The sequence below is a fragment of the Microbulbifer mixtoriginis (SeqCode) genome, from assembly GCF_052467515.1.
Genome location: NZ_CP174314.1, coordinates 2,707,129 through 2,764,799 on the forward strand (window position 1 = coordinate 2,707,129; position 57,671 = coordinate 2,764,799).

A 57,671-nucleotide genomic window follows, 5' to 3' on the forward strand; every position below is an offset into this window, starting at 1 on the left:
CTAAACCGAACGCAATGCGTTCAATCCAATTTACAATAAGGGTGTAGCTTGAAAATAAGACATTTAGAAGAAATAGACCATAAAGACCTTCATGAAATTTATAGCTTTAGTGAGGTATTAGCGAATACTTCACAGCCTCCATTTTTGAGTTCCTCACAAGTTTCAAACCTGTTCTCGTCACCGGATCAATACACTCTGATTGCAGAAATAGATGGGAAAGTAATTGGACACGCCACTTTATTCCTAACAAATAAAGCACGTGGAAAACACACTGCTTCAGTAGCTATTGCTGTTCACCCTGCTAGTCAAGGTAAAGGTGTAGGGAAATCTCTAATGCAAGAGGCAATTAATCAGGCTGATAACTGGCTGAATTTAGTACGCGTGGAATTAGAAGTACATGCTGACAATATATCAGCAAAATCTCTATATGAAAAAATTGGATTTGAAACAGAGGGTGTAAAGCGTTTGAGCACGTTTAAAAATGGTCGATACATGGATATGATATTAATGTCAAGAATTAACCCTAACTACAGATTATACACATAAAATAATATTCAATAATGACTTCCAGCACTTGACTTTTTTCATTCAATCACGGGCTTCCTGTCTAAAGCATAGTGGTTTGAGTTTAGTAATAGTGCTGATCAAAACTTATTGTGGCGCTGCTCAGGCAACATATAACTCCAGTATGCTTTAGCACCAAAAGCCTTACAAATTTTTAAAAATCGCTTCATAAAGCGTAACCTATTAAAATAGAATTTATGAAAATAAAAATTAGAAAAACTTTGAAATCAATCGTTAATATACTCACTTGGATATGGTTTCTAGTACACGGAGCTTTTTCAGCTCATGCTTTTACTTTTTCTCAAGACACAGAAGATAAAGTATATGTAATTAAAAATCCTTGGTTTTTTAAACTACTTAACCCTATCTCTGGTGATTCTCTAGGGTTTACACTTCCTTTCATTGGTGTTGCTTACATCAACGAAACGGCGGTAAAAAATGCAAAGACATCTATAGACGGAGTAATTAAGCATGAAGCTAAGCATATCGAGCAATATTGGGAGTTGGGCATACAACACTTTCAGGTAGATACATGGAAGTTGGAAGGTGTGGCTGAATATGCTCGCGGAGAATCTACTATCCCTCTTTGCGCTTCTGCACTCACTGAAAGTAAAGAGCAACAAAGATACCGGGATTACCATATTGTTGTAAAATATCTTATTGAGAATAAAGGCCTAGGTGAAGGTGGGATATACAGATATCAGGGATACCCATTAAGCGAAGCAGACGATTGGGTAAGTACGGAAGTTTGCGGGGACGCATAACACGATATAAAAATTATGAATTGAATTGACAGACTTCACTATTCTGCCACATTAACCATAGCTATTCGTAGATTTTTATAAAAAATCGAATTTGGGAAAATTACGAAACAACTAAAATGGTATCAAACAAAGAAATATCAAAGCTTAAGCATTTAAGTATCCAAATATAGCACATTACTAAGACCAACCTCTGACAATTAGCTTCTAACGGCTGAAATGACAGTATGGGGCAGCTTCATAACGGTTGCCTTATACTACTGATTGTTAGCGCAGGTTTGTGTTTAACATTCACTTACGATTAGAAAGTATCCTATATTTTTGTGACTTTTCATAGCACAGTAGTAAATCATATATAAGCTAAAACTTTATGGCCATAAATTTAGCCACCCTACCCTAGTAAATAGTAGATGATATGATTCCATCTATCCTCCACAGAGTCTGTCAGTGCTACACCATCCTACATATTGGATCGCCCAGGACGTAAACACTAAAGCTAAGAAGACCATCGAACTACCAAAGATATGGTAATAGGAGACAAGAAATACGAGCTTAATATTCTAGATACTGCCCATAAAGTAATAGATCTTCGCACTATATTCGCACAACAAAGATCGCCAAAAATGGATTGGCCTGAATAGCTCAATATGCAAAGGCCTGTATATAGAAGCCTCAAGAAAATCAGGGTCACCGACACCAAACAAGGGAATATCTGGACTCAATTAATCTCACATATACAAAACTCAAATATAGCCGCTGTCTCTTTGGAAGATCATACTCGCACTCAGCCTATACCAATTTAAATAGAGACACTTTCACTAAAATTATTCCGGAATTCGCGCGGTGATTGTCCGGTCCATTTTTTGAAGCTTCGAGAGAAACTACTAGTATCACAGAAACCTAGTTTATAGGCAATTAAAGTGATAGGGAGCTCATGTTGTTTAAGGTATTGAACCGCTTGATACTTACGTATTTTATCCAGAATGATCTGATAACTGGAATTTTTTTCTTTGAGTTTTCTATGTAGGCTACGACAACTAATAGCAAGCTCCCTGGCCACTGCCTCTTGTGAAAAATCTCCTGAGGACATCAGGTCAATAAGAACTCTATTAGTCATACTGACTATGTCACTCTTCCGCAATCGCTCTAAATAATTTATCAAGGCTTGTTCATTAATGCTAACTAACTCATTGTTTCCTGAAGAGAGCTTCCGGTCAACAAACTCTTGCTTAAATCTAATCTCACAAGAATCAGCCGAAAACTTGATTGGACATCCATACATCCGTTGATGGTATTTAAGAACGGAAGGTCTCGGTCTCTGTAGATTAATAGATATTAAGTGTTGATGGACATCTGGGCATATCTTCCCAATGGACTTTATTAGCAAGGCCATAAAGGCATCTATAGCATGAATACTTGGCTCATAAATAAAGTCATCGACTTTTTTCCAAGAGACTATAACTTGCTTCTTTTCATCATGTATATTAATTCTCATTGCGGTGGTGACCACCTCTGAAAATCGTGCTGACCTCAATAAACTTTCTCTAATGGAGCTACTCGACAAGTGCGCATAACTTAGAGCGTGAAGATTTGTATGTTTGACGTACTTAGTAACTTGCAATCCAATACAATCATCACCTGAGATAGCTTCAGCGAATTCCCATAGTTTTTTCATATTATCTAGAGGTATTCTTTGATTTGCATCCTCAATACATTTTGGGTCAATTTCTGCACTCCGTAGGATTTCTTGGGCAGAACAATATGGTTTCAAGGTCTCAATAATGGGTAATACCCAGGTTGCAATGGTCGTGTGTCCATACTCAGCCATTTACACATATGTCCTAATTAGTCAAGAGATTGGCATTATCGGCAAAGAAACCTATAAGCCAATCGATTAGCATCCACTGACTCATTTCCTTGCCTGTCAAGATTATCCTAACAATCTTGGCATGTTAAGTGAGTCTATGCTTTAAAAAAAGTAAACAACTATAACGATTAAAAACATGAAAAGTCTTATAAAAAAAGTTGTGTATCTTACCGGGCTGGCAGTAGTCACTGTGCATCATGTTGCTATTGCTAATGAGCCGACTCAGCTTTTTTGGGGAGATATGCACCTTCATACCTCATACTCATTTGATGCCTTCTTAAGCCAAAACTATTCGGCAACCCCGGATACCGCTTACCGCTGGGCAAAGGGGCAACCGGTCATTCACCCTTATACCCATGCAAAAGTACGTATCGATACACCTCTGGATTTTCTAGTGGTATCGGATCATGCTGAAGGATTGGGTGTTATGAGAGCAGTGGTTAATGAAACAGATGAGCTCGATAGCGAGATGTCCTTTTATCAGTCGATGATGCGCTGGTTTGCCAAGCAGCATATTCGCTATAAGGTATCGATCAATGAGGGTATGGATATTTTCAATGAGCTACTGCCAGCTAAAGCACTAGACTCGGAAACCTACCTTGATCCTGTCCAGGATCCAGCTAACCAGCCCCCGGAACCAGTGCTTGGAGATTTGAATAAAACCCGGACAAGCGCCTGGAACGATATAATCGACGCCGCAGAGCGTCACAATAACCCAGGTACCTTCACCAGCTTTATAGGCTGGGAATGGAGTTCAACACCAACCGGGGCTAATTTACACCGGGTCGTGGTGTCCCCAGATGGTGCAGAAAAGGCTAAGCAGTATCTTCCTTTTGGGTCTGACCAGAGCCAATATCCAGAGGATTTATGGTACTGGTTAGATGAGACTTCTCAACGAACTGGCAGTGAATTTATTGCCATTCCCCATAACTCCAATGTTTCCAAAGGCTACATGTTCGCAGAAACCACACTGCGCGGTGAGCCAATTGATGCACAGTATGCGCGCACACGTATGCGCTGGGAGCCCTTAGTCGAAATAACACAAATTAAGGGGGATTCAGAAACCCATTCAAAACTTTCGCCGCAAGATCCCTTCGCCGACTTCGAAAATTATCCATTTTACTTACAAGCTGATCCAGAGGCTTACCGTATTGCTAAAGGTGACTTCATTAGATCCGCCTTGCGTACTGGCCTGGAGATACAGGATAAAATTGGTGTAAACCCTTATAAGTTGGGTTTCATAGGGTCCACGGATTCACATACTGGTATGTCTACTGCAGAGGAGAACAATTTCTGGGGTAAATTTGCCCATGATTCCATACCAACTAGCAAGCGTACCAACACTGTCATTGGCGGGACCAAGGCTACTGGCTGGAATATGTCTGCTTCTGGACTCGCTGCCGCTTGGGCAGAAGAAAATACAAGAGAGAGCCTTTTCGCTGCGTTTAAACGCCGTGAAGTGTATGCCACTACCGGACCTAGAATACAGGTACGTGTCTTTGCCGGCTGGAACTTCCCTAAGCACGCCATAGATGCTGAAAATATCGCCGAATTGGGATACATCCATGGCGTACCTATGGGAGGAGATTTGACCAAACCACAAGAAGCTAACAAACCAATTCAGCTGCTCATACGTGCGGTTAAAGATCCCAAAGGAGCAAATCTGGATAGAATCCAAGTTGTTAAATCCTGGTTAGATACGACAGGAAAAAGCCATGAAAAAATATTCAATGTTGCTTGGTCTGGGGAACGTACTCTTAACAACCAAGGAAAATTAGATTCTGTGGGTGATACAGTAAATCGAGAAACAGGACAATATACCAATAAGATTGGTTCTATTGAATTATCCACTTTATGGCAAGACCCAGATTTTGATGTAAATGCACGCGCTTTTTACTATGTTCGAGTATTGCAGATCCCTACTCCACGCCATTCACTCTACGATGCCGTAGCCTCAAAAGAAATTAATGATGGAAGTATTCAGATACCACCTGAAGGGCCCGCGGTTCTCCAGGAGCGTGCTTACACCTCTCCTATCTGGTATACCCCCTAATATCTTTAATAAACCCGATAACTAAAGAAGCCTGATGGTTAATTTCGTTAATCCATTCTGATGAAGAATAGAAACTCTCTATAAATATCAATGGAGGACATTAAATGCAGTGGAAGTTTGAAGAACTAAGAAAAGAACCCCTGCTACACTTTTTCATTATCGCATTAATACTATTCATCGCTGCAGAATTTCTAAACAAAGATAATAGATTCAATCAAGAATACACCCTACTTATAAACGAAGACAAGATAATTGAGCACCTCCAATTTCAGAAAAAAACATTCAACCAAACATTTGCTAGACGTTATTGGCAAAGCCTAACTCAAACTGAAAAATTCAACTTGATTGATGATTACATTAGGGAAGAAATACTTTATCGAGAAGCGATCAACCTAGGTTTACAGGAGCATGATCAAATTATACGAAGACGACTTATTCAAAAGCTGGACTACGTAACTGGAGGCTTTTCTAGTAAGATAAGTATTACTGATGAAGATTTGAAAAATTACTTTCAACTTAATCAAGAAAAGTATCGCATCGAAGCATCAATTACTTTCACCCATGTTTTCTTTGATGCGAGGCATTACTCTAAAGAAAATTTAGAGGAGACCGCCAAGCAGACTTTGGATCAACTTTTAAAACAATCAATCCCTTTTGAAAAATCTTCCCTCTATGGGGATAGGTTTCTTTTCCATCGAAACTATGTAGAACGAACTTCTCAACTAGTAGCTAGCCATCTCGGAAATACTTTGGCGCAGAATGTTTTCCGCCTGCCCCTAAACACCTGGTCTGGCCCGCTTGAGTCCCCTTATGGTCTACACCTGATATTGGTTAGCGATCACAAAAAAAGTCGCCTACCCAGCCTTAGCGAGGCCTACCCCTTAATTCTAGAGGATTATCGACGAGAAAAATTGGAAGTGAATAAAAAAATGAAATTTAAAGAATTGCTGGCTGAGTATAGAGTTGAGTGGGACAACTCCTTACCTTATGTGCCTATGGACACAATCTATGCTAAATAGAAGTCTCTACAAGACCATTACAACCATTATAATTTCGTTACTAGGTACAATCTTTAATAATCTAAGCTTTGCTCATGATGGAAGACCGCTTTACATTGAATTAAAAGAGATCTCGGAAAGCAGATACATCCTTCGCTGGAAAACACCGCCAGTTATGCAACCAGGTACTGAGCCTGAAGTAAGTTTGACAGGAAATTTTTGCCAAAGGCACTCAACTACATTAGATTTTTCTGGGCGTCATGTTAAGAGCTATCTATGTCAAGCCTCCCACCGGCATGATTTTAAAGAAGCAGAGAACACCCTTAAATTAAAAATCTCTTACCCAATTGCTAACCCTGCCTTATCAAGCTTAATTCAATATGAAAAACTTAAGGGTGATACAATCAACATCTTTAATGGCCCAAAGATCTTAGTAATAGACTTACCTTACAAATTAACCATTTGGGAGTGCGTTAAACAGTATATTGAAGCTGGATTTCTACATATACTAGAGGGCTATGATCACTTGCTTTTTGTATTATGTTTAGTATTTATTGCCCAAGGCCTTAAGAGTATTTTAGTCGCTATTAGTGGATTTACATTAGGACACTCCCTCACATTGGGGCTCGCAAGTTTAAATCTATTCTCCATTAGAATTGATGTTGTGGAAGTTTTGATCCCATTAAGCATTATGTTTCTAGCCGCAGAAATTGTATACGCCATTGAGCGGGGTAATAAAAATACTTTGACCTGGCGTTATCCTGCTATTGTAGCTGGTGGATTTGGGTTGTTACATGGGTTCGGGTTTGCCAGTGCATTAACAGAATTAGGTCTTCCACAAAGTCAGAAAATCATCGCTTTGTTTAGCTTTAATATAGGTGTAGAGCTTGGACAGATACTCTTTGTTTTAGTCTTGATTGCTTCAATTTTCCTGATCAAGTGGACCTTTTCAAGGTGGAGCGTTTCATTTTTTTATAAACATATCTTGGCACAGTCAGGGTACATTATTTATCCAGTTGGAGTAGTTAGTGCATATTGGTCAATCGACAGGGCTCTGGGTTTGATTTACTAAGTTAACTAAACCGTTAACTGTAGGTTAAACCGATATTAATCCAATAAAGCATTTCGTACCCTGAAAGATCCAAAAGGCTCAGACTTATCGTATTATTTGTACTATCGCTATGAAAAGAATGCTGCGCTTGCAGTGCTGCAGCTCAATGAAACATCGTTCAAATCACACCCTGCACTGGTATCAGACCGATATATGATAAGATTCATAAGGTGCCAAACTTTCCATATCTGGTACATTCCACTTCATCATTGCCTCATAAAGAGACTAACTAAAACGTCAGTACAGATATTGAAGTCCCGCTGCAGTATGCACATTGGTGCCAATTAGGTGTAAGTGTTCATAGCTGGCTCTTTTCAGATTCTTTCATCTCAAGCCAGTAATCGAGCCCTTAAAGTCAGTGTGCCAAGAGGTAATTTGCTTGAGAAGTGAGTATGCTAGTATTCGCTCGGTTTGTAACGAGTAGCTATAGGTAAAGGCATTTGGTATACAGCCTCTTCAAAATATGGTTTATATCAAATTTTACTCACAACCTGTCTAGCTATTCCTATACCTTTTGGTTAAGTAATTTTCTTACGCTTGAAGAACTAATAATAATGAGAAAATACTGAACATTTAATTTCATCAAGGGATTGCATATGACTCCAGATATTTTCACCGACTTAAAAATCCAGCAAATGATTAAATTTTGCTCTACTGGCTATGATGTATGGGGTAAAATTATCAAGAGAGATGTCAGCAACAACTACGTTGCTGGCCGCGATCGTTCTATAGAAGGTCAGATATATTGGAATCACCTTAACAGTGAAGTTAGTTGTATTTTGGCTATTCACTCCTTTCTCAGGGAATACTTAACTTCTAAAGTGCCAGCTAGTGAAATCTCACAGCTTGACTCGATGAAAAACAGCTTTTTGTTAACGGTTGTAGATTATCAAAGACTTTGCTCCACAGCACACCTTACAAACAATATTGACAAGAAAATTGAGAAAAATAATGCTCTCAAAAAAGACAGAAAAATTAACCTTGGCATTTCAACTTCTTCTTTAGCCTCATCCATCCATGATATACCCTCAAAGATCAATGGAATTGTGGCCACTATACTTGCACTTAAAAGTCTAAAACAAAATCTTGGGGCGGTGGATACCAGTTGGAGCGAACACTATAGAGCTGTCCGTCGTGATTTTCTGTCTATTGCTTCAAATATCATTGGTCTTTTTGCACCAACAGCAGTAGGAAATACAATTATTGTCGCGTGGATGTATAGCGATATACGAGACCTTAAAAATTTTAATAAAACCGGTCTAGAATTATCAGAAAACAAGCAAAAACTCTTAGATGCTGCTGGCAAATTCAGTGGCGATACATCCATAGGCGACTTCTATACTTATGTGCTTGTAACAGCGCTGGCAGAGCATTACGGTTTTTCACCGAACAACGGAATTAAGTATAATCCACAGCACCCGCATCTGAATATGGCGAAAGTTATTATGGGGTAGAATATAACTATCGGCTATTTTACATCACAAGAAAATATCTATTCAAAGCGCAGAAATAGTAATATTGGTCAACCTTAGTATCGAGACAAGCCAGGAACATAGATCGTTCTTTGCTACTATTTCTGCTCTTAAAATCAACAGGAAGAGTTATTAACTAATTCTCTTCAACTATTTTATAGGATACATCATTGAGCAAGGTGTTAATATTTGGCAATTCAGCCTCAGGAAAATCCACTCTAGCAAAGCATCTTTCCCAGAAGTTAGGACTTGCACATTTAGATTTAGACACTTTGGCATGGCTGCCAACCTCTCCCCCTCAAAGAATGCCTCTAGATGAATCTCAATTGAAGGTCATTGACTTTCTTGAGAAACATGAAAACTGGGTGGTAGAGGGGTGTTATACAGATTTATTAGAAATTCTGGCTGACCAAGCCACTGAAATCATATTTATGGATCTTAACATTGAGCAATGTATACACAATGCCAAGTCTAGGCCATGGGAACCGCATAAGTATGACTCTAAAGAAGCTCAAGATTCAAATCTAAATATGCTGGTTAATTGGATAAAGGATTATAAAACAAGGCTAGATACCTTTTCTTACGACTCACATTTGAAATTTTATGAATCCTTCCAAGGGAAGAAATCTATTTATAGTAAAAATCAAACTTATACTTAAAAAGGGTGATTCTACAATGCTACTAAGTATGTTTACTGGGCCTAAATAGTAAATAACTAATCAATGCTCCTACAGTTCCACCAACAAAGGGCATGAATAAATAATCCCAGCTCCAGGCCTTTGTTGCCAAAGCCACAGCCGGGTTTAAAATTCCGTATGAAGCGTTATGGGATACAATCAACCCTAGCAGTAGTGAGCCACCCACAACAATCCCTGAGGTGGCCTTACTTATATCTTTATTATATGTCGTAGACATAACCCCAAAACTAAAGAAAGCAGTTCCCAATGCTTCACCAATACCGCTAAAAACAGAGGCTTTATGAGAAACCAGCCAACCTTCCTGACCCAATGGCACATACATGGTTACCATCAGTAACGCCAAAACTCCTCCACAAACTTGAACAATTACATAACCCAAAAAGTCTCTAAAGCTAATCTTCTTGGAAATTAACATGGAAAAAGAAATTGCTGGGTTGATATGACAGCCAGAAATACCCCCAAGGAGATATACGCATAAGCCCAATGCAAGCCCCGCAGCAATAGGTGTCGCTATGGGAAAAGGGTTACTTGTGGTTAGTGAGGTTAATACCGCTGCAGCGAGAATGAAAGTACCAATCAATTCTGCAGATAACCTTTGTATAAAAGTATAATTCATAGGCATTCTCTCAACATCAGCAAATTATTCTCAGCATTAACACAATCGATTTGACTGAAAAATTGTTTTCTATTGGGCACTTAAAAAGTGCCTAGATGATTGTAGACTATTAAACATCATTGAATGGCTTAATTTAGATCTGGTTTTACATGCTTTTTATTTACCAAAGATGTTTCTATTGATTAAATAGTTTTCAATCATTGAAGAGTGATCACTGAGAATCTATGGCCTCCCTAATAACTTAAGTTAGAGTACCTTATATATTCTCTAAAGAGCTTCACAAAATTCCCTCTTCTTCATAATCTACTTTCACATCTTTACCTGTTACAAATAAAACACACACTACAAAGCCTGCCAAGGCAAGGTAGGCATTGACTGTAAAAGCTCTATCAATACCTGTGGGAAGATCTGGAGCCATAGCAACGATGGTGGTATTCATTCCTAATCCTAATGCCCCACCGGCTATTTGATACATATAAAGTATTGCTCCAGCTAGACTTGATCGGGATGGATCGACTACCGTTATCGCCGCAGTCGTTATTGTGGAATAGAAGAGTCCAACCCCAGCACCCAGAATCATCAAGCCGGGAATAAGCACCGGATAGGTGGTATTGGCAGTCATGTGCGAAAGCATAAACATTCCGATACACATGCAAATGGTACCGGCAGAAACAATCACTTTAGCTCCAAGCTTTTCATACAAACTGCCAGATATATAGGAAACTATGCCAAATACCGCCATCATTGGTAACAACCCTATTCCAGAAAATGCTGCTGAGTAACCCCTAACTTTGGTAAGAAACTGAGGGATATAGAGTAATGCTGCAAAAAAGACCACAGAGAGTAGTAATGTTGCCATGCCCGCCGCAAAGAACTTATTATTTGTGGCTACATCTTCAGGGATTAAGGCATTCTTGCCAGCATTGCGTTCTACGATGATAAAAAGCCCCAAAAATATCAAGAAAACTGCAAATAAAGAGACTATCCAGGGGCTTTTAAAGCCAAAGTCTACCGCCAAATCCAGCGCAACGAGCAAACCAAACAAAGAGATAGACAGAGTCGTTACTCCTGCATAATCTATTTTTTCATCAACTTTATCCGGACTGTCATCGGCGATCACCTTCCAACAAACTAGGCAAGCCAGAATCGCAATGGGGATGTTAATAAAAAAGATCCAGCGCCAACTAGCTAAATCAGTTAGTATTCCTCCCAACATTGGCCCAATGGCATTGGATGCTCCGCAGACTGTCATAATTAGGCCACCTGCCAAGCCTGAACGATCCTCCGGCATTAATCCATAGATCATCCCCAGAATGGCCGGCCACATCATTGCGCCTCCAATACCCATTAGTGCCCGAGATATTAGGAGCATCCACATATCTACAGCCAGTCCACCAAGAAGAGAAAAAAAGACAAAGATTGCAGTGCCAATAAAGAAGATACGTCGGCGCCCAAACATATCGGCCAAGCGCCCTCCGGAGATGATTAGAACGCCAAAAACCAGGGTATATCCGTTTATTACCCACTGAGCCGTAGTGATATCAGAGTTAAACTCCTTCTCCATTGCAGGAATCGCTACAGAGAAAGCTGTGAAGTCATTTGCAATAAGAAATACCGCTAGACTGAGTGCTACCAAACCCCAAAATTGGGTTTTTGTCAGGGGAGTCCTAGTTTCTGTCATGGTATCCTTCCCGGCACTTATTTTTACAGCATGAACTAAAAAATCGTTCTAGAAAGTTTGGCCTATCTGACCCTTTTAGTATTAATTTTTTGCGAGCGCATTACTTTCAGAAAGTCACTCAATCCAAAGTCTTTAGATGTTATTTATTATGCCTACAGATAGAACTGCTATTTTCGACAGTCATTTTCACATTATTACCCCTGGTTTTCCTATTTTTTCAAATCAAGGATTTACGCCTGATTTCTTTACCACCAGCGACTATTTGGACCGGGTAAAAAATTACGACCTTCTCGGTGGTGCAGTTATTTCAGGGTCTTTTCAGCGAAATGATCATACCTACCTAATGGATGCTCTAAAAAACCTAGGGAAGAATTTTGTAGGAGTAATCCAGCTTCCGCCAGATACCAGTGATGAAAAGATATTGACGCTCAATGAACATGGCGTCCGTGCTGTAAGATTCAATCTAAAGCGTGGGGGTTCAACCTCTGCAGCAACTATCAGGGATTTCGCACAAAGAGTCTATGAACTGGCCAATTGGCATGTAGAACTCTATGTAGATTCAGCCAACTTGGCCCCTCTAGAAAGCACCTTACTAACCCTACCCAGCGTGTCTATTGATCACCTGGGGTTGAGTCAATCTGGGCTCAAGTTGCTGCTATCTCTTGCCGAAAAAGGTGTACGAGTGAAAGCAACAGGATTTGGGCGCCTGGACTTCAATCCATCTAACGCCATTAAGGATCTTTATCAGGCTAACCCTAGCTGCCTTATGTTCGGTTCAGATTTACCGTCTACTAGAGCACCGCGCCCTTTTCGAGATGAGGATGTCACATTAATTAAAAATACTCTGGATGAAACGGGAGCCAACCAAGTTCTTTGGCAAAATGCTAAAGCATTTTATTTTCAACAGAATGAACAGATAGGAAGTTAATGTGTATTAATCTATCAATCAATATTGCCAACTTCAATGTTTAAGGCTTTGAAATTAATTTTTCAATAACCCAGAGCTCCCTCTTATACAAAGCAGCTTCTCAAAGTAAATAATGGTTTGTTTAAGTCCATCGTTTAGCTTTACTTTGGGTTCCCAATTAAGTAAAGATTTTGCCTGATCAATAACTGGTTTACGCTGACGAGGATCATCTCTTGGTAATGGTAGGTAGATCAATTTTGAAGATGACCCCGTTAATGAAAGTATACGCTGAGCCAGCTGACGAATAGTAATCTCAGATGGATTTCCCAGATTGATGGGTCCCGTTATGTTTGCTGGAGCCCCCATCAAGCGAATCAATCCTTCAACTAAGTCATCAACGTAGCAAAAGCTTCGTGTTTGTTGGCCCGTACCATATATGGTTATATCATCACCCTTAAGCGCCTGAACGATGAAGTTACTTATTACACGCCCATCATTTGGGTGCATTCTTGGTCCGTATGTATTGAAAATCCTAGCTACTTTAATTTTCAATCCATACTGACGGAAGTAACTAAAAAACAGAGTTTCAACACACCGTTTCCCTTCAATATAACATGAACGCATACAAACCGGATCTACCTTTCCCCAGTACTGCTCAGACTGAGGATGCACTTCAGGGTCTCCATAAACTTCGCTCGATGAAGCCTGGAGTATTTTGGCGTTAACTCGCTTTGAAAGGTCAAGCATGTTGATTGCGCCATTAATATTAACCTTTAGCGTCTGTACTGGATCAACCTGGTAATGAATTGGCGAAGCTGGGCAAGCCAGATTATAAATTTCATCGACATCAACATATAATGCGTTTGTTACATCATGCTGAATAAAATTGAAACATGAATTCGATAACAGATGTTTTATATTGTGCTTTACCCCCGTGTGTAAATTATCAGCGCAGTAGACATCATGCCCCTCTCCCAATAATTTTTCACATAGATGAGCCCCTAAGAAGCCGGCGCCACCTGCAATCAATATTCGTGACATTATAATTCCACATTTAAAACACCAAACCTATAAATCATAGAAGCGAATAACACGCCCAAGCCATAAAACCTATCAAATACACTATCTTTAAGATAGAGTTAAATTTAGCCACTTATTATTTATGCCATAAAGATAATTGTATCACAATATTTCACGCCACTGTTAAATGGTTAGCCCCACAAGGATTCATAATTCAACCCATAACAGTGACCTATTAAGACTCAGCCAAATTAGTTAAGGAAACACATTACTATTTGAGAGAACCACCTATTAACACTTACAAACCACTATCGATTAGTATTAATAACAACACAATCTTCTAGAATACACCTTATAAATCATTTATTTATATCAACTACTTGGACTTTCTGAAAATGGCGTTAGGCACCCTCTTCTGCTTTGCTCACCGAGGTTACCAAGGCTTGTTTAGTGAAAACACACTACAGGCAATTGGCGAAGCACTGGATTTGAAGGTTGGAGGAGTAGAAATTGATATATGGAATATTGGCGGTCAACTTCTTGTTACTCATGATAGGCGCCTAGGTCGTTTGCAACCTGGGAATACAAAGATTACAGACATGCAACCAGAAACTCTTAGAGCTATGCCTTTACCCTGTGGCAGTAAGATTCCAACGCTACAAGAAGTCTTAGACTTAATAGGTGACAAGGCTCAATTAAACATAGAACTCAAAGGCCCTAATTGTGCGACACTATTGGCACAAGAGATTCGTATATTTGTTACAGATAGGGGAGCTACTTTTGATCAATATATAGTATCTTCATTTGATCAATTACAATTATATGAATGCCTACGCCTAATACCAGAAGTTCGCCGCGGTGTAATAATAGTTGGGGTTCCCCTCGATCTAGCCGCATGTACAGCCCCTTTGAAAGCTTATTCACTACATACTGCCTTGGACTTCCTCCACAAAGATTTACTTAACGATGCCAAATATCGAGGGTTAAAAAACTATATTTTCACTGTAAATAACCCTGACGACTTAGCACTACTTGCCTCACAGGGTGTGGATGGAGTATTTACTGACAGACCACAAATGGTCTTGGATTTCAATAAAAAAATTATGGGCACATAACCAACCAATCAAAAACTTAATCGGCAATTATTTTTGACTTAAAAATAAAAACATTTACGCGAACATTTAGTACCTATCTTAATTGATTCTCATAGCCCTTAACACTTCAAACTTGCAAAGCGGCTCTTTTTACAGACCAGGGTGACAAATCAAACAAAGGTTTCTCATCCAATACTAGACGCTTTAAATTCTCCCCAATCACTGGGGCAAACTTAAAGGCTTGACCTGAACCATGGCTAAAGATAAAAATATTTTTGCTCAAGCGGTCTAATACAAACCCTGCGTCTGCACTCATTGTATAAGGACATAAGTGTACTTCTGAGCGGGACCTAACACCTTCTATATAGGAAAATACAAAATCATCTAGAATTTGCAGTAGCTCTGTAGGAATCGTCATATTCGGAGTGGGAATGTAATCTGACCTTTTTAACTTATCTGGTGTCCAATCAATACCTATTTTGATCAAGCCTATGCCGTTCTTCGTATTCCCCATATAAGGAAACCCATAGTAAAGCCCTTGATCAGGATCATTCTTTGCTTTTTCCTGAAAACAGAACCACTGTGGATAGGTATCCATACGATCTCTTTCAATCGTATAGTACGCCCATAACATTGGCCAAATCTGAAGCTGTACCTGATACCCCAACAGTTCAAGAAAATTCCTAGACCAAGGGCCTGCTGCTATAATACAACGCTTGGATGAAGCTTTAGTACCATCCTCAAGTAGGACATTTACATCAGTACCATCAGAGACCGAAACCACTTTGGTTCCTAATCTAATTTTATGGCCGCAACGAATCACTTCATTTTTCCAAAAATTTAAGGACTCGCCGGATAACACAGCGCCTGCTGCTGGCTCAAATAGCCCTTGCCAGCCGGGCTTGGTGCGCAGTGGCCAGCGCGCACTAATTTCCTTTGCAGTCAACTCTTCAAAAGGTATTGATTGCCTCTGCATGACATGTTTAGCTGCACAGATACTCCCTTCAATGGTTTCCTCTCCCCAGTCTTCACCGTAAAATAACAAGCCATGGGATACTCTAAGTTTTTTACCATAATGTTTTTCCTGAGACTCCCAAAGTACATTAGAATATTTTGCAGCTTGGCAGTAATATGGATTGGAGTACATCGCTCTGAACATTCTCGTACTACCGGAGCTACTACCAAAAGTATTTCCAATCTGGAATTGGTCACAAACTAGAATGGAATCCACAGATTTACGTAGCGCATAAGCCGAACTAAGCCCTGCCATACCCGCACCAATGATTATCACATCATAGTAGCTTGTCATCTTAACGCTCTAACCGTAGCCAACAAACTGTCTTCCTAAATAATTAAGATGGGGGTAACCGGATTCCAATTTTTTAAAGCAGGCTTCAGAAATTTTACTAAATATAAAATGATAGACTTGCCGTGGATTCACAGACCGCCAAACCTCTGGGTTGTAAAACTCAATAGAATCAGCCATCACTGCACCGGCACTAGAAAGTCCTTCATCAAATACTATCGTGCCTTTTTCTTCCAATATTTGTTGAGCTCCAGATACAAAAGGTAAGTTAGCCACACAAACCAATACTCTAGCCTTTAGATTCCTAGCCAAAGCAACATCAATTATCCGAGAGGCTGATGCGAGAACAACAATATCCCAGTCCTGTGAAATCCAATTTTCTATATTTTCAGAATTGACGGCACCTGAAATACTCCCTCGCTCCAAGATATGGTCATAGACAGATACCAGCTCTCCCATTTTTACCAACCTTTTAACGATTCTGCTCCCAACAGCACCTGCACCATGCACTAGAACTCTTGCCCTGGGGATATTGAGTGCGGACTTTCCCGCTGCAATCGCACCTAAAGCACCTGACGCCGTAGCTTCTGCATAATGCACCTTTGAACCTAATGCGGCTAACACATATTGGGTTTTCGCAGCTAGACGCATCACTTGTGTATCTCCAAAGTTAAGGTCTGCACCAGTGAACATATCTCCTTTTCTTTTATTGAGCTCTGATGCTGCTATGTTAATAATTTCATCAAAGGATGCTTGCGATATGCTATTGACATTTGCAACAATTTTTCCACCCCTAAATCCTGTATGATAGGTTTGGTGCTTAACCTGCATTCGCTCTGCTAACTGACAGGCTTCATCAGCAGCATATTCATCCTTCTGATACTCTAATACTCTCAGGCCGCCATTCGCTGGCAGCGAACTTCTTTTAGCGCAAGCGAAATGGAGTGTTCCACATGACATTTCAATCGAAAGTAAATCTACACTCATGATAGATCCACCATATCAGCGACGCTCCAAGCGAATATAGTGATGAACATAATCCATACTATATTGATTGGGACTATTGAAAATACGTTCCTGCAACTCATCATATAACTTTGCAATCGCAGTAGAACTCCCTCCATACTCAACAATTGATGTATGGAATGTTCGCTCACTCCAACTCCGTATAGTTTTCATCAGCCCCTCGGAAAAGGCTGAAGCATTTCCATCCAAATCAAACTGACTGCGATATGGACATGGTGTCATTTGTATTGACACTTCATGCACGATCCAGTTTTTCTTATGATGAGGCATATTAAGAACCTGCCAAATATCTTCATCTGTACGATAATAATTTTGAAATACTGCACCTTCAAAGGCACTTTTCGATATTTCCCCAGCTTCATACAGCTGCAACCAAATATCATACAGCGTGTCAAACATATCTTTATCTTTTGCGTTATTACCCAGCAAATGGCCGCTTTCATCCTGAGCCAAATCCACAAGAACAAATTGACCACCCACCTCAAACTCCCAGGCTCTCGCCTCAAGCAGTGAATCAAAATCATTCACGGACTGCGCTCTGAAGGGTTCGCGCCGAAAGCCACTCACCTTGTTTGCGTGTATGTGTTCTAAAAAAGTGTCAGGCATTTTAGATAGCCAGTGCATTGTGGTAGCCGCCAGAGCAATATTGAGTGAAGCCTGGGGTGCCACATGATTATAAAAGCTACTGGGTTGTATAAAGACCACTAGATTTTCAAACTTAGCTCTTAATTCGTTTAGATTATCAGCGAGTGTTAACAGATCACTGGATGGTAAATCATTAGCGATATGGTATATCGGTTTATCACCGAGTTTTTTAAATAATCGCCCCCATAATTCCATAGAAGTTCCACCATCTGCAGCGCCATAATCGATAGTGTTACAAAATTTTTTATTTGGTATAGAATCCAAGGCACACAGAAATAAAGGCCAACTTTTATCAATACAGATCTTAGCTCCCAAAGTTTCCTGGGAGTAATTCTGTAACATCCCTATACTCATAGACTAATCCGCCCTCTGTGTTTCTAGCCACTTCCTGTCTAAACAGGAAACATTTAGAGTAATTATAATGTTGACAGATTACCGCAAGGTGGGGCGAACTATTAATAATTACTAAGCAAACAATACAGGCTAGCATTTTAACCATTATTAGAAATAGACTCTAAAATCTAGCTGTTTTTCTCCGTATCAACTCTTCGTACACTCTCACCCTATACAATTAACTCTATAAAGACTGTTTACCTAAGAATGAATCCTCCTAGAGGTATTTTTCCCAGAAAAATATTTACGCTGGTATAAATATCCAGACAACATTGATTGTTAGAAAAAAGGGGGCTTTAGGCTTTCTGAAAATAAAAGGAACTACTACCCTCTTAAATATTTTATTTTGTACTCCCTACCCTACGAGGCTCCCCCTCAACAAAAAAAACTGATACCACCAGCCCAATGAGTGCTAAGTAGGCATTAATTGTGAAAGCTCGGTCTATACCGGTTGAGAGATCTGGGGCTAAGGCAATTATGGTGGTATTCATTCCCAAGCCTAATGCGCCGCCGGCGATCTGGAACATATAGATAATCCCGCCTGCCAGACTCGATCGGTTGCGAGCAACAATGGTCACTGCAACTGTAGTCACTGTCGAAAAGAAAAAACCAACCCCGGCACCAAGCACCAATAGGCCTGGTATCAACTCCCGGAAACTGGTATTTACTTGTATATGGGAGAGCATGAACATTGCTACACTGATAAATACCGAGCCTATCGCTATGATCACCTTGGCTCCTATTTTTTCGTAAAGCCTACCGGATATATAGGAAACCAAGCCGTAAGCCATCATCATCGGCATCAGCCCAATGCCGGCCAATGTTGGGGAATAACCCCGCACTTTGGTGAGAAACTGTGGAATATATACAAGCGCAGAAAAGAAGACTACTGAAAGCAATAAGGTCACTACACATGCCGCAAAGAAACGCCTGTTACTCATAACATCTTTGGGAATTAGTGCATCACTTCCGGCATTACGCTCAACAGCAGTAAAGCCTCCCAGAAAAAACACGCTAATGATAAATAAGAGGACAACTATCGGACTTTTAAAGCCCAGTTCTACGACAAGATCCAAGGCCATTAACAAGCTAAACAAAGAAATAGAGAGTATCGTCACTCCCAGGTAGTCAATGTGCTCGTCAATCTTCTCTGGCTTATCATCAGCGACCGTTTTCAAGCAGCCTAAACACACTAATGCTGCGACTATAACATCGAGAAGAAATATCCATCGCCAACTCGCAAACTCGGTTAAAAAACCTCCTAACATTGGGGCAAAGGAGTCAGAGATTCCACACACACCCATGATTAGACCGCCGGCCAGGCCCGAGCGCTCTTTTGGTATGAGTTCATAGACCATCCCCAATATTGCCGGCCACATCAGCGCCCCACCAATTCCCATCAAGGCTCTGGACACTAGCAGCATCCAAATATCCATGGATAAAGCGGCAAGCAGCGAAAAGAAGGCAAAAAAACCTGCACCTATAAAAAAAATGCGTCGCCGCCCATAAATATCAGCCAAACGTCCACCCGTGATAATCAGAACACCAAATACGAGGATGTAGCCGTTGATAATCCACTGGGCTCTTGTAATGTCAGAATTAAACTCTTGCTCAATGGTGGGGATGGCGGCGGGGAATATGGTTAGATCATTTGCCACCAAAAATACAGCGAAGCTGAGGCCAATCAGCGCCAACAACCTCTCTTTACTTTTGAAAGTATTGGAATCTGCCATTGAGTTCTACCGAGCGCGCTCTTTTATCAGAGCAAAGATCGTTGCTTTGACAGTTTGGCTTATTAGGTTGTAGAGCAACGGACTCGGCGGAAGACTGGCGTGCCTGGAGAACCAGAAGAAATTCAAGAGCGCTTAAGACAGCTCCAGGGGGAGCTGCCAAGATTGATTACTGACTATATTCCTGGATCGGTTGGAAATCAGGGTTGGCGCCACAGGAAGAGCGTACCACCAGTTCGGTTGGCAGCACTGCTGGCTCTGCTGTCTTATCACCGATCAACTGCATCATCTTCTCCACCATCAGCTCACCGCCACGCTGGATATTCTGGCGCACAGTCGTTAGTGGGGGCGTATAGAAAGGCGCGATGGGGATATCATCAAATCCAACTACTGCAATGTCGTCGGGAACCTTGTAACCCTGGCTCTGCAAAGCCTTGATGGCTCCCATTGCAATGCTGTCACTTGCGGCGAAAATCGCATCGAAGCTCAACCTCTCGGTTTTTAGCAAGTCTGCAATGGATTGATAACCGCTTTCGCTGGAGAAAGAAACCTGAATTTGACGCTCGCTATTACCCAGCCCCTCTGCGGTAAGTGCGGCCCTATACCCCTCGTAGCGACCGTAAATTTCGGGGTGCGCAGTATCACCAAGAAAGAGGATGTTACGACGTCCCAGCTTGAGTAGGTGCTCGGTGGCCTGGCGCCCTCCCATCTGATTGTCACTACTTACAATGCAGTAATCGAGATCTGGTTTGGTAGTACCTCCCCATACTACCAACGGATCGCCCTGGCGTTGTAGTTCACGCAGGGGGCTGTCGTCCACCCCTTGTCCAATCACAATTACCCCATCGGCGCGGCGAGACCCCATTAAGTAGGCATGCCAATCGTCACTTGTAACGATACGATTTGAAAACAGTAGATCATATCTGTGCTCGGCCAAGCGATCGGCAATCGCGCCAATCATGTCCAACATAAAGGGGTCGGAAAAAGTCTGGCCTCCGGCGCTTCCGGTATTGATGACGACAGAAATGGTATGGCTGCGTTTTAAACGCAGATTGCGTGCACTCTCGTTGATTTTGTAATTCATACTACGCGCGATTTGCTGAATACGCTCCCGAGTCTTTTCATTGATTAGCGGGTTGTTATTCAGCGCGCGGGAAACAGTGGATTCAGAAACTCCCGCTAGCCGTGCAATATCGGACATGGAGACGGGAGAGGAGGAATCCTTAGGCATGCGTACTTCACCTTGTTCGCGGGAAATACGCCATCTTAGGCGTGCTACAAGAGTTTGTAAAATGAACTCTGATAGCTCAAACCGTCAACTTAGCTGAGGCCCCAACTTCTCGCCCTTCCACAGCCCTACGGAAAAAGAACAAGCTGACTAGAATTACCGAGATCGGCACCAGTGATAAGTAAAAGGCCACCTGACCATCAAAGGCTTCAAAAACCGAACCCGTAATCAGTGAACCGGTAGTGCCCCCTAGCGCAGAAAAAATCACCAGAAGCCCGGTCATCGCCGAATGCTGATGGGTCGGTAGTGAACTTAGCATCACCGAGTTGATTGCCGGATAAATGGGGGCCATAAACAGGCCAATCAGAGGCAGAATAAAGGCCGCAATCGGCGCATTGAACCAGTTGATATCCGGGTTGGCCTGCACATCACTGGATAGCGGCAGAGTCAGTACCACCAGTAATGCCATTGCCAGCAGGCAGACATTCAGCACTGGGTACCAGTGTAAACGCCGCATAATAGCCCCTGCTCCCAAGCGGCCCAAGGCGAGCCCTGCGGCAAAAATACTGGCAGCCTGGACGCTCATCGCCGCTGGTAACTTCAAAATTTCATTGTTAAACGTGGGCAGCCAGCTGCCGATACCCTGTTCGATCAAGACATAGATAAAAACGGAAATTACATAAATATAAACCAAGGGCTTGGCCATCAATTTTATCATTGCCCAGAAATCCTGCCGTGGACTGGTGCCCTCAACCCGGGTACCCGACTCATCCATTTTTGTCAGCGACAATAAAATAAAGGCAAACAGACAAATCGCAGCCAGCACCCAATAGACACTCAGCCAAGCTGTAGAACCTGGATTGGCAGAGTCGATAAAGGCACTAAACAGCCAATACCCACCAAGAACCCCCACCATAAATACCCCCTCCAGGGTATTCACCATACTCGCATGTTCATTTGGACCACGGGTTAACAAGCCCACAGTTGAATAAACCGCGACCTTCACCAAGGCAAATGCGACTCCCACCGAAAGGAACAGTAATTTTGCTGTCCAGAAACCTGGCAGTAGGGGCATGGCAATACAAGCCCCCGTAACAATAGCGAGCCCCATCAGCATGGCCCGCTTAAATCCGAAACGCGGCAGTTGCGAAGCCACCAGAAAAGATACGATGCCGATGGGGATATCCTTAAAGCCCTCCAATACACTGGCTGCAGATTTACTCACGCCGTAAGTATTAATCACCTGCAGTATCACAGTGCCGACACTGTTCAAGAGAATGGCGAACACAAAGTAGATGGCGAATAGGGAAAGCAGTATGCGCTGATTGTTCATAAGGAAATCTTTATCGGTCTATGGCTCAGGCGTACAGCCGTACCAGCCTGTTATTGTACATTTTTTGATCTCTAAGTGTGGGTTGATGACTGTAAATTTTCACGCCCCCAGAACTCAGCAGTATGACTTACCACAAAAGAATTGCAATCGTTTGCAATATTTCAATCTGCCAAATAGAGACCATTCAGCGATCGCCGGTCAGACTAGTAGTTTCTAGATAACAACAATGCCAATAAATTCTTTGTTATCAATAAGTTAATGAATATTTACACCTACAGATAGCACATAGTTACCGTACAAGGAGATTTTTTACCCCTAATTTGCAATCGATTGCATTCCAATGTGTACAAGCGATAGACTGCAGGAAGTTGCCCGAAGTACTAATTACTTTGGCAAAGCACCTAACCATCAGTTTCTATGTAAGTGGTATGAAGAAAGAACAACAACATAAGCTTGAAATTCACCCCTGGGGCCTGCTGGAAAGAGAGTTTCAAGCGGATGACTACCCTCTTAACGCCACCCTATTCTCCCTGGGCAATGGTTTTATTGGCCTGAGAGGCACCTTTGAGGAAGGCTTTGATCCCGAGCCCTTTTCTGATGGCTGTTACCTCAATGGGGTCTATGCCAGTGAACCTATTCGCTACGGCGAAGCTGCTTACGGCTACGCCCGCAATAATCAGCGCATGCTAACAGTACCGGACGGCAAGGGTATTCAAATCTGGGTTGATGGAGAGCGTTTCAACCTCGCTGAGGGTGAAATACTCGAGTATGAGCGCCATCTGGATATGGCCAACGCAACCCTTGCGCGCAGCCTTACCTGGCGTTCACCTCTTGGAAAAACCCTCAGGCTCAAAACCCAGCGCCAAATCTGCCTAACTGAAAAACACCTAGTGCTCATCCATGTTGAAATCACTCCACTGGATTTTGGTGGGGAGATACGCTTGTTAACGGGGCTGGATGGCAATCTCGACCAAGCCGAGCGCAGTGACGATCCACGCCTGGCTTCCCCCATTGACCAAGGGGATATCCAATGGCTGAATAACGTCGCCGATGGTGACTACTTGGCACTGGCACTCTCAGTTAGAAGCAGTGGCTATGAGATTCGCTGTGCCGCCACTCACCGGCTGCAGGCCAGTGCGGGCCACACAATGACTAATCTGCGCCATGAAAACCGAGTAGCCACCGAATACCGATGTGTTGCCCAACGGGGTAAACCCATAGGCCTGACCAAATACCTAGCCTACTTCGCAGAGCAAAGGGCTGAGCCGATTGAAGCTGGATCACTTCGCCAATACCTTGAACTTAGCGCCAATAAAAGTTTTGCCGAATATGCCAAGGCTCAACGCATAGAGATGGATAAATTCTGGCAAGAATCCGATATCCAGGTACTTGGCAACGACAGTCTACAGCAAGGTATTCGATTTAATCTTTTCCACCTATTCCAATCCCTGGGCAGGGATGGACGTACGAATATCGCTGCTAAAGGGCTCTCGGGAGATGGTTACGACGGCCATTACTTCTGGGATACAGAAATCTATGTATTGCCGTTTTTTCTCTACACCCAGCCCAATATGGCCCGCCACCTGCTGGAGTATCGCCATTCGATCCTGGATGCGGCCCGCGCCCGTGCCCGAGAGCTGGCGATCAGCAAGGGCGCCCTCTTTCCCTGGCGCACCATTGGCGGGGAGGAGTGCTCTGCATACTACCCTGCCGGCACCGCCCAGTTTCATATCAATGCGGATATCGCCTATGCAGTGCGCCACTACAGCCGAGTCACTGGTGATACGGAGTTTCTGCGGGAAAAAGGGGCGGAGCTGGTTATTGAGGGGGCCCGCCTATGGATGGAAATCGGCCACTTCAATCCTCGCCGCAACAACCAATTTTGTATTAATGAAGTCACTGGCCCGGATGAATATACCGCGTTGGTAGATAACAACTTCTATACCAACCTGATGGCCCGTGCGCATTTGGAGTATGCTGCAGAGGTATACCAGTGGCTGCAATCCTTTGATCCAGAAGCGTGCCTGGCCTTGGCCCAACGTATACAACTGGGCCCACAGGAACCCATGCTTTGGGCAAAAGCCGCAAAGGCCATGTACCTCCCCTACGACCAATCCCAAGGTATTCACCCGCAGGATGATGGCTTCCTCGACAAGCCAGTGTGGGACTTTGAGCAAACACCGGCAAATCATTACCCCCTGCTACTGCACTACCATCCACTGGTAATTTATCGACACCAGGTTTGCAAGCAGGCAGATGTAGTCTTGGGACTATTGCTCGAAAGTTCCGAGTTTTCCATTGAACAAAAACGCCGCGACTTCGACTTTTACGAACCACTCACTACGCACGATTCTACCCTATCCGCCTGCATCCACAGCATTATTGCCAGCGAGGTGGGATACCCGGAAAAAGCGCTCGACTACTTCCAGCAAGTAGCACGAATGGACCTGGACAATCACCACAATAATACCCAGCACGGTATCCATACTGCCTGTATGGGCGGCACCTGGATGTGCATGGTGCAGGGCTTTGCCGGTATGCGCCTGCGTGGTACCGAATTGCGCTTCGCCCCGTTTGTACCCGAGGGTATGGAAGGTTATCGGTTCCGCCTGCAATTCCGTGGTCGCACCCTGGAAGTGGACATCAATTGCAGTAATGCCAGCTATACCCTGATAACTGGCGAGCCCATCAACCTTCATCACGTCCATAAACCCGTATTTCTCGCAGCAGGCGAAACCCAAACATTTGAGATAGCACCACCAGTGGAGGTAACACAGTGATCTATCGTGCAGCAATTTTTGATCTGGATGGTGTACTCGCTGATACCGCACGACTACACCTGAAAGCCTGGCACCAACTGGCCCAAGAACTCAAACGCCCATGGGCTGAAGATACCAGTGAAAGGCTTAAGGGGCTGGAGCGTATGGCCTCACTGGAAGTGATTCTTGGGGAAGAGAGCGATCAGTTTAGTGAAAAGGAAAAGATCGATCTAGCTAGCAGAAAGAATAGTTATTATCAGAAACTGATTCGCAGCTTATCTCCAAAAGATCTACTGCCCGGTGCTGGGGAGCTTCTCGCCTGGTTAAACGAGAAACAAATCCCCATTGCCCTGGCATCAGCCAGTAAGAATGCGCCGGCCGTTTTGCAAGCATTGGAGATATCACATTACTTCTCAACAATTGCCGATCCAGAACAGTCCGCACCTAAACCCTGCCCGGATATTTTCCTCGCAGCAGCGCAAGGCCTACAAGTTGAACCTGAACTCTGTGTTGCCTTTGAGGATGCTGCTGCTGGAGTCGCTGCGATCAAAGCCGCCAAGGGAATGACTGCTGTTGGGGTGGGGAGTGAAAATTCCCTGAGAGAAGCTGATTTTATTGTCGGTAGCCTGTCGGAGTTCGCCCCTAAAGACTTTTTTCTTTCTGCTATCCACGCAGCTTCAATCAGTTAAATGTAAGAGCTGTTGCAAAATCAATATTCAAGCTGAATAGAAAGATTGCTCTCCTTCTATTCAGCGTTACTTGCTTTCTAATATTGTAAAGAGGTAGTTTACACCATAGTGACTACTAACAGTTTCTCCCTAAAGCTAAGCTTTACTGCTGCAGTATATTTAACACGCACTAAGGTTACTTCCAAAAACCAACCCAACAAAAATGAGATATGAAAGGAAGGGCCACCAATCAATAGGTTGGGGATAAATCACCCTATATCGCATATTTGGAAAATACGTCTACTCGAAGAAATAAAAAACAGAATAAGTATCTGGCCTGTCCTAAGAATTCACTGTGTGATAGAGCAAAATTACCACCCCCATTTCCCCAGACTTATAAACCCCAAACCAACAATCAACCCCCAAATATAGTAAGGAATATATGGCCTACAATGCTATAGATACCCCTTTTACCCCTTCATTTGCATGAGAACAACCACCCATCTAAAACTAAATAAACTTCAACATGTCGGAATTTATGGAGATTAACTTTTTAGCCTCAATCGATTGTGGATCAATCAGACTAAAATCAGCAAATTCAAATCCTGGCCCAACGGAGCAGCCTACCAAGACTGTCTTTCCAATAGGTTCAGCTGCCTGCCAAGTTCCAGCTGGAACAACCTGACAAAACGTATTATTATTGGACGAAATTTCCATCCTCTGAACATTCTTATCCAAGTCATTCCAAGTATAAAGATAGAGTCCTGCGCCTTGATATAAATTCCACACCTCATCCGATTGCACTTTATGAAATCGGCTTACCTCGCCTTTATCTAATGAAAAATAAATGTGAGTGAGCGCTGATCTTCTCTGCCCTTTGTTATTGGTCACCACTGCATTGGACCTGAACACTTCAAGAAATCTCCCCCCTTCAGGGTGTTCAGATAATTTGATAGGCTGCATGACTATTCCTTTAAAACCCATAATGAAATTAACAATAACCTTAAAATTGATCCCAACCAAAGAGGCACTTAATTCTCACGTTTTTCTTTTGACAGATTTTTGGCAATATTAGCTATCGCCTCGTCCATTGAAACCAAACCATTCAAGTAAGGCATCCAATACTTATCAAGAAGGGATTTATAATTCCAGCGCCCAACATATAAACCGTTCAGTGTTGCGTAATCTGTGAAATTTGGCTCTTCCTCTGAAATAACTCTTCTAACAACTTCACCAACTGTATAAAATTGAATTGGATGCCAAATATGTTTATGAGCCTTTAAGTCATATTTATCAAACTCACTGCTGATTATCCCTTGAAGTTTGCTTTTGCGATTCACACTGTTAGCATGTGTTAACTCATGAAAAAACATTTCTAATGCAAGCCAGCCTGAGTAATCTGAATAGGTACTATTGATAATGGTTTGAGAACTTCTTCCTGAAGTGGTAGCTCCCTGTCGCATACCAGGCTTATAGACAATATTTACTGTATGCGCATTTACTAGCAGTTTTTCACCAAAGAGGTCTTCGAGCCGGCTAGCAATTGGGTCACCATACACATCCAGCTTCTCCCGTAAACTTAGATACCACCTAAAGTTACTCTCTCTATGCAAACCCCACATTTGCTCATTATAAAGAGTGGAAAGCTCCTGCAAATGAACATATAAGTTATTATTAACTGATTCAGAATCGACAGGAGCACCTGGTAAAAGCAGGGCTGTCAGATCTGCCACTTCCCCGCTAGACCGAATAATATTAATATTTTGTTCAGCCCCATGTGTAATATAATCATTGATCGCCCTCTCGAAGAGGTACAAGTGATCAGCAACAATGCCCTCCTCCTTCTTTAGAGCCGCATATAGATTTTTATCTCTTGCCAATTCATACAAATATAGATGTAAATTCAATAACGGCTCATTTTTAAAGCTCACCAATCGCCAACTATCTAACTGGTCAGATGCCTTTTCTTCTGCGAGAACGGGAAAAACTAAAGAGAGAAATATTAGAGCAAGTAGAAATGGACGAAGCATTAGAAAAGCACCAGCGGGTTATTCTTATAAGGCAAGGGAAGAGTGACTCTGATCGATCATCCTCCCAATATGGTAAGAATATAACTTCCATAAGGAGCCCCTGCAAATAAGTACTGCTGTTCAAGCTAGGGGCAATCCTCAGTCACGGGTATAAAATCAATTGCGTGCAGCGAAACAATGCTAACTTTTTACCCGTACTCTTACAAACTACAGAAGCATCCCATACCTGAGTGGTCCGCCCCTTATGAACAGGTGTTGCAGCACAAAGAACAACCCCATCCCGAACTGTTCCCAGATGATTCGACTTCAGTTCAACAGTAGTAAAGCCAGAAGCCTTTTCTGGTAAGTTCGCCAAGCAACCAATGCCACAGGCCGTATCGGCCAAAGAAACGACGCTACCAGCATGCAAGTAGTCATTAGGTGCCAGATGAGACTCCAAAATTCTCATCTCTGCATGGATCTCGCCCTCAGCAACTTTCACAAGTTCAATCCCGAGAAGCCCTGGAAGTTTACCTTCGCAAATCTTGTTGTAATAGTTATGGTCTTTCATATAAATCCTTATTAACAGCTAACCGGTCAAAATAAAAATCTTCTTATACCTAGGTTACACAGCAAACTCACAAGGGGAGTGTAATTTTTTCTGTACATAATAATTATTTTTCCAGAGGCCTTCTTAAATAGAGGGCAGCATTGTAAAGAGCCTTACCCCACCTAGCATTCCTTTGCACATTACTATTTATGATAGAAAACTCTGAAACTACTTGGAAATTACCTTATAGCAGGGAACATACTCTTTACCCGGCAGCTTCATTCTCTGCTGTTTCACAAAAGACTCCAGCATAATATCAATGCTGCGCATAATGCTCGAATCACCACGCAGCTCATAAGGTCCATACTCCTCAACCATCCGAATCCCTTCATTTTTCACATTACCAGATACGACGCCAGAGAATGCACGTCGCAGGTTGGCGGCTAATAGATAAGGTTCTTGGCTTTTATGTAAGGCGAGGTTCAGCATACTTTCATGAGTTGGTATAAACGGCTGCTGAAATTCGTTAGCGACTTTTAACTTCCAGTTAAAATAGTAGGCGTCATCCGTTGCTTTGCGGAAGGACTTGACCTCTTGTATGCCTACCGACATTTGTCTAGCCACTTCCTGTGGGTTATCAATAATAATTTGGTATCTTGAACGAGCTTCCTTACCCAAAGTTGAGGCGATAAATTCATCAATACGAACAAAATATTCCGTTGCACTAGGTGGGCCGGTGAAGATAACAGGGAATGGTTGATCCTTATTTTCTTCGTGTAGGAGTATCCCCAGGAGATAGATGATCTCCTCAGCAGTACCTGCCCCCCCTGGGAAAACCACAATGCCATGGCCTGTACGCACAAAAGCTTCTAAACGTTTTTCAATATCTGGGAGAATAACCAGTTGATTGACGATTGCATTTGGTGCCTCTGCAGCAATAATACCGGGTTCGGTAACACCAAGGTACTGGCCATGGCGATCGCGCTGCTTGGCATGGCCTATTGTGGCACCTTTCATTGGCCCCTTCATTGCTCCCGGCCCACAACCGGTACAAATATCAAGGTGGCGCAGAGCCAACTCATAACCGACCTGCTTAGTGTAATCGTACTCTTCAGATAAGATTGAGTGCCCTCCCCAGCATACTACTAGCCTAGGCGTGCGGACTCTATCGAAGGTACCGGCATTTCTCATAATATGAAAAACCGCATCGGTAATACCCTGAGAAGATGTTAAGTCATGTAACTTACTGCCGGTAATTTCACTATTTACATAAATAATATCTCTCAATACCGCAAACAAATGCTCTGCAATACCACTGATAATTTTTCCATCAACAAAAGCACTGGCCGGGGCGTTTCTAAGCTGTAGTTTTATACTGCGTTCTGTGGGGACAACAGAGATATCAAAATTAGCAAAGGTTTCCAGAAGCTCCTTACCATCATCCATAAAACCGCCACTATTTAGTACCGCTAGTGAGCAGTTTCTAAAGGTTTGGTATTGTGAACCACGGCTCTCGCTACTAAGCCGATTAATTTCATACTTGGATAGGATCTCAAACTGCCCTGTAGATGAAACCTGTGCATCGATAAGATCAATAGACATGCAACCCTCTTATTGAACTGAAATTGGGATCTTTACAGAAAATAGTGTTCTGGTGCTATAGAAGTGTAATCTAAGTTGATGACTAGGCTTCTTTTTTAATTAAACCGAGGCAATTGGATTTAATAGCCAAGAAAAGTTGACGTACAACTAAACCATTCACCTGAGACAGGAAGTGCCAACAGAGGAATACAGGCTTAACTCTTTAGGACTGAGTCGCGATTCACATTATTTTGACCCAGTTTACATCTTGATCACAGGTACTCTTTGGCAGGTCATTGCAAGTGGGCACTACTTATTAAGCCCGCACCATGAAAACCGTCCCACCTATTGGTTCAGGCTTAATTTGAAAATTACCCTATTTAGGGGCAGCACATTACCAGATCAACCCTGAGCACATTTAAAAATAAAAATTCTCACCAAAATTGAGCCCGGGATTCTTTAATAGCATCAAACTTTAGTTTGATGTCCTACGTCCCAGGCCTTCTTCTGGGGAAGCCTTAACTTTAGATAAAAGTTGATTCAGCTCTTCAAGTACAATCCACGGATCGGTTTCATCGTACAGATGCGAGGAGTATTTCATAATTACATGCTTGGCGTTGTCACTAATCTTGGTGAGTTCAATTTGCGACTGATCCCAAGTCCTGTTATAAGCATCTACATCTGCATAACTCATTTTAGTCTGACGAATTGCGGTATGTGGCAACCCTCTACTCATAACCGTGATTGGAATCTCTTTCTTTAACTTATAACGCTCTGGTTTTGATGCAGACTCTGCAAAATCTTCGAAGGAATGCTTTTACTTTTCCCACGCCATAATCCACTGCATCGTTGCCCAGCCCTCCTTGGATAAAGAAGACTTCAGGTTTCCGTACCAGGATTCATGGGCGGAATCCACAAATAGAAGGGCAGACACCCTACTGGGGTTTTCACTTGCAAATGCCCTTGCTACTAAACCACCAAATGAGTGGGCCACAAGAACTACGGAATCCCATTTTTTAAACTCCACGAAGGCCTCAAGCTCAGCAGAAAGCGCATCCATCGATCTAACTTTTGGAACAGCATGCACACTTTTTCCAGCTCCAGGCCGATCGTAGATACAAAGCATAAAATCATTAGAAGAGAATTTATGAAAGGTATTTTTATAGGTACTATGGGCATCTAACCCCATACCTGAAACCATCAATACTACTTTTTTCCCCTCACCCTCCTCTTTACAAAGATAGGATATTGAATTCCCTCCGATGGTAACAAACTCATATTTATGCTCATCATGCGCCCAAACTGAGCAACAAAGAACACTGAGAAGAAATGCGGTATAAATTTTCATAATCTTCCTTGGAATTTATAGCTTACATAATATCTACGGTGAGTATCGGCACCCAAACTATTGTCAAACCAGTAACTCCTATCCCTCATTCACCTAAATCAAATAACACTATTTACCCGACACAGACGTAGTTCTTAATGCTGCATATTTAACTGAACAATATGCCTGCCGAAAGAACAACTCGTACAACTTACCAATTTATCCAGCAACATCTACAGGCACTATCCCAGAAAAACTATGCCAGGGAAATCACTATAATATTTACTTTATAAGAGTCTCAATAATTGCTAGGGACAATAATCAATCTTAATAATGCTGAAAGTTCGACCAATCCAGGCATTTTATAGACAAGTGGCAAGAAGGCAGGCATAAAAAAGCCGCACAATAGGAATTGTGCGGCAAAGCTCAGAAAACCTGCGGGAGAGGTTTGAGTTAAACTAGAAGTCGTAAGCGATGCTTAACTTGATATTGCGCGGCAGGATATAACGAACATTGGTTGCCTGAGGATCCCTTGGATCTCCCTCGGTAATGCCCTCCTCATCGGTGAGGTTATCCAGTGCAAGCTGAACGGTAATATCGCTTAAGTAAGCCACTGCTCCAAAATCAACCTTGGTATAACCCGGCAGCGTCACCGAGTTTTTACTGTCATTGAAACGATCACCTACTCGGCTTACGCCACCAAACACTGCCATATCAATATTGTTGATCGTGAAATCGTAGTTCTGGCTTAGGCGTACTTGGTACTCGGGCTGGCGCATCACTTGATTGCCTTTAAAGTCACCACTGGTGATTTCTGGCTTCTGCAAAGTTGCATTCAGGCCCAAAGTGAAGTCACCCCAGTGGGCCTTGCCATCCAGCTCAAGACCCAACGCCTCTGTTTCCAGGCGGGCGCATGTGGTGCTACCAATAATGCAATCAGGCATTCCCTGGGTTTCATTGTAGAAAAGGGTGGCAAACAGCGAGTAGTCTTGATCCTGCAGCTTGTAGCCCAGCTCATATTGGTCGATATCGATAATCAGATCGGAACCCGCGCGGAAGCTCTCGCCAAACTCGCGATAATTATCAAAGTCCGCAAATTTGAAGCCTGAATTTATACGGAAGAAAGCCCCCATGTTCTCAGCGAAGGCCCAATCTACTGCAGCTGTATAGGCAGTACCCTCTTCATCCGCCTTATAGGTGTTAAAAATACCATCACGAACACCTTCATCTACTGAGTAGTTTGTTTCACGATTTGCAGAGCGCACACCCAAATCAAAAGTGAAATCGCCCAGGTAAAACTCACCTGCAATGTAGAATGCGTTTTCTCGGGCATCACCTACCGCTTCAAGATCATGGCTCCAACAGAGAACTGGGTCGAGTTCTTTATCATCACAAGAAATATCGCCAGCAACTTGCTCACCATCATGGCCTAGCACATAGTACGCTTGGTTTCCAAGACTCCACCACTCATCAACTTCCCAACTAGAAGTGTAATAGCCTGCGGTTACCTTAAAGTCATCCCACTCTTTGGCTAGGCTGATATCGTTGGTCGTTGCCTCAATATCTTTTCGTACTACCCAAGCACCGAATTGCTGCAACAAAGTATCATTACTGACCTCAGCCCCAGACACGGTAGTAGCTGAAGTCACGCTTGTACCATCGTCGTATCGCAACTCACTGGGTAATACAGGACGACCATTGGGAACAAAGCCTAAAGTATCGGCATTACCGCTGGTCAAACCAAAACGCTCAGTAAGACTCCAACCATTGCCCAGGTCCAGCTCAAGGTAGGCACCAGCTACGCTGCCGTCCCAACCACGGCCTTCTCCCATATCAAAAGTTTCCCAGCGCGTTTCAGAGCCACCATTTCCGTCGGCCTGGGAAATGGGTACTGAAACCTTGCGATTGCTGGGACCCACTTGGGTGTAGTCAGTTGCCAGGAAGGAAGCATTTGGCAGATACCAGGTGCCAGTATCTTTAGTATCTCGTACGTAGAAACCGGCTTTGCCGTTGTCCATCTCTTTAGTCAGGTGCAAGGTGAACTGGTGACCTTCTTCCGCATCAAAACCGGCATCGCGAATACCGGGAGAAGAACTCACATACCCACCCATCATGTAGTACACATCTTCGCTGAGCTTCCCGGTCAGAAGGGCATCAGCCCTTTGAAGGTCATAGTCCGAAGTGGTGTATTTAAAGCGACCCTCGGTCTCTTCGGTCCCCTCTTTCAAAATGAAATTGGTCGTGAGGCCCGGCTGGCCGTTAGAGTAAACCGGGTTAGGGCCACCGCGCAGGCCTTCTACGCGCTGGATAGTCTCATCCACCCGGAATAGAGAAGAGTTTTCCATGAAAGAAAGAGTCGGTGCCGGGTAAAGTGGCAAGCCATTCATAGAGACCGTAACAAACGGCGCGTCACTGCCGCCCGGAAATCCCCGTACATCAATGTTTGCGCCAGATACCCCGCCAGAGCTTTCAACCCAAAGACCTGGGATAGACTTCAGCAAATCTGCAGTACTAGACGGGGAAGCTTTACCGATTTCATCGTCACTCAGGGTTGTGATTGAAAAGCTCGCATCCAGCTTTTTTATACCGGCACCACCTGGGGTTCCCGTGGTGATCACTTCCTCAATCACCCTATCTTCAGACGCCAATGGTGAAGCGGCTTCCTGGGCTGTGGCATAGCCCCAGAAGCCCAGCTGCATGGCCCCAAGAGGTATAGCCAGCGCTAGAGGATTCTTCTTCATTAAAACTTCCCTCTCATCGTCATTCTTATTGGATTTTGAGATGTGTCTGGTACACGCCAATGCAAACGATTGCAATTTATGTACCCGTCCTGTGAGACGACACTTTGGAACAACTATAAAGCAGGATTGCAATCGATTGCAATGCGGGTGACAGGGTAATTTGTGGCCATTTCCTGTATTTGGTCATATTTGCTAAGGAAGTAAGATTCCGCCAGACATCCTCCCGGTGAAGTGAGCAGACGCTGCCACAGACCCTAAGACGTATTTATTGCTTTGAAAGGGGTCAATGCGTTTCTAAAGTAGAATTATGCGAATGTACGGAAGGAATCCTTGTTGTAGCTGACAAGGATGCATTTAGAAGTTCAGTGCCACCATTGAGGGCTCAAAATGACCAGTTCTTCATGTCATCAGGCGGACAACCACTCCCATAAGCACGGCCCCCACTGCGGGCATGCCGCTATACGGCATGGAGACCATGTTTGTTATTTGCACAATGGCCATCTACACCATCCCCACCATGGCCACTATGATGAGCACGTGTTGGAAGTCAGCAGCAAAAATCCCGCGAGCTGCAACCCTATCACTACCAGCACACACGCCACTCATGTCCATGGGGAAAACTGCGGACACGAACGTATTCCCCATGGAGATCACTTCGATTACCTGGTAGATGGACACCTGCATCATGTACACGGTGATCACTGTGATGATCATGGCCCAGTGGAAATGATACAGGAGCAGTAGGGGCCTACTAAGACGCTGAGGCGGGGTTGATTGTGCGAAGAGCCAAACAAACTTAAGGTTACACTATCAACCTAGCCTGCTTTCGAAGAAGATGAATACCCCTTTACATCCAAGAGACCCACAAATAAATACTCTTAATAAAGGCTCATTTTCTGACTTAAACCCAAGACTCCGATTATCTCCCCAATAACCCTCCTCTCCAGATAACTACGCTGCATCATCTGAAGCAAAAGTACAATTTGCATTTCCTCATAACATGACATTACTTTTCAGGGGAAGTACTGATCCCAGGGTTATAATCCCCCAGCTACAAGTCCCCTAGGAGCTTTCTTTGTGCCCGAGATTCATATTTTGACCGCCTTCCTTGGTGCATCTGCCCTATTGGCCATCTCACCAGGTCCAGATTTAGTATTGATATCGACCTACTCCGCCACAAGAGGTTTTTTGGCTGGATTTTTAATCGGTTTGGGGATTTTCATTGCAGGACTTATTCAAACGCTACTCGTCGCATTTGGCCTCAGCCAAATAATGCAGGCCATGCCATTGGTCGCCATAGTAGTAAAAACTGTCGGAGCCCTCTATCTTGCCTGGCTTGGATTTAATCTATTGCGTAGCTGGCGCGCCAACCTCTCTGTTCAGAACACTAAACCTGTAACAGAAAGGCTAACTCCATGGCAGCTCCTCAGTAGAGGCCTGATTAATAATTTAATGAATCCGAAGGCGCTTTTATTTTTTAGCTTGTTCTTACCGCAGTTCACCACAAGTACAGAGCCCCTTATGCCCCAAATATTACTTCTTGGCATTCTGCTCAGTACCACAGCCCTCATAGTCAATACAATATTTTCTCTTTCATTTAGCCGGTTGGGACATGTATTTAAACAGCCCGCCGCATTTACTCGACATTCGGAGGGCATCCTGGGGGCTATCTTCCTCGGCCTTGCCGCTCGCTTAGCAACTGAACGCTAGCCGGGTGAAATTCATCCATATTAAAGTTTACATGAAACGTAAAATTGCAAGAGAAGGCATTAATGGATAGTTATAAACCATGGGGACTAGATAGAAATACGTTTCTAATGCTCCTACACCTGAGTCAACTGGCCTGGATTATTATTCCTGGTGCAGGCTTTGTATTACCAGTCATTATGTGGGCAACCACAAAAGATCAGGTTCCAGAGATTGACAGGCATGGAAAGATGATCTTCAACTGGATGATCAGCCTGTTTATTTACTCTATTGTGAGCACTATTCTTATCGTTCTCGGCGTAGGTCTTTTGGGGTTGATCGTGCTCGCTTTAATCAATGTAGTTTTTATTCTTATTGGGGCCATCCGAGCCAATGAGGGCGTTTTTTGGCGCTACCCACTCAGTATTCGCTTTTTTCAATAAGTTATAAGCTCGCCTGGCTCGGACATACATAGCTTAAGTTGTATCCGCGCAATTTTAGCGACTAACAGTCGTCAAATAAAAAAGCCGGGGTTTTCCCCGGCTTTTTTCTAGTCGAAGACTAGAGGTGCAAGCTTCTGCCACTAAATATAAAATGACGGCTTGCTTTGATCATATAGATACAGCGAGCTATTAGTAATAACCTGCAATATCATCTACGATCGGGCCAATTGCGCGGTACGCATTGGAGATATCAACACCATTTCTTCTTTCACCACAAGGTAAACCATCACAGGCTACCCAATCCGGATCTGAGAAAATATCAAACTGGGTTGTAGTACCGAATACATGTGGATAAGCCATAATCGTGGTAAACCTATTTTGTACACCATGGCCATAACCATAGGAGTACACGCCAGGAGTACCCTGCTGAGCAGTAGAGTGACTCAGGCCCATATTGTGGCCAAGCTCATGAACGAAAGTGTTGTAGCCACAGTCTACGGCAGTGATGCTATAAGCTTGATCACGGGTAGAAGCATACATTGTGCCATTGCTACCTTGACCAACCCAGGCGATACCACAAGTGGTATAACGACCATCAGTTTCGGCCATGCCCAACAAAATGATCATGTCCGCTTTTTTTGAAGCACGCCAGTTCTGGTAGCTGCTACTGGCGGTGATAGTATCGATGTCACTTTCTGTAGGGCGGCGATCTGTGGAGGTTCTCGCTGTACCTACCAAGTTTAGCTGAATATCAACAAGGTTATTTTTAAAAGAATTATTGGCATAAGCAATATACTGATCAATTTTTGCAGAAATATCGCCAGTATAAGCTGCCGCTTGATCTGTATATACGATGCCTACATCAACAGTTTCAGCCTGTGCAAAACCGGAAACTGCAGCAGCTGCAACGGCAGCAGCTAAACTTTTTTTGAGACTCATTGTAGTCTTCCTTTTTTATATAATTAATGCATGTACTTTTTGGCAGCTGCAAAAATTGATCAACTGCCAACATGACATGCTTTTGCACCCTAACCCGCAAAGAAACTATCCTTTTTTTCCAACCTATCGAGAAAATAAACTCTTAATATTTACGGGTTACATATAGACACATCCCTTGTCGACCTAAAGATTTGAAACTATGCATCTCTCATCTTTAGATTCTTTACAGCTCATCTTCAACTAAAAGATCGCCGCCTTCTAACTTCTTCCCTTGGGACGATGGCTTTCTACGTAGATCACCGTTTTCTACATGACCCTGAATTAAAGCCCCATTAGGCGCAATCCATGCAAAACCATCTTGTGCCTCCATAGTGTAAGAGCCCGATGGCAGGTTCAGCTGAGCATAAACCACATCCTTTCCTAGCGTTATTGTGGCCCCAAAGAGGCGTGCATGCCCCGGAAAGTTTAATTCCAAGCTTTTGTTTCCACTCGCGTGCTGTTGAATACTTCCAACTTGAGCATCGTAGTCACCTTCCACTCCAGGAAGATCCATATCAACATATTCGCCTATCTCTAAATTCCTTAACATATCCACATTAAGCTCAAGATAAGTTTCACCCTTGAGATCTTTTGGTAGGCGACCATTTTCATGAAGTACCTGCTTAGCTAACTCTGACTCTTCCCAAAGAATATTTTCAACTTCTTCCAGAGGCTCATCCACTGCAGATGCCTCACCTTCAACAACTTCATCCAAAGAGTCTTCTACAGGAAACCTATCAATAGCCAGTTTAGGCTCTGGAATTTTTGCGACCTGTCTTTCAGTATTAGACTGCCCTTTAGACCAAAAATAATATCCAGCCCCTAGCAAGATCACCAAAATAGGAAATATCAACTTCTTCACAGCTCAGCACCCCAACATTCATTTATTAAAATAACACTCCCGAAACCCCCAAAGCTTCAGAAGAAAATTTTTTTCTCGCAATATCAACCAGAAAAGGTTACTTCCAGACATTCTCGCTATCGCCCAGACTCAGACGAAGAATGGTATCAGGACCTCAAAATATTTTTTTGAAAACACTTCACAGATAAGAAAAATAAAAAATGATCGCAACTGCAGCCGACAACAAAATCATAAAAAACTGCAAACCTCATCGCAACCAACAAGTATAAGTCCTTAAAAATATTGAGAAGTTCATCCACTTGAAGAGCTTAAATGGTTATAAAGCTATAACCAAAAAAAAGGATGCGATAAATTACACCAAAAGATAAAAAAGACACCTGTAGAACAAGTCAACCAAAAAGTTAAAGAACAAAAAAAGGGAGGGCAAAGCCCTCCCCAAAACAATGGAGTTAACGGTCAATAACTTCTCAATAGATCAAGAGAGTAAAAGTAGATTAATAATAGCCAGCTACATCATCAATAATCGGCTCCAATGCTCTATGAGCATCAGCCCGATTTCTCTCGCCACACGGTAACCCGTTGCAGATTTTGCCTGGATCAGAAAATGTATCTAGTCTTTCAGCGCTTCCAAATGCAGATGGATACGCCATAATAGTGGAGAAACTGTTATTTACACCGTAACCAAGTCCCCAACGGTAAACATAACCACTGGTATCACCTTGTTGGCGAGAATGAGTCAGCCCCATGTTGTGGCCCAGCTCATGAATAAATGTAAGATCAGTACCCCCACAATCAACTGCGGTCAAACTATAGGCCAAGCGCTTGGCACTAGGATCCATTACACCGTTACTACCTATTCCACCCCAGGCTACTCCACAGCGGGTACCAAGAAAGCGTCCATCTTCCCAAACTTCTTCGCCCTTGCCTAACAGAGCAACCATGTCGGCTTCAAAAAGTTGACGCTGCACCCCAACTGGGCCGGGAGCAACTTGCGTAATTTCAGCGTAGGTCGGCGTACTATCCTCGGCAAAGTACTCAGTTAAGCCAGAAAATTCATTGAGGTTGTCTCCATTAATGAGGAGGTCCTCCTTGGAATACTCTCTTGAGTCTACCAATTCCAGCTGAATATCCAGGCCATTATTCTCGTAGATACGGTTAGAAGTACTGATCAGATTATCAACCATTACGGAAATATCACCAGTATACTGAGCCGCAGGGTCGGTATACCAAACCGCAATTTTTATCGTCTCCGCACTTGCCGCCCCAGAGATGGTAAGAGCCGTTATTGCGGCAGCCAAACTGTTTCTTAGCTTCATAGCAGTTCCTTTTATTATTAAATTATTTACCCCAATCTTTGTGATCCAATCAATGAAACCGGTTACATCTTTGGTCAAACTGATCAAATCACAAAATGCACTCGCCTTAACTGAAAAATAGATTACTCCCTACTCTCTTTTCCACCTGTAAAAGCAATCGCTTCTGGCAGTAACAGGCACTTCAAGCAGCACTCCCTTTGCTGCTAGCCAGGTAAGATAACTCCTACCCCAACATTAGATAAATTCTTACTTTAATTTTACCTCTTCCTCCAAGTGACTCCTGGTTAAATCTTTTTTCGAAGCCACCCAAGCATAATTTCCCTGCGCCTCTAGGGAGTATGAGCCTGAAGGCAATGTTAAATTACCATATACCGAGTTTTTGCCAATTGTGAAATTTACAAAATACACGCTACCATAACCAGGCAGGTTCATTTGTACACTTTTATTCCCACTGGCATGCTCCTGGACTTTATCCACCTGGGCATCGTAGCTTCCCTCCACTCCAGGCAGTTCTATATCAACATAGTCTCCAATAGATAAATTCTTCAGAGCTTCCACATCGACCTCAAGATATGTCTCTCCATTTAAATCGATCGGCAAGCGTCCTGATTCACGTAAAACCTGCCTTGCGACATCCGATTCTGCCCACATTAAGGCACTATCAGGGTTCGCCTCTTGCTCTTGGGCGGAAGGCATCTCTACCACTTCTTCTGTAGATTTAGTTTCAGTTGGAACAATTTTCTTGGAGGGAGGTGAGACTGGTTTTTCAGTAATCGGTTGTGGGCTATCTGTTTGACTCTTTGCCCAGAAAAAATACCCTCCCGCACAAAGGAGAGCAATCAGTGGAATTATTTTTCTCATTAGCTTCTCACTGCAAAATATTTATGCTAGTTCAGAAAAAATCTCAATGGTGCTGATTACTTAATGAGCTACAGCAAAACCGAGACTTAACCTTTCCTAACATGGACCACTATGCTGAGACGCTTAATGCTAATTTCCACGCAATTAATTTTTCAGAATTATTTCACAAAAATGTCATCCCTGTACGGGTAGCCTGTGAGTGTTCTCTGACTTTACCTGCTGGATACGAAAAAATATCGACAGGTTCCTGAAAAATGACAACAACATTAGCTTAAAATTTTTTCTGCCAAAAAAGAAAAAGCCAGCAACGCTGGTAAGAATTGCTGGCCTTAACTGATCAAAAAGTGACTTTAGGATTGGCTTTTATCGCCACGGGTAACCCCCAATGCCTAGACATGGGTCACTCGCAGCCCTCCCCCCTCAAAAAAGCGCTCAAAAAATACGCTAATAAATCCAGTGATAACAATTGCCAACAGTAATAACCACAAGAAGTCCCGGGGCTTATCCTGAGCTGCGGGCTCTTTTACTTCTTCTAGTTTCTGCCCACTAACTTGCTGAGACGCGGGAGCGCTGGCAGCGACATTATCTACCGTCTGGCCACTCACAAGCGGGGCAAGACCAAATCCAAGGGCCTGCTGATTCACAAAGTCAGTAAATTTCTCATTGTCTGTTGCTACGTCGTGCTGGTTGGCGAGCTCGGTGTAAGTCTCCACCATTTTCCTTAGCGTTTCTGCATCGGCAGGCCAGTAGCCTTTGCGCACAGCCTCCAGCATACGCTCCAGCATTTGTGCCAGGGCTTCCGCATTGTGCTCCTCAAAGAACTCACGCATATCCATTTGGTATTTATCCTCCACGTAGACCTCAAACATCTCCTGCCATTGGTCGTCGCGGATGGTTTCCGGAGTCATCACCTCCCAGCCCCACATGTTGTTCACGCGATCCAGGATTGCCGTTGCGCCGGCATAGCCGGATTCCTGCATCGCCTCAATCCAACGGGGATGGAAATAACGGCTACGCATTTCCTGATTGACAAATTCTCCCAGGGTCTGGGTTTTAATGTTGTCCTTGCGACGCAAGTTGGAGACATACATTTCGGGTGTCTTACCGTCGAGATTGCGCACCGCAAGCCCCATACCACCAAAATACTGGAAAGGGTCGTCATTAGTCATCATTGCGTAGAGATTGGTGGAGCGCGAGAATATCACTCCATCGGTACCGGAAAGCACCTTGCTATAAAGTGCAACATTGCGCTGGTCCTCGCTCCAACGGGACTCATCCTTGCCATAGGCAAACCCCATGCGGCGCATATACAGATCGGCCAGCTTGTCGTCTGTCTCCCAGCTGTCGGAAGCCAGGCTGGCACCATTCAAGCCGGTACCGTAATTGCCACTTTCATTGGAGAAAATGCGTACAGAGGAAAGATAGCGGGCATCTTCTTCGGAACTGCCTTCTTCCTTTAGTTGCTTTAATAAGGCCTGGCTGTGGCGATAAACAAAGTTGTTCTCCTCCTTCATCTGCGCCACTTTATCGATGGCTTCCGCCAGCCACAGCATCACATTAGGGAAAGCATCGCGGTAAAGGCCCGTAGCAGAGATCACCACATCGATACGAGGGCGCTTTAGCTCTGAATAGGGAATCACCTCAGTTCCAGTAACATTGCCCTGCTGATTCCATTTGGGCTTGAGACCCAGCGCATGCAGTATTTGCGCTTCCAACGCACCCTGGTGACGCATCGTCTCCAGGGACCAAAGGGAAAATGCCAGCTTATCCGGGAAACGGCCATGTTTTTCCCGATAGTCGGCAATGGTCTGCTCCATCAGTTGAACACCGGCCTCATAAGCCTCCTTGGATGGCACCTTAGCCGGGTTGAATCCAATCAGGTTGCGACCGGTAGGCACTGCCTGCGGGTTACGAATAGGGTCACCCCCATAGCTCACCGGAATGTACTCACCGTCGAGCGCCAACATCAAGTTTTGTAGCTCGGCGATACCGGCAAAGTTATCGGCATACTCCCGACCCTGCTGCAGGTGATTTTGCAGCTCTTCAGAAAGTTCCGGCAATTGGTGGCCAGCCAGGTAGGCATTTAACAGCTGATAACCCGGCTGTGCTTCTAAGGCGACTACATTGCGTTCATCCAGCAGCTGCTCCGCCGGCAAAGCCAGGCCCTGCTCCTTCTCATATTGGCCAGCAGCTGAAATATAGTTTTCACCCAGCATTTGCAGCATGGTGCTGGTGAGATGCTCTGACTTGGGCAGCTGACCAAAACGATGGATACCCAGTGGTTGGCTCATTTCAGCCAGTTGGGCCAAGTGGTCCTGAAGACGACTGAGATGGCCATCGAAATCAGCTTGCAAGGTTTCAGCGCTGATTTCCAGATCCTTGAGCATATTCAGCTTGTCCGCCAGGGTGATAATACGCTCCTGGGTATTCAGCCGGGTTTGCCCTTCTTCCAGAATCAAGTAATTACCAATCAACTCAGAGAGTTCTGCCACTTCGGCATAAAGACCCGCTTTAGCGAAGCCTGGTGTTAAATGGCTGATCATCGTCGCACGTCCGCGACGCTTGGCCTGCATAGCTTCGCCTACATTATCAATAATGTAGGGATAAAATACCGGGATATTACCCAGAGCCAAATTTGGGGCGTCGAACACAGAGAGCCCGCGCTCCTTACCGGTTAACCATTCCTGGGAACCATGTGTTCCCAAGTGAATATAGGCATCGGCCCCGAAAGTTTTGCGCGCGTAGAGATAAACCGCCAGGTAGGCATGGTTTACCGGCGTTTTCATATCGTGATAGAGGGAGGCGTGATCTTTGGCATTATCCGCGCGCACCCCCTGCGGCAGGACAATCAGGTTACCCAATGTCATACGTGGGATCACAAACGCCCGCTCACCATTATGGTCTGCCAACATGACGTTATCTTCCGGCTTACCCCACCGCTCCACAATGGGATCACGCACAGAGGCCGGCAAACGATTAAACCAATCGACATAGGTGGAAAGTGGCATCCAGTCCGCCAAACCTTTATCAATCAGTGCCACGCTGTCTTCACGGCGATAATAAGGGCGTAGCAATTGGCCCGCCCAGGCAATCAGGGTCTTGGAGTCCTGCTGTTCTATTTGATAGCCACGCTCCGCCATGGCTTTGGCGATAGACTCAATAGAAGAAGGGACATCGAGGAAGGCCGCACCAATATTCTTCTCACCGGGAGGGTAGTTCCAGATAAAGGTAGCCACTTTTTTCTGGTTGTTTTTTTTGTAGCCAAGAGAGGCATGACTCCAGGCGCGTTCCACCAACGCATCGAGCTGGTCTGTCATTACAACCTTATTGCCACCTTCACTTGCGGCAACAATTACCGGATCGATACTACCGGTGTCTTCAGGCATCACCAGGAAGAATGGAGTTAACGAAGGAGAGACCCCACTATTATCGGCAAGATAATCCACTTCACTGCCCTCGGTATAGTTCAGGGCATGAATCACCGGGACACCCAACTTTTCGAACTCCGCGCGACGTTTACTCACATAATGGAGTGAGCGGTAATTGATCATCAGATCAACACGTGTTTGCCCCGCTTCGTCTTGAAGTAAATCCGGATAGGAAAGCGGCAGATCCTCACCTTCAAAGAAAAAGGCAAAAGCCTTAGCACCTTTTTCTTCCAGGCCAGCCAAGATGGCATCTACAACCTGCTGCTGCTCGTAATCCACGACTGAGCGATGGATAGCCAGACCTATAACCGGCTGCTCTTCGGATACCTGCAGCCAATTAAAGAAATCCCCTTCGCTGTCAGTCACCAGGCTTGGCAAACGCGGATGATAAAAACCCACTTTAGGCACAATAATTGGATCGACTACAGGCTGCTCAGAGAGGCCAAAGACGTTGGAGGAGAGGAACTGCATCAAGTGCCGGTAGTTCTGACGCCCAGCATTATTGAAATACGCAGCGATGGATTGGTGCTGTTCAACAGTCAGCCCCTGGTTCATGGAGGCGTTATCGGCATCTCCCAGGGAAAGCACAGGCACGTTGGAGAACTGGGTTAACAGCGGCTGGTATTTTCCAAACATAAATTGGGAGAGTGCCGGATTGATACCGTCAAGCATCACCAGGCTGGAGGAACCCCAGGCCTGCGCTATTTGCTCTTCACTCTTCCCTTTGCTGTTAAATATCTCCAGGGTAAACGGCTGGTCCGCAGCCAAATCAGATAACAGCTCCCCCTTGGCTTTCGCGGTATGGCTGGACATCATCAGCAAAACTTTGGGTTTATCGTTAGCCTGCACCATCATCGTAGTGAAGGCTATTACGACGAAGCATGCCAATTGCATACAAACCTTCTTCAACATGACTATTTACCCCCTACAGCCTTGTCTTTTGCAGACTCTTCTTTTCCTTCCGGTACATAGACCAGGCTGCCGTCTGCCATCTGGTAAGCAACACCAGCGCGAGTGCCCTCTCCGGAACCAATTTCACCAGTGGATTTGTGCTGCTTAATTTCTTCCCCATCTTTTACGATGATTTCCATATTGGGCTCACCGGCATTTTTGATGACTGTGACCTTTTCATTGGAAAACACGTTTAGCGGGTTTTGTGCGATAGCGATAAGCAGTGCGGCAATAATCACCAGAAAAACATCAATCAAGTTAACCGCACTCAAAATCGGGTTGAGCTCTTCATCTTCATCCAGGAAGCGCATTAAACAGCCTCCTTCAATTTGCGAATGTTAATTAGCTCAGCAGCAAACCAACGCTTCTTTACCGAGGCCGGCCAGAAGGTCAGGGTAGAAATTGCAAGGCCCCAGATCACAGCAGCAAAAGCGATAATCAGGTTTTCACTGATCCCCTGGATATTGCCATCGGCCAAGGCTCGCAACGCCGGCCCCATCGGGATCATGGTGGCGATCAAGCCCAACATGGGGGCAATGCGTGTAGCCATACGCAGCATCTCCAACTTTTTCAGTGCAAAAACTTCCAACTCGTCATCACATGCCAAAGGGTGTCGCACGTAATAGTTGTGCACCTGATAGCCTGGCAGCTCCTCTTTCCGACCTTGCTTTAAGACCAAGCTGTAGGTGCCAGCATTACGGCGGCGCAGCAACCATAGGGAGATAAAGCGTCCCGTTGCGTAAAGTGCGTAGATAAAAAGAACCAGAATCGCCAGTAATACTGGGGCCATAAACAAATCAGCCACATCGGCCATCAGGTTCTCAATTATCGAAATATTCATTGCAAGTCTCCTCAGCCCAGCACTTTCGTTCTGTATTAATGGCCGCGGAAACTAACGGAACTCCCTATCAACGTCAAATTTAATCTAATTGATAGTGATTCGCATTTAGCTTTACATTAAGAAAATCATCCCTATAATCCCCCCTCAATCGGCGCCAGTGGTGAGCAACCAACCACTGCCGACCAACAAGAGCAGAAGTACAGAAATTACCTCAAGGACAACACCATGAAACTTCGCCCAATTGCAGCGGCCATACTGGGCCTGGCTTCCGTCGCTAACCTTCATGCCGAAACTTCAGGTTCAGCAGCCAACAGCGACCTGGAACTGATTGTGGTCAGCGGCCGCGCGGAAAAGCCGCTGAAAGATGTCACAGGAAGTGTTTCTGTTGTCACCAATGAGGACATCGAACAGCTTCAGCTGAACGATATGAATCAGCTGTTCCAATACGAGCCCGGAGTTGAAGTAACAGGCGCCGCCGGCAGTGCACAAAATATCCTGGTACGCGGCATGGGTGGCGACCGGGTACTAATTATCAAAGACGGTATGCGGGTTAACGAAGGCTATGGAGCCAATGGTAAAAATGACATCGTGGGCCGCGGCTTTATTGAAATAGATACCCTGAAACAGGTAGAGGTGGCCAAGGGCGCTGCGTCTTCTTTATACGGTTCTGATGCGCTTGCCGGCATCGTGGTATTCACCACCAAAGATGCCAGCGACTACTTAGAGGACGGAGAGCAATTCGGCGGTGCGATCAAAACCGGATACACCGGTATTACCAATCAATCACACATCTCCCCTACCCTGGCTCTGCGCAATGGCAACTTTGAACAACTACTGCATACCACCTTCCGCGATGGAGAGGAGCAACAAAATTTCGACGAGAGCCAAGCCCCCTTCGAAATCGAGTCAAAGAGCCTGCTTTACAAGGCCAAGTACAACCTTGGCGGTGGGGACTTTGTCAGTTTCAGCATTGATCACTGGAATCAGGAAAGCACCGGCGACAGCGCCGACGGCCTGCTTCACTACTTCCGCGGGCTGGCCGATTACGGCTACAGCATCGTCAAGGAAGAATCGATCTCCGACAAAGAGGTCCGCGCTTACCAACTGCGTTACCACAGCGAGACTCCCAGTGCAGTCTATGACCAGCTGAATATTAGCCTGTATAAAAACGAATCCGAACAGCAAGATGAACAGTATGGCCAGCTGGACATCAATGCCCCTATGTTTGGAGTTTTTGAAATCCGTGATATGTGGGAAACTGGCCTTTATAGCCAAGATACTATTGGCTTCCTCTCCAATGCCAGCAAGACTCTGAGCGAGACCCACACGCTGGGATACGGCCTAGACCTGGAAAAAACCGAAAGCCGTCGTACCCTACTCCAGTACCGCGAAGTGGCTGGTACATCCACAATGAATATCCCAGCAGAAAAGTTCCCAGAAAATGCAGTCTCCCGTGCGGGATTATTCCTGAACGATGAAATGACTTTTGCCAATGGACAGCTGATTGTAACCCCAGGGGTACGCTACGATTGGTACGAAATGGACCCCGATGGTGCAGAAAAAGCTGACGGTACTCCTTTTGCCACGATTGAGGAGAGCAACCTCTCCTTCAATCTGGGAGCCCTCTACAAAATCAACTCTCGCTTGTCTGCCTTCATCCAATACGGCCAGGGTTTCAAAGTACCAGCCTACGATCTGGCATATATCGAGCACTATAAACAGCCAACTTCTACTTATGCTTACGAGGTATTACCGGCTGATGATCTGTCTCCAGAAACCAGCGACTCTTTCGAACTAGGCTTGCGTGGACACCTGGGCCCCATTGCCTTCAGCGCTGCCGCCTTCACTACCGAGTACGATGACTTCCTGCAAACTGAACTCATAGACAGCGAAACTTTCTTCAACAACGATGGCAGTTTCTCGCACGTGTTTGAGCAATACCAATACCAAAACATCGACTCAGTGACGATCAAAGGAGTGGAGCTGAGCGCAAATTGGTACCTATCTCCAGCGTTCGAGCTATTTGCTAATGCCAGCTATCAACGCGGTGAAAACGATACCACCGGCGAATACCTCACCAGTATCAGCCCGCTTTCCGGTGTCGTTGGTGCCAGCTACACAGGCGCACAACTTTCCAGCCAAGTACTAGTGCGCTGGGCAGACCGCATGGAACATGTCAATGAAGGCGAAACAGGGACTCCAGGCTATGGCTCTGTAGATTGGACTCTGGGCTACCAGCTGATGGAGCAGATGTCTCTCAACCTGGCCGTCAACAACTTGCTCGACAAGGAGTTTGTGCCCTACCTAAATGTTGCTGGCTGGGATGAAGACAGTGATATCTACGTAAACTCTGCTCCGGGCCGTACTTTCTCTGCATCCATTAAGTACGATTTCTAAGTTATTAATCCGGCTAATTTGTGGATAGCCGGATTGATACGACGCAAGGAAGCGTCGTTGCTGGTCACGGCCAGCAAAGCCCCTGAAATACAAATCACTCTGCGCTTTTGCGCAATTTCAGAGGCTGAATCAGGTAGGTCACGGACGACCTTTTTTTGACTAGCGGAGAACGCACCCTCCTTTTCTCATACTCTCCTATAAGTCCCTTGCGGCCGCCCCCATGCGGCCTTTTTTTATTCTGCTGCATCAATAGAATATTTATCTGCGGAAAAAATTAACTAAGAGGCTTAATATCAGGCTGACAATAATCATCGAGACAATTGGAAAATAAAAACGAGTGCGGCTAGATTCAATACGAATATCCCCCGGCAACCGGCCAAACCAGTTAAATAGCCAGGGGGCAAAATGCAGCGTTATACCAACGACTATCAGGACCAATCCAGTAATAATCAACCAGCGTGACATATCTCTCCTCTCACTTTGCTCTATTCAATTGACAAGAAGAATTTGTTTACCCCTCTAACCCCCTTGAGCACGCAGGATTAGGCAGCTACCATAAGTGACCAACTGACACTTAGTGAGGCAATGAACGAGAAAGAATTCCTTGCCGCCTACGACAAGGGCAACTTTGAAGCCCCTCTAGTTACCCTAGATGCCGTCTTGTTTACTTATCAAGATAGTCAACTCAAAGTTTTGCTGGTAGAGCGCTCCAATCATTCCGAACAGGGAAAATGGGCGCTGCCGGGCGGTTTCATTTCCGAGAGCGAAGATAAGACCCTAGAGGATACGGTCACCCGAAAGCTCAAGGAGTAAACCGGAGTTGTTCCCCCTTATGTTGAGCAGCTAGCTACCTTTGGTGACGCCTCCAGAGATCAGCGGGGCTGGTCTGTAACCATTTGTTACACGGCTCTGATCGCTCATCAGGCCTGTGAAAGCGAATTAGAAACCATCTCCGATGTCGCCTGGCTGCCTATCGAAAAAGTTAAGAAAATGAACTTGGCCTTTGACCATCTCAAAATTATTAATAGGGCACATGAGCGTCTTATTCAAAAGGCTCTTTACAGTATTATCCCAGCCTACGCACTGCCCAGAAAATTCACTCTACCCGAGCTTCAAAAGGTGCACGAAGTCATTATCGGCAAGCCTCTACAGAAAAGTCCTTTCGCAGAAGGATTGAGCAGGCAGATCTTCTGATAGATACCGGTGAAAAACGTACTGAGCGAGGTCGCCCGGCCGCATTGTACACTTTGCGTCCAGGTTTAGGGAAACATACTTTCGTGCGGAATCTGGAGCAATAGCCCTGCCCCATTGTCCCTAATTTTATTTAGCAATCACTCTCAAGCAGGTATAAGAAGGATTTTATAGGTGAATATTGAAACGCTAGACAAGGTAAAAGGCTGTTTAGTCGGACTCGCATGCGGTGATACTGTGGGCACCACGTTGGAATTTAAGTACAAAGGGGAATTCACTCCTTTATCAGACATGGAAGGTGGAGGCCCATTTGGATTAAAAAAGGGGCAATGGACCGATGATACCTCCATGGCGCTCTGCCTGGCCCACAGTTTACTCCAGAAAAAAGGCTTCAGCGCGACTGATCAGATGAATCGTTACTGTAACTGGTACCAATATGGGGATATGAGCTCTACGGGTGAGTGCTTCGATATTGGTTCAACAGTTTTATCCGCATTAAATCGATATCTGCAAACAGGTGATCCTTTTAGTGGTTCAACATCTACTCGCTCGTCAGGTAATGCTTCACTCATGCGCTTAGCGCCAATTCCCATATTTTTTTCTTCAACAGCTTCGGATGCCATTTATTTCGCAGGGGAAAGCTCCAGAACCACCCATGGCTCGGACGAATGCATCGAAAGCTGCCGACTCCTCTGTAATCTTATACTTTCCATATTTATTGGCATCAATAAAAATGAGCTTCTCGCTTCTATCGAACAAACTCCAACTAATGAAAAAGTAAAAACCATTGCCAGTGGGCAATTTCTAGACCAGCACTATGAAGAGTTAACCGGAAGTGGTTACGTTATCGAGTCCCTAATATCGGCGCTTTGGTGTTTTTTCAATACCAATAGTTTTCGGGAAGCCATTCTTTTGGCAGCCAATATTGGCAACGATGCTGATACAACAGCAGCCATTTGCGGACAAATAGCCGGAGCTTACTATGGAGTTTCTGGAATACCTGAGGAATGGGCCCAGCAAATCTCTTTATCGGAAGAAATTCACACCTTGGCAGAAGATCTCTATAAGGTTGGGCTATCAGTCGCCAATGAATGGTAAAGCCGGTATAAGCCGGCTCTTGAACGCGATGTAATAAGAAGAGCTCAGATAGCTGTTGCCAGCATTCCCTCCTGTGTGGGCATTTCTGCCAGTAAGCGGACGGCCTCAAAATCCTGATCGACCAACAGCTGGCCATCGTGAGCGCCTCCATAAAACTATATTACAAGAGTTCTACCAACCATCGTTGCGACGAAAGATCTATGGATCAATAGAAGACCTACAAAAGGATCTGGACGAATGGCTCGTATATTACAATAATGATCGAACTCATCAGGGTAAAAAGTGTTGTGGTCACACACCGATAGCAACCCTTGAAGAGGGTAAAAGTATCTGGAAGGAGGAGCTCGTAAACTGAATTTGACCTGACAGAGCACCTTCTGAAAAATCGGTGACTGTCAGATCAAGTCTGAACTACAACAGATTAATAATTTGATATGTTTATTTATCTGTTAATTTTGAGCGTTACCGTTACCGTTACCGTTACCGCCACGAGGAGGTTCTGAAATTTCAAGTACCGTCCAATTTTTTGCTAGGAGTTGACCTTGTAAAGTTTCATTCTCATTTCTGACGTAGGCATCGGGCCCAAACCTTAGATGGTCGGGTCCAACTGGATAAGCTATGAGTGCCCCCGTGTTAGCATAGGTGCTTAAAGAAGTGGCCATTTGGGTGTTTATCTTTGGCGCATTTCCATTTTGTCCATATCTAGGATCATAACGCCTTCCTTGTTCTGCAGAAAAACGGTAGGGCTGAGCATCAGTATTTTGACGATAGCCTTGATCAGCAAGCTCAGCGCTAATTGCACCTCTCAAAGAGGGGTCGTATGTAAGTAGGTTTTGATCACCAATTAATGATAATTGTTTCTGAGCCCCAGCATTGGAATAGAGTCTATCATTAACTTCAATAGGTTCTTCAACTGCTACCATCATGTCGGGAACATTTAAAATTGCAGTTGCAGTATTTTTTGCAGCTGCTCTTATATCCTGAGATTGTGCGCCATGCCTTTCTCCCATTATAAGAAGTGCACACATGTCTCCTTCATGATACATAAGTATTGGAGGTGGCATTTGAAAGTCGGCTCCAGTGTCCTCTATTTGTGCGAACGAATCGCTCATTGTGGCGACCACATAAATATTGTACTGATCTATTGCACTCCAAATTGCGCGAGCATGGGGTAATTGGCTAAGTTGTGTTACTGGCATCATTAATTCCTATCTTAAAAAATTACAGAGGGTTCAATAAGCTACATTGACATAGCTAGCAGAAGTCTAGGGCTAACTAGAAAGGTTTTTTGTCTTTATGTTTCTCCTTTTTGTATACTCTTGGCATTTACTTTGTATCTTAATCCTTAGCCTGATTACATATACATTTATTTCATGGTGAACAGATCAAGCATTGGAGAAGCCGCTAACGAGAAGTGTAGAAAAAAAGATTAACCAAGCCCTCTATCCAATCAATCGTCGCCCATCTAAATTTCTGAAGATTTTTTCTAGAGAACTAGAATTATCTCAATATAAAAAATTTGGTTTCTTATAAGCGACCTTAAATCACAGCCAAATGGCCGAAATGAAATGGCTGGAAGCGGCCGATAAAAATCGCAAAATCATAATCTGGCTGCATTGCAGCAAGCTCCTTGCTGTGTTTTCTCTCCCCGGTCTCTCCAGGAAACCCCACGAGTTATTGCCCTTTAGTCACTAAAAATCAGCTGGAGCGCTATGTTAACGTTTATCACTCTTTTGATGGACCATCTCAAGAGCATACTGATAAGCTTCTCTGACATCGTCTTTTAGTGAGTTGACACCTATACCACTTAATACTTCCTTATAGCTGGTATTGGATGGATTCTGAAGCCACTTCATCATCACACTATTTTTTAACATAATATTGCTAAGTCTTTCATCCCTTAACGAGTCAGATTTTCCTTGTAAAATGTGAATTCCTTGTAGCTCTACCGCGTTTCTCACAATTTGCTTGGAAATATTACTCACATCCGGCTGAAAAGTATTTTTTGTCTGATTACTCATTATCTTCTCCTTGCCCCTTTATTTGGTCATCCATCTCAAAGCCTGTAGTTGATATATCCGAAAAGGATTTTGTCAATGCATCGTTAACTTCTCGGCAGATAGCCATGATTGACTGCTGTAGTTCTTCACCCAAGTCAACATCGGTGCCTTGACTGCTAATCAGTTTATCCAGCTGCTCTTCAAAATCCGGGGGGAGGTAACTTTCTCTTGTAGGTTTTGTATTAGGCATAAGTTGAAATCCTTAACGCATGAACATTGAAAGCAACAGCATCAAGAAACTCTGAATCACAGCCACGATCAACTGTATGTGTGCAACGATAATTATCAGCAGGAAGATGAGGTTGAATGGTTGGGTCAACCATTTCTGAAAAGCTTTCCCGGCAACTGTAGAGGTTTGTAAGGCTGTATCCCTTACATGATCGGCTGCACTTTGAACCAAAAAAGAGGAAGACATACGCTTCCCTTCTTTTGCTGCCCCCCCCTCGTCTTTCATAAAATTACAAATCAACTATTTTATTTAGCTGCTTAGTCATCAACAACATACGCTGGTTACGCGCATTGACTTGATCTTGCAGCGTAGTTTCCACAGCGCTATTGATGGAACGCTGCAAGTAAGCACTAGACATCACATCAATCAGCCTCCCCTTCCCTGCGGAGAGCTCCCTAAGCGTTGGTGTATCATCATCCTTTGCCATCTGTTCATCCTTTCAGACAGTAAATTAGAAGGTATCTTTAAATGTGCGCGCCCCAACTGCCGACATTTGCAGGATTGAATTTGCTGTTGCCTGCATTTGAGTTGCGCCGGTATGGGTAAATTCACGTACTTGTAGTTTAGATAGTGCAGACAAATCGCGCAGACCATCTAGATGAAGGCTAAGTGCTGAAGAAGTTGCCATCTGATCAACCACTTTAGTCGCCAGGCGATCTCGGAAAGTATCTTTCATAACTTGCTCCTTTTATTAAAGGGTAGCGATAAACCGCTACCCCTTGAAGGTCAAAAACCTTACTTACCGCCATCCATGATGTAATTTACGGCCTTTGCACCTGCCGCCGCCATTTGCGTCATAGCATTGGAGGTTGCTTGCATTTGTGTTGCACCTGTGTGAGTAAACTCACGAACCTGCAGCTTGGAGAGCGCAGACAGGTCACGTAGACCATCCAGATTCAGGCTTTGCGCTGAAGAACTGGTTGTCTGGTCAGACACTTTAGGGTCAACACGATCGCGATAAGGGGAAGGTTGAATACCGTCTACAGTATTGGTTTCATCAGACATAATTTTTTCCTTTCAATCAGTTAATTAATCAACCCAGTTATTGGGCTATATCACTGTACGGAAAATCCCAATCACTGATAATCGGGAAACTTTTCTCCATCAGCGATTAGATAGCTGTGCAGTATCTTTCTGCCCCTCCCCTTTACTACCATTACCCAAAATAGCATTTACCGCAGTGGCGCCAGCCGCAGCCATTTGTGTCATGGCATTGGATGTGGCCTGCATCTGGGTAGAACTGGTATGAGTAAATTCACGTACCTGTAATTTGGAAAGTGCAGACAGATCGCGCAATCCATCTAGATTTAGGCTTTTCGCAGCACTTGAAGTGGTTTCATCAGATACTTTGGGGTCGAGCCGATCCCGGTAAGGCGAGGGATCAATTCCTTCCAAGTTGCTATCAGTTTCATCAGACATGTTTTTTCCTTCTCTTAGAGGGTTGCTAGGTATGTAGCCCGATCACTCTAAACCGCGATTTATAACCAGTTAATCGGGAATTGCTTCCTCCTTTTGGCTCAGCGAGACATCGATAGGCTCCAAGATTTAAACCAAGTCAAGGAGCTATCATGAAGTCATTCAATAAAAGTTGGATTTTCCTTCTCTCAGCAATGATCCTCTCAGGAGTCATTATCTATGCCTGCAAGATCCCGAAGAATCGACTCAACAGTATCCTGGCAATAGATACGTTAACTGTCGCCACACGAATGGATGGGGTGGGCTGTTATTATCATCGTGGTCAGCCTGCCGGGCTGGAATGCGATTTACTACAAGCTTATGCAGAGCACCTGGGCGTAAATATTGAATTCAAAAAAGCGTCATCGATTAAAAAAATATTAACTTTAGTGAAAGAAGGAAACGTAGATATAGCAGCTGCAGATCTTACTCACACCCGCAAACGGGAAAAACAAATAACGTTTAGTCACACATTATTTGAAACACGGGAGGTGCTCGTACAGCGCAAGAAAAAAGCTTTAGCAGTATTCAAGGATCTAAAAGGAAAAACACTCACTATTCATCAAGATAGCGCCTATCTTGATGAAATAGAGGAGAAAGCCCTATCTCAAGAAATTCCCCTGACCTATCCCGGAAGCGCAAAAAACATGACAGCAATCAGAATTGGTTTTGCGGATAAAGCAGTATCAATTCTTGAACTTATTGACGCCGTTAGCATGGGGGAAATAGATTTCACTATCGCCGATGAACATATCGTGAATGGAAGTAATGGTTACAGAAATAACTTAGATACCTCGCTGGTATTTGGGGAAAATCGAAAGGTTGCTTTTGCTTTAACTAAGGATAATGATACCTCTCTCCTAGACGACCTCAACAGTTGGCTGGAAAGTGCTGAGGCCCAGACAATACTCCAGAAATTTCTGAGCCAACCGAACAAGCTAAGAATAGGCTACCAACAAGAATATATCCTACCCAATAACACGCTAAGCCCCTGGGACAAGCTCTTTAAACGCTATGCAATTGAACCTTTCGATTGGGTATGGCTCGCCGCACAAGCATCTACAGAATCCAACTTTAGGCCTAATGCCATATCCCGCGCCGGGGCACAGGGGCTAATGCAGTTAATGCCTGAAACTGCCAATGAAATGGGAGTAAAGGATAACTTTAACCCGGCACAAAATATCCAAGGTGGCTCCAAGTACAATCTGAATCAATATCAACGTTGGATGAATTTACCGAAACGGGATGCCATGGCCTTTACTTTTGCTTCCTATAACGCAGGTGCAGGACACGTCTTAGATGCCCGCCGACTAGCACTGCAGGATGGAATGAACCCTAACCAATGGTTCTCAACCGCCAATAGCAAAGGAGTTGAAGATTACATTGTACTCTTGCAAAAAGCAGAGTTCTACAATAGTCCAGAGGTAAAATATGGCTATTGCCGCGGCACAGAAACCCGCCATTATGTGCGCAAAATATTTCAGAGAGAAGCCGCTTATCGATCCCAACTTGAGAGCCTTAAGAAAAACAGTGAAGCAATTCCCGATGATAATACATCACCTCGGAACCACACCATATAAGCTCTGACAATCAGATGAGGAAATGCTCATGAGGGATCAAGACTATCTGGATTTTTATTTCAACTTTGATGGTAACGTAACGCGGCGACAGTTCTGGCTGCTTTTTATAATACCGGTGCTCTGCATTCAGTTTATTACTGGGCTAATATTGGAATATGGCAATTTTAATTTCAGCGATGGAATTTGGAAAACTGCAGAAATATTTATGGCGGTAGTCAGTGTCCCGGTTCAGCTAAGCATAATCTGGGTTTCGCTAACAGTATGCAGCAAACGCCTTCGCAGTTCTGGGCTACCCCGTCGTATGTTGATCGTTGCCATACCAGGCATTGGAGCAATATGGGTTTGCGCAGAGTTATTTTTTGCCCCCAATGCAGCCAGGAATTCAAACAGCGAAAAGTTGCTAGAACCTGAAGACACCTTGTACAACAGACCTGACACTCAGTAGGAAAATAGCGCCTGGCCATCCGCTGGGCGCACTTACATCAAACATTACCATACAGTGCCACCTATCATATCCAGACAACCACCCTCCTAATTAAAAATAATTTCAGCCAGTTTAAAAAAACTTATTTAAAAACACTGACTCCTCTAAGAAAAAACTAATAAATTCTTAGAGCAACAACACCCCACAAGCATTATTACGGTCCTACATGGAACCAATTTTTAATACTTAAACTCTACACATCAATGTAATTCACTTACACAGCAAGTGAATTACATCACAATTCAAAAATAAATTTTTATACTCTTACTTTCTATTTACCTCTTTTAATCAAATAAAGACAAATAGAGCATCCTCATAAGCTGTAAAGTAAAGTCTGTACCGCAAAGAAGATAGGGAGCAAAGAAGCCTCAAGCACCTATATAGACTTCTCTTCCCATAGAATGATAGAAGGGCGTGAGGCATGTGTATTCAACTCTTGAATGCCACCCCTCACCCAATAAACTAACCACTATTCTCTAAAGTGAACATTCTCTTTCATCTTTTAGTATCGCCCTACCTATAAATTACAGCTAAAGAGCATAAAGCACCAAAGGATTGACTCCTAGGAGTATGGGCAAACATTACTCCTCTGATAGCTGCATCAACTTGATTTTAAACGGCTACTAACTTTTATCAGCTCCTCTCCCAGACAATCATTTCAAGATAGCTTGCTTCATAGAACGCCCCTTAAAAGAAGAAAAGTTCAAGTAGAGATCAACCAATGATTAATCCCACCCAACCAAGAAGTATTAAATCATTGACATTTATTGAAAATGTCAACATTCATCATTAACAACGAGCCACCGTAGAACGATGAATTAAAGTATTTGGCTATCGGCTAGCAGGTCAATGCCTTTGGGCCCACATATATTTCCTAAATATCTACAAAGATCAAAAAATCAAAATTCAACCCCGGATACTGCAAACTCCGGTGTTACTTTTTCCCACAACTTGTAAATACTACCTTTCCTTTCATCATAAAATCTTTTTTCACTTTCATCCATCCCTAAAAAAATCAAAAGAGCACAAAGCCACACCATAACGCATTGGGAACCATTTCACTCTACGCCAGGGTATATCGTTAATCGTACTCTCGTTGCATGTTATATCTGACAAGGATGACAAAATGCAGCAAGGGAACCAAAACCGCTTTTATAGTGTGGAGATTGATCACAAGAAGCTACCAGATCTGATGCAAGAGCTTATCGAGCTAATTGGCTATAGCGATATGCTTATACTGATAGCTTCTTTTGGAGGGCAGGATGTTTATATCCCTAAATATCCAGAGAGAAGCAAGCTGATAGATATACTACCCATCCAATCCTTGCAAACCCTTAGTGACATCTATGGCGGTACCTATCTCACCTTACCCACATCACGACAAATCGACATTCAGGCACGTAATCGTGAGATTTTACAAGCTTTGCACTTTGGTGAATCTCGATCAGCAGTTGCCAAAAGATTCGGGCTTGGGGTAAGGCAAGTGGCAAATATAAAAGCAACTGCTAAACACAATAATCGTCACTAAGACAAAAGTATTAAAATAGTTTTGTTTGAAATAAAAATATAAAGAGCTGCTTAACACGTTATTTCTATCTCAGCAAATAACAACCCGAACCAGTAGATATGGCTTATTATCCTGCGTAAAACTAAATTATTAGTCGCCTGAGTAA

At 43.9% G+C, this 57,671-nt stretch carries 53 protein-coding genes and 2 pseudogenes; 22 read left to right on the top strand and 33 right to left on the bottom strand.

Annotated elements, in window-relative coordinates:
* Positions 1-48 precede the first annotated feature (48 nt).
* Together ACJJIT_RS11480 and ACJJIT_RS11485 are read left to right on the top strand one after the other, a co-directional pair.
* Complete coding sequence (locus tag ACJJIT_RS11480; protein ID WP_444898470.1) at positions 49-546, top strand: GNAT family N-acetyltransferase; 498 nt, start codon at positions 49-51, stop codon at positions 544-546.
* Between the two features lie 215 nt (positions 547-761).
* Positions 762-1,328 carry a hypothetical protein gene (locus ACJJIT_RS11485; RefSeq protein WP_444898471.1) on the top strand — a complete coding sequence of 189 codons (567 nt, stop codon included), beginning with the start codon at positions 762-764 and terminating at the stop codon, positions 1,326-1,328.
* Positions 1,329-2,124: 796 nt separating this feature from the next.
* Here the strand turns inward: ACJJIT_RS11485 and ACJJIT_RS11490 are convergent.
* Positions 2,125-3,153: an AraC family transcriptional regulator gene (locus tag ACJJIT_RS11490; protein WP_444898472.1), complete on the bottom strand. Its 1,029-nt coding sequence runs from the start codon at positions 3,151-3,153 to the stop codon at positions 2,125-2,127.
* Positions 3,154-3,328: 175 nt separating this feature from the next.
* Between ACJJIT_RS11490 and ACJJIT_RS11495 the strand changes: the two genes are divergently transcribed.
* The 5 genes from ACJJIT_RS11495 to ACJJIT_RS11515 all read left to right on the top strand — a co-directional run bounded on the left by ACJJIT_RS11495 (position 3,329) and on the right by ACJJIT_RS11515 (position 9,485).
* On the top strand, positions 3,329-5,245 hold the full coding sequence (locus tag ACJJIT_RS11495; RefSeq protein WP_444898473.1) for a DUF3604 domain-containing protein: 1,917 nt from the start codon (positions 3,329-3,331) through the stop codon (positions 5,243-5,245).
* Positions 5,246-5,349: 104 nt separating this feature from the next.
* Positions 5,350-6,264, top strand: a complete 915-nt coding sequence (locus ACJJIT_RS11500) for a peptidyl-prolyl cis-trans isomerase (RefSeq protein WP_444898474.1) — start codon at positions 5,350-5,352, stop codon at positions 6,262-6,264.
* Positions 6,254-7,315 (top strand): HupE/UreJ family protein, encoded by a 1,062-nt coding sequence (locus ACJJIT_RS11505; RefSeq protein WP_444898475.1) that lies wholly within the window; start codon positions 6,254-6,256, stop codon positions 7,313-7,315. The genes ACJJIT_RS11500 and ACJJIT_RS11505 overlap by 11 nt, the downstream gene beginning before the upstream one ends.
* Before the next feature lie 635 nt (positions 7,316-7,950).
* The gene (locus tag ACJJIT_RS11510) at positions 7,951-8,808 is read left to right on the top strand and encodes a hypothetical protein (RefSeq protein ID WP_444898476.1); all 858 of its coding nucleotides are present in this window, start codon (positions 7,951-7,953) and stop codon (positions 8,806-8,808) included.
* A gap of 197 nt (positions 8,809-9,005) precedes the next feature.
* Positions 9,006-9,485, top strand: coding sequence for an AAA family ATPase (locus tag ACJJIT_RS11515; RefSeq protein WP_444900914.1), 480 nt, complete (start codon positions 9,006-9,008; stop codon positions 9,483-9,485).
* Positions 9,486-9,507: 22 nt separating this feature from the next.
* Here ACJJIT_RS11515 and ACJJIT_RS11520 read toward each other — a convergent pair whose 3' ends face one another.
* Positions 9,508-10,140 carry an MIP/aquaporin family protein gene (locus tag ACJJIT_RS11520; protein ID WP_444898477.1) on the bottom strand — a complete coding sequence of 211 codons (633 nt, stop codon included), beginning with the start codon at positions 10,138-10,140 and terminating at the stop codon, positions 9,508-9,510.
* Positions 10,141-10,417: 277 nt separating this feature from the next.
* The gene (locus ACJJIT_RS11525) at positions 10,418-11,821 is read right to left on the bottom strand and encodes an MFS transporter (protein ID WP_444885300.1); all 1,404 of its coding nucleotides are present in this window, start codon (positions 11,819-11,821) and stop codon (positions 10,418-10,420) included.
* Between the two features lie 136 nt (positions 11,822-11,957).
* Between ACJJIT_RS11525 and ACJJIT_RS11530 the strand changes: the two genes are divergently transcribed.
* Complete coding sequence (locus ACJJIT_RS11530; protein ID WP_444898478.1) at positions 11,958-12,749, top strand: amidohydrolase family protein; 792 nt, start codon at positions 11,958-11,960, stop codon at positions 12,747-12,749.
* A gap of 54 nt (positions 12,750-12,803) precedes the next feature.
* Here the strand turns inward: ACJJIT_RS11530 and ACJJIT_RS11535 are convergent, their stop codons facing one another.
* Positions 12,804-13,769: a UDP-glucuronic acid decarboxylase family protein gene (locus ACJJIT_RS11535; protein ID WP_444898479.1), complete on the bottom strand. Its 966-nt coding sequence runs from the start codon at positions 13,767-13,769 to the stop codon at positions 12,804-12,806.
* 374 nt (positions 13,770-14,143) lie between these two features.
* On the opposite strand from ACJJIT_RS11535, the gene ACJJIT_RS11540 reads away from it, so the two are divergent.
* On the top strand, positions 14,144-14,863 hold the full coding sequence (locus tag ACJJIT_RS11540; RefSeq protein ID WP_444898480.1) for a glycerophosphodiester phosphodiesterase: 720 nt from the start codon (positions 14,144-14,146) through the stop codon (positions 14,861-14,863).
* Between the two features lie 106 nt (positions 14,864-14,969).
* On the opposite strand, the gene ACJJIT_RS11545 is transcribed toward ACJJIT_RS11540, so the two are convergent.
* The 6 genes from ACJJIT_RS11545 to ACJJIT_RS11570 all read right to left on the bottom strand — a co-directional run bounded on the left by ACJJIT_RS11545 (position 14,970) and on the right by ACJJIT_RS11570 (position 22,503).
* Positions 14,970-16,151, bottom strand: coding sequence for an FAD-dependent oxidoreductase (locus tag ACJJIT_RS11545; RefSeq protein ID WP_444898481.1), 1,182 nt, complete (start codon positions 16,149-16,151; stop codon positions 14,970-14,972).
* A 9-nt stretch (positions 16,152-16,160) separates the two neighbouring features.
* Complete coding sequence (locus ACJJIT_RS11550; protein ID WP_444898482.1) at positions 16,161-17,135, bottom strand: NAD(P)-dependent oxidoreductase; 975 nt, start codon at positions 17,133-17,135, stop codon at positions 16,161-16,163.
* 15 nt (positions 17,136-17,150) lie between these two features.
* Positions 17,151-18,173, bottom strand: coding sequence for a hypothetical protein (locus tag ACJJIT_RS11555; protein ID WP_444890645.1), 1,023 nt, complete (start codon positions 18,171-18,173; stop codon positions 17,151-17,153).
* 380 nt (positions 18,174-18,553) lie between these two features.
* Entirely contained in the window at positions 18,554-19,945 is a 1,392-nt protein-coding gene (locus ACJJIT_RS11560) for an MFS transporter (protein ID WP_444890646.1), read from the bottom strand.
* A gap of 166 nt (positions 19,946-20,111) precedes the next feature.
* Positions 20,112-21,173: a LacI family DNA-binding transcriptional regulator gene (locus ACJJIT_RS11565; RefSeq protein WP_444890647.1), complete on the bottom strand. Its 1,062-nt coding sequence runs from the start codon at positions 21,171-21,173 to the stop codon at positions 20,112-20,114.
* A gap of 76 nt (positions 21,174-21,249) precedes the next feature.
* Positions 21,250-22,503, bottom strand: a complete 1,254-nt coding sequence (locus tag ACJJIT_RS11570; protein ID WP_252085507.1) for an MFS transporter — start codon at positions 22,501-22,503, stop codon at positions 21,250-21,252.
* A 368-nt stretch (positions 22,504-22,871) separates the two neighbouring features.
* Between ACJJIT_RS11570 and ACJJIT_RS11575 the strand changes: the two genes are divergently transcribed.
* Together ACJJIT_RS11575 and pgmB are read left to right on the top strand one after the other, a co-directional pair.
* Positions 22,872-25,283 (top strand): glycoside hydrolase family 65 protein, encoded by a 2,412-nt coding sequence (locus tag ACJJIT_RS11575; RefSeq protein ID WP_444898483.1) that lies wholly within the window; start codon positions 22,872-22,874, stop codon positions 25,281-25,283.
* Positions 25,280-25,951, top strand: a complete 672-nt coding sequence (pgmB, locus tag ACJJIT_RS11580) for a beta-phosphoglucomutase (RefSeq protein WP_444888707.1) — start codon at positions 25,280-25,282, stop codon at positions 25,949-25,951. Before ACJJIT_RS11575 ends, pgmB begins: the two co-directional genes overlap by 4 nt.
* Positions 25,952-26,440: 489 nt before the next feature.
* Here pgmB and ACJJIT_RS11585 read toward each other — a convergent pair whose 3' ends face one another.
* From ACJJIT_RS11585 to ACJJIT_RS11615, 7 genes are all read right to left on the bottom strand, one after another.
* A complete protein-coding gene (locus ACJJIT_RS11585; RefSeq protein WP_252085504.1) occupies positions 26,441-26,893 on the bottom strand; it encodes a cupin domain-containing protein in 453 nt (150 codons plus the stop codon).
* Positions 26,894-26,961: 68 nt separating this feature from the next.
* Entirely contained in the window at positions 26,962-27,960 is a 999-nt protein-coding gene (locus ACJJIT_RS11590) for a hypothetical protein (protein ID WP_444888706.1), read from the bottom strand.
* A 142-nt stretch (positions 27,961-28,102) separates the two neighbouring features.
* Positions 28,103-28,510 (bottom strand): PaaI family thioesterase, encoded by a 408-nt coding sequence (locus tag ACJJIT_RS11595; RefSeq protein ID WP_444898484.1) that lies wholly within the window; start codon positions 28,508-28,510, stop codon positions 28,103-28,105.
* 207 nt (positions 28,511-28,717) lie between these two features.
* A complete protein-coding gene (ppnN, locus tag ACJJIT_RS11600; RefSeq protein ID WP_444885314.1) occupies positions 28,718-30,091 on the bottom strand; it encodes a nucleotide 5'-monophosphate nucleosidase PpnN in 1,374 nt (457 codons plus the stop codon).
* A gap of 454 nt (positions 30,092-30,545) precedes the next feature.
* A complete protein-coding gene (locus ACJJIT_RS11605; RefSeq protein WP_444898485.1) occupies positions 30,546-30,806 on the bottom strand; it encodes a hypothetical protein in 261 nt (86 codons plus the stop codon).
* Between the two features lie 81 nt (positions 30,807-30,887).
* Entirely contained in the window at positions 30,888-31,418 is a 531-nt protein-coding gene (locus ACJJIT_RS11610) for an alpha/beta fold hydrolase (protein WP_444898486.1), read from the bottom strand.
* Positions 31,419-31,855: 437 nt separating this feature from the next.
* A complete protein-coding gene (locus tag ACJJIT_RS11615) occupies positions 31,856-34,138 on the bottom strand; it encodes a TonB-dependent receptor (RefSeq protein ID WP_444888703.1) in 2,283 nt (760 codons plus the stop codon).
* Between the two features lie 387 nt (positions 34,139-34,525).
* Here ACJJIT_RS11615 and ACJJIT_RS11620 point away from each other — a divergent pair, with 387 nt between their 5' ends.
* From ACJJIT_RS11620 to ACJJIT_RS11630, 3 genes are all read left to right on the top strand, one after another.
* Positions 34,526-34,882 (top strand): hypothetical protein, encoded by a 357-nt coding sequence (locus tag ACJJIT_RS11620; RefSeq protein WP_444885317.1) that lies wholly within the window; start codon positions 34,526-34,528, stop codon positions 34,880-34,882.
* Between the two features lie 333 nt (positions 34,883-35,215).
* Positions 35,216-35,848, top strand: coding sequence for a LysE family translocator (locus tag ACJJIT_RS11625; protein ID WP_444898487.1), 633 nt, complete (start codon positions 35,216-35,218; stop codon positions 35,846-35,848).
* Between the two features lie 62 nt (positions 35,849-35,910).
* Positions 35,911-36,267, top strand: a complete 357-nt coding sequence (locus ACJJIT_RS11630; protein ID WP_444888700.1) for a DUF4870 domain-containing protein — start codon at positions 35,911-35,913, stop codon at positions 36,265-36,267.
* Between the two features lie 189 nt (positions 36,268-36,456).
* Here ACJJIT_RS11630 and ACJJIT_RS11635 read toward each other — a convergent pair whose 3' ends face one another.
* The 7 genes from ACJJIT_RS11635 to ACJJIT_RS11665 form a co-directional block, all read right to left on the bottom strand.
* Positions 36,457-37,206 (bottom strand): M12 family metallo-peptidase, encoded by a 750-nt coding sequence (locus tag ACJJIT_RS11635; protein WP_252085495.1) that lies wholly within the window; start codon positions 37,204-37,206, stop codon positions 36,457-36,459.
* A 223-nt stretch (positions 37,207-37,429) separates the two neighbouring features.
* Entirely contained in the window at positions 37,430-38,107 is a 678-nt protein-coding gene (locus ACJJIT_RS11640; protein ID WP_444885319.1) for a hypothetical protein, read from the bottom strand.
* A gap of 494 nt (positions 38,108-38,601) precedes the next feature.
* Positions 38,602-39,423: a zinc-dependent metalloprotease family protein gene (locus tag ACJJIT_RS11645; protein WP_252085493.1), complete on the bottom strand. Its 822-nt coding sequence runs from the start codon at positions 39,421-39,423 to the stop codon at positions 38,602-38,604.
* 246 nt (positions 39,424-39,669) lie between these two features.
* On the bottom strand, positions 39,670-40,284 hold the full coding sequence (locus ACJJIT_RS11650) for a hypothetical protein (protein ID WP_444898488.1): 615 nt from the start codon (positions 40,282-40,284) through the stop codon (positions 39,670-39,672).
* A gap of 389 nt (positions 40,285-40,673) precedes the next feature.
* Positions 40,674-44,624, bottom strand: a complete 3,951-nt coding sequence (cobN, locus tag ACJJIT_RS11655) for a cobaltochelatase subunit CobN (protein WP_444898489.1) — start codon at positions 44,622-44,624, stop codon at positions 40,674-40,676.
* Between the two features lie 2 nt (positions 44,625-44,626).
* A complete protein-coding gene (locus tag ACJJIT_RS11660) occupies positions 44,627-44,974 on the bottom strand; it encodes a DUF2149 domain-containing protein (protein WP_444898490.1) in 348 nt (115 codons plus the stop codon).
* Positions 44,974-45,504 carry a MotA/TolQ/ExbB proton channel family protein gene (locus ACJJIT_RS11665; protein ID WP_444898491.1) on the bottom strand — a complete coding sequence of 177 codons (531 nt, stop codon included), beginning with the start codon at positions 45,502-45,504 and terminating at the stop codon, positions 44,974-44,976. Before ACJJIT_RS11665 ends, ACJJIT_RS11660 begins: the two co-directional genes overlap by 1 nt.
* 225 nt (positions 45,505-45,729) lie before the next feature.
* Here ACJJIT_RS11665 and ACJJIT_RS11670 point away from each other — a divergent pair, with 225 nt between their 5' ends.
* On the top strand, positions 45,730-47,901 hold the full coding sequence (locus tag ACJJIT_RS11670; protein WP_444898492.1) for a TonB-dependent hemoglobin/transferrin/lactoferrin family receptor: 2,172 nt from the start codon (positions 45,730-45,732) through the stop codon (positions 47,899-47,901).
* A 258-nt stretch (positions 47,902-48,159) separates the two neighbouring features.
* Here ACJJIT_RS11670 and ACJJIT_RS11675 read toward each other — a convergent pair whose 3' ends face one another.
* Positions 48,160-48,366 (bottom strand): DUF2905 domain-containing protein, encoded by a 207-nt coding sequence (locus ACJJIT_RS11675; RefSeq protein ID WP_444898493.1) that lies wholly within the window; start codon positions 48,364-48,366, stop codon positions 48,160-48,162.
* Positions 48,367-48,486: 120 nt separating this feature from the next.
* On the opposite strand from ACJJIT_RS11675, the gene ACJJIT_RS11680 reads away from it, so the two are divergent.
* The 4 genes and pseudogenes from ACJJIT_RS11680 to ACJJIT_RS11695 form a co-directional block, all read left to right on the top strand.
* Positions 48,487-48,714 (top strand): NUDIX domain-containing protein, encoded by a 228-nt coding sequence (locus ACJJIT_RS11680; RefSeq protein WP_444898494.1) that lies wholly within the window; start codon positions 48,487-48,489, stop codon positions 48,712-48,714.
* A gap of 177 nt (positions 48,715-48,891) precedes the next feature.
* Positions 48,892-49,199 (top strand): annotated as a pseudogene (locus ACJJIT_RS11685) (NrtR DNA-binding winged helix domain-containing protein).
* Positions 49,200-49,266: 67 nt separating this feature from the next.
* Positions 49,267-50,190, top strand: a complete 924-nt coding sequence (locus ACJJIT_RS11690) for an ADP-ribosylglycohydrolase family protein (RefSeq protein ID WP_444898495.1) — start codon at positions 49,267-49,269, stop codon at positions 50,188-50,190.
* 124 nt (positions 50,191-50,314) lie between these two features.
* A pseudogene (locus tag ACJJIT_RS11695) lies at positions 50,315-50,545 on the top strand (integrase core domain-containing protein); the annotation flags it as partial.
* Positions 50,546-50,639: 94 nt separating this feature from the next.
* Here the strand turns inward: ACJJIT_RS11695 and ACJJIT_RS11700 are convergent.
* The 8 genes from ACJJIT_RS11700 to ACJJIT_RS11735 all read right to left on the bottom strand — a co-directional run bounded on the left by ACJJIT_RS11700 (position 50,640) and on the right by ACJJIT_RS11735 (position 53,898).
* A complete protein-coding gene (locus tag ACJJIT_RS11700; protein ID WP_444898496.1) occupies positions 50,640-51,389 on the bottom strand; it encodes a hypothetical protein in 750 nt (249 codons plus the stop codon).
* A 516-nt stretch (positions 51,390-51,905) separates the two neighbouring features.
* Positions 51,906-52,211 carry a hypothetical protein gene (locus tag ACJJIT_RS11705; protein ID WP_444888692.1) on the bottom strand — a complete coding sequence of 102 codons (306 nt, stop codon included), beginning with the start codon at positions 52,209-52,211 and terminating at the stop codon, positions 51,906-51,908.
* Complete coding sequence (locus ACJJIT_RS11710; protein WP_444885327.1) at positions 52,204-52,440, bottom strand: hypothetical protein; 237 nt, start codon at positions 52,438-52,440, stop codon at positions 52,204-52,206. Before ACJJIT_RS11710 ends, ACJJIT_RS11705 begins: the two co-directional genes overlap by 8 nt.
* A 12-nt stretch (positions 52,441-52,452) precedes the next feature.
* Positions 52,453-52,704: a hypothetical protein gene (locus tag ACJJIT_RS11715; RefSeq protein WP_252085482.1), complete on the bottom strand. Its 252-nt coding sequence runs from the start codon at positions 52,702-52,704 to the stop codon at positions 52,453-52,455.
* 4 nt (positions 52,705-52,708) lie between these two features.
* Positions 52,709-52,906: a hypothetical protein gene (locus ACJJIT_RS11720; RefSeq protein ID WP_152453974.1), complete on the bottom strand. Its 198-nt coding sequence runs from the start codon at positions 52,904-52,906 to the stop codon at positions 52,709-52,711.
* Between the two features lie 24 nt (positions 52,907-52,930).
* Positions 52,931-53,155, bottom strand: a complete 225-nt coding sequence (locus tag ACJJIT_RS11725) for a hypothetical protein (protein WP_444898497.1) — start codon at positions 53,153-53,155, stop codon at positions 52,931-52,933.
* Between the two features lie 59 nt (positions 53,156-53,214).
* Positions 53,215-53,484, bottom strand: a complete 270-nt coding sequence (locus ACJJIT_RS11730) for a hypothetical protein (protein WP_152453976.1) — start codon at positions 53,482-53,484, stop codon at positions 53,215-53,217.
* Between the two features lie 99 nt (positions 53,485-53,583).
* A complete protein-coding gene (locus ACJJIT_RS11735) occupies positions 53,584-53,898 on the bottom strand; it encodes a hypothetical protein (protein WP_252085480.1) in 315 nt (104 codons plus the stop codon).
* Positions 53,899-54,047: 149 nt separating this feature from the next.
* Here ACJJIT_RS11735 and ACJJIT_RS11740 point away from each other — a divergent pair, with 149 nt between their 5' ends.
* The 3 genes from ACJJIT_RS11740 to ACJJIT_RS11750 all read left to right on the top strand — a co-directional run bounded on the left by ACJJIT_RS11740 (position 54,048) and on the right by ACJJIT_RS11750 (position 57,526).
* Positions 54,048-55,514, top strand: coding sequence for a transglycosylase SLT domain-containing protein (locus tag ACJJIT_RS11740; protein ID WP_444898498.1), 1,467 nt, complete (start codon positions 54,048-54,050; stop codon positions 55,512-55,514).
* 28 nt (positions 55,515-55,542) lie between these two features.
* Positions 55,543-55,959: a DUF805 domain-containing protein gene (locus tag ACJJIT_RS11745; protein WP_444885329.1), complete on the top strand. Its 417-nt coding sequence runs from the start codon at positions 55,543-55,545 to the stop codon at positions 55,957-55,959.
* A gap of 1,165 nt (positions 55,960-57,124) precedes the next feature.
* Positions 57,125-57,526 carry a hypothetical protein gene (locus ACJJIT_RS11750; protein ID WP_444885330.1) on the top strand — a complete coding sequence of 134 codons (402 nt, stop codon included), beginning with the start codon at positions 57,125-57,127 and terminating at the stop codon, positions 57,524-57,526.
* The last annotated feature ends 145 nt before the right edge of the window (positions 57,527-57,671 follow it).

Excerpts from the sequence above, each read along its gene's own strand:
- ACJJIT_RS11585 (WP_252085504.1), bottom strand. The coding sequence starts at position 26,893 with ATGCAGCCTATCAAATTATCTGAACACCCTGAAGGGGGGAGATTTCTT.
- ACJJIT_RS11565 (WP_444890647.1), bottom strand. The coding sequence starts at position 21,173 with ATGCCTAAGGATTCCTCCTCTCCCGTCTCCATGTCCGATATTGCACGG.
- ACJJIT_RS11645 (WP_252085493.1), bottom strand. The coding sequence starts at position 39,423 with ATGAAGCTAAGAAACAGTTTGGCTGCCGCAATAACGGCTCTTACCATC.
- ACJJIT_RS11505 (WP_444898475.1), top strand. The coding sequence starts at position 6,254 with ATGCTAAATAGAAGTCTCTACAAGACCATTACAACCATTATAATTTCG.
- ACJJIT_RS11555 (WP_444890645.1), bottom strand. The coding sequence starts at position 18,173 with ATGAGTATAGGGATGTTACAGAATTACTCCCAGGAAACTTTGGGAGCT.
- cobN (WP_444898489.1), bottom strand. The coding sequence starts at position 44,624 with ATGTTGAAGAAGGTTTGTATGCAATTGGCATGCTTCGTCGTAATAGCC.
- ACJJIT_RS11715 (WP_252085482.1), bottom strand. The coding sequence starts at position 52,704 with ATGAAAGACGAGGGGGGGGCAGCAAAAGAAGGGAAGCGTATGTCTTCC.
- ACJJIT_RS11530 (WP_444898478.1), top strand. The coding sequence starts at position 11,958 with ATGTTATTTATTATGCCTACAGATAGAACTGCTATTTTCGACAGTCAT.
- ACJJIT_RS11680 (WP_444898494.1), top strand. The coding sequence starts at position 48,487 with ATGAACGAGAAAGAATTCCTTGCCGCCTACGACAAGGGCAACTTTGAA.
- ACJJIT_RS11605 (WP_444898485.1), bottom strand. The coding sequence starts at position 30,806 with ATGAGTAGAGGGTTGCCACATACCGCAATTCGTCAGACTAAAATGAGT.
- ppnN (WP_444885314.1), bottom strand. The coding sequence starts at position 30,091 with ATGTCTATTGATCTTATCGATGCACAGGTTTCATCTACAGGGCAGTTT.
- ACJJIT_RS11535 (WP_444898479.1), bottom strand. The coding sequence starts at position 13,769 with ATGTCACGAATATTGATTGCAGGTGGCGCCGGCTTCTTAGGGGCTCAT.
- ACJJIT_RS11550 (WP_444898482.1), bottom strand. The coding sequence starts at position 17,135 with ATGAGTGTAGATTTACTTTCGATTGAAATGTCATGTGGAACACTCCAT.
- ACJJIT_RS11635 (WP_252085495.1), bottom strand. The coding sequence starts at position 37,206 with ATGAGTCTCAAAAAAAGTTTAGCTGCTGCCGTTGCAGCTGCTGCAGTT.
- ACJJIT_RS11525 (WP_444885300.1), bottom strand. The coding sequence starts at position 11,821 with ATGACAGAAACTAGGACTCCCCTGACAAAAACCCAATTTTGGGGTTTG.
- ACJJIT_RS11720 (WP_152453974.1), bottom strand. The coding sequence starts at position 52,906 with ATGGCAAAGGATGATGATACACCAACGCTTAGGGAGCTCTCCGCAGGG.
- ACJJIT_RS11615 (WP_444888703.1), bottom strand. The coding sequence starts at position 34,138 with ATGAAGAAGAATCCTCTAGCGCTGGCTATACCTCTTGGGGCCATGCAG.
- ACJJIT_RS11510 (WP_444898476.1), top strand. The coding sequence starts at position 7,951 with ATGACTCCAGATATTTTCACCGACTTAAAAATCCAGCAAATGATTAAA.
- ACJJIT_RS11660 (WP_444898490.1), bottom strand. The coding sequence starts at position 44,974 with ATGCGCTTCCTGGATGAAGATGAAGAGCTCAACCCGATTTTGAGTGCG.
- ACJJIT_RS11520 (WP_444898477.1), bottom strand. The coding sequence starts at position 10,140 with ATGAATTATACTTTTATACAAAGGTTATCTGCAGAATTGATTGGTACT.
- ACJJIT_RS11725 (WP_444898497.1), bottom strand. The coding sequence starts at position 53,155 with ATGAAAGATACTTTCCGAGATCGCCTGGCGACTAAAGTGGTTGATCAG.
- ACJJIT_RS11730 (WP_152453976.1), bottom strand. The coding sequence starts at position 53,484 with ATGTCTGATGAAACCAATACTGTAGACGGTATTCAACCTTCCCCTTAT.
- ACJJIT_RS11545 (WP_444898481.1), bottom strand. The coding sequence starts at position 16,151 with ATGACAAGCTACTATGATGTGATAATCATTGGTGCGGGTATGGCAGGG.
- ACJJIT_RS11495 (WP_444898473.1), top strand. The coding sequence starts at position 3,329 with ATGAAAAGTCTTATAAAAAAAGTTGTGTATCTTACCGGGCTGGCAGTA.
- ACJJIT_RS11650 (WP_444898488.1), bottom strand. The coding sequence starts at position 40,284 with ATGAGAAAAATAATTCCACTGATTGCTCTCCTTTGTGCGGGAGGGTAT.
- ACJJIT_RS11595 (WP_444898484.1), bottom strand. The coding sequence starts at position 28,510 with ATGAAAGACCATAACTATTACAACAAGATTTGCGAAGGTAAACTTCCA.
- ACJJIT_RS11620 (WP_444885317.1), top strand. The coding sequence starts at position 34,526 with ATGACCAGTTCTTCATGTCATCAGGCGGACAACCACTCCCATAAGCAC.
- ACJJIT_RS11590 (WP_444888706.1), bottom strand. The coding sequence starts at position 27,960 with ATGCTTCGTCCATTTCTACTTGCTCTAATATTTCTCTCTTTAGTTTTT.
- ACJJIT_RS11705 (WP_444888692.1), bottom strand. The coding sequence starts at position 52,211 with ATGAGTAATCAGACAAAAAATACTTTTCAGCCGGATGTGAGTAATATT.
- ACJJIT_RS11745 (WP_444885329.1), top strand. The coding sequence starts at position 55,543 with ATGAGGGATCAAGACTATCTGGATTTTTATTTCAACTTTGATGGTAAC.
- ACJJIT_RS11750 (WP_444885330.1), top strand. The coding sequence starts at position 57,125 with ATGCAGCAAGGGAACCAAAACCGCTTTTATAGTGTGGAGATTGATCAC.
- ACJJIT_RS11735 (WP_252085480.1), bottom strand. The coding sequence starts at position 53,898 with ATGTCTGATGAAACTGATAGCAACTTGGAAGGAATTGATCCCTCGCCT.
- ACJJIT_RS11560 (WP_444890646.1), bottom strand. The coding sequence starts at position 19,945 with ATGGCAGATTCCAATACTTTCAAAAGTAAAGAGAGGTTGTTGGCGCTG.
- ACJJIT_RS11540 (WP_444898480.1), top strand. The coding sequence starts at position 14,144 with ATGGCGTTAGGCACCCTCTTCTGCTTTGCTCACCGAGGTTACCAAGGC.
- ACJJIT_RS11570 (WP_252085507.1), bottom strand. The coding sequence starts at position 22,503 with ATGAACAATCAGCGCATACTGCTTTCCCTATTCGCCATCTACTTTGTG.
- ACJJIT_RS11610 (WP_444898486.1), bottom strand. The coding sequence starts at position 31,418 with ATGAAAATTTATACCGCATTTCTTCTCAGTGTTCTTTGTTGCTCAGTT.
- ACJJIT_RS11670 (WP_444898492.1), top strand. The coding sequence starts at position 45,730 with ATGAAACTTCGCCCAATTGCAGCGGCCATACTGGGCCTGGCTTCCGTC.
- ACJJIT_RS11490 (WP_444898472.1), bottom strand. The coding sequence starts at position 3,153 with ATGGCTGAGTATGGACACACGACCATTGCAACCTGGGTATTACCCATT.
- ACJJIT_RS11630 (WP_444888700.1), top strand. The coding sequence starts at position 35,911 with ATGGATAGTTATAAACCATGGGGACTAGATAGAAATACGTTTCTAATG.
- ACJJIT_RS11485 (WP_444898471.1), top strand. The coding sequence starts at position 762 with ATGAAAATAAAAATTAGAAAAACTTTGAAATCAATCGTTAATATACTC.
- ACJJIT_RS11500 (WP_444898474.1), top strand. The coding sequence starts at position 5,350 with ATGCAGTGGAAGTTTGAAGAACTAAGAAAAGAACCCCTGCTACACTTT.
- ACJJIT_RS11665 (WP_444898491.1), bottom strand. The coding sequence starts at position 45,504 with ATGAATATTTCGATAATTGAGAACCTGATGGCCGATGTGGCTGATTTG.
- ACJJIT_RS11740 (WP_444898498.1), top strand. The coding sequence starts at position 54,048 with ATGAAGTCATTCAATAAAAGTTGGATTTTCCTTCTCTCAGCAATGATC.
- ACJJIT_RS11675 (WP_444898493.1), bottom strand. The coding sequence starts at position 48,366 with ATGTCACGCTGGTTGATTATTACTGGATTGGTCCTGATAGTCGTTGGT.
- ACJJIT_RS11710 (WP_444885327.1), bottom strand. The coding sequence starts at position 52,440 with ATGCCTAATACAAAACCTACAAGAGAAAGTTACCTCCCCCCGGATTTT.
- ACJJIT_RS11700 (WP_444898496.1), bottom strand. The coding sequence starts at position 51,389 with ATGCCAGTAACACAACTTAGCCAATTACCCCATGCTCGCGCAATTTGG.